At 65.0% G+C, this 49,155-nt stretch carries 52 protein-coding genes; 14 read left to right on the top strand and 38 right to left on the bottom strand.

The window, feature by feature from the left end:
- The coding region (locus QF777_06825) for a hypothetical protein (GenBank protein MDP6911266.1) at nt 1-182 on the bottom strand (182 nt) is incomplete at its 3' end.
- A gap of 208 nt (nt 183-390) precedes the next feature.
- Here QF777_06825 and QF777_06820 point away from each other — a divergent pair.
- Both QF777_06820 and QF777_06815 read left to right on the top strand, forming a co-directional pair.
- Nucleotides 391-1,695: a hypothetical protein gene (locus QF777_06820; GenBank protein MDP6911265.1), complete on the top strand. Its 1,305-nt coding sequence runs from the start codon at nt 391-393 to the stop codon at nt 1,693-1,695.
- A 27-nt stretch (nt 1,696-1,722) separates the two neighbouring features.
- Nucleotides 1,723-2,484: a crotonase/enoyl-CoA hydratase family protein gene (locus QF777_06815; protein MDP6911264.1), complete on the top strand. Its 762-nt coding sequence runs from the start codon at nt 1,723-1,725 to the stop codon at nt 2,482-2,484.
- A 37-nt stretch (nt 2,485-2,521) separates the two neighbouring features.
- Here the strand turns inward: QF777_06815 and QF777_06810 are convergent, their stop codons facing one another.
- The 9 genes from QF777_06810 to QF777_06770 all read right to left on the bottom strand — a co-directional run bounded on the left by QF777_06810 (nt 2,522) and on the right by QF777_06770 (nt 11,363).
- On the bottom strand, nt 2,522-2,938 hold the full coding sequence (locus QF777_06810; GenBank protein ID MDP6911263.1) for an NUDIX domain-containing protein: 417 nt from the start codon (nt 2,936-2,938) through the stop codon (nt 2,522-2,524).
- A gap of 26 nt (nt 2,939-2,964) precedes the next feature.
- Nucleotides 2,965-3,441, bottom strand: coding sequence for a GNAT family N-acetyltransferase (locus tag QF777_06805; GenBank protein ID MDP6911262.1), 477 nt, complete (start codon nt 3,439-3,441; stop codon nt 2,965-2,967).
- A 77-nt stretch (nt 3,442-3,518) separates the two neighbouring features.
- The gene (locus QF777_06800; protein MDP6911261.1) at nt 3,519-4,001 is read right to left on the bottom strand and encodes a hypothetical protein; all 483 of its coding nucleotides are present in this window, start codon (nt 3,999-4,001) and stop codon (nt 3,519-3,521) included.
- 137 nt (nt 4,002-4,138) lie between these two features.
- Nucleotides 4,139-5,761, bottom strand: coding sequence for an FAD-dependent thymidylate synthase (locus QF777_06795; protein MDP6911260.1), 1,623 nt, complete (start codon nt 5,759-5,761; stop codon nt 4,139-4,141).
- A gap of 58 nt (nt 5,762-5,819) precedes the next feature.
- The gene (locus QF777_06790) at nt 5,820-7,028 is read right to left on the bottom strand and encodes a M20 family metallopeptidase (protein MDP6911259.1); all 1,209 of its coding nucleotides are present in this window, start codon (nt 7,026-7,028) and stop codon (nt 5,820-5,822) included.
- Nucleotides 7,029-7,092: 64 nt separating this feature from the next.
- Nucleotides 7,093-7,713, bottom strand: coding sequence for a hypothetical protein (locus tag QF777_06785; protein ID MDP6911258.1), 621 nt, complete (start codon nt 7,711-7,713; stop codon nt 7,093-7,095).
- Complete coding sequence (locus QF777_06780; GenBank protein MDP6911257.1) at nt 7,713-10,268, bottom strand: DEAD/DEAH box helicase; 2,556 nt, start codon at nt 10,266-10,268, stop codon at nt 7,713-7,715. Before QF777_06780 ends, QF777_06785 begins: the two co-directional genes overlap by 1 nt.
- A complete protein-coding gene (gene tatC / locus QF777_06775) occupies nt 10,265-11,023 on the bottom strand; it encodes a twin-arginine translocase subunit TatC (protein ID MDP6911256.1) in 759 nt (252 codons plus the stop codon). Before tatC ends, QF777_06780 begins: the two co-directional genes overlap by 4 nt.
- Nucleotides 11,016-11,363 carry a hypothetical protein gene (locus tag QF777_06770; GenBank protein ID MDP6911255.1) on the bottom strand — a complete coding sequence of 116 codons (348 nt, stop codon included), beginning with the start codon at nt 11,361-11,363 and terminating at the stop codon, nt 11,016-11,018. The genes tatC and QF777_06770 overlap by 8 nt, the downstream gene beginning before the upstream one ends.
- A 56-nt stretch (nt 11,364-11,419) precedes the next feature.
- On the opposite strand from QF777_06770, the gene QF777_06765 reads away from it, so the two are divergent.
- Nucleotides 11,420-12,121, top strand: a complete 702-nt coding sequence (locus QF777_06765; GenBank protein ID MDP6911254.1) for a glycerophosphodiester phosphodiesterase — start codon at nt 11,420-11,422, stop codon at nt 12,119-12,121.
- Between the two features lie 19 nt (nt 12,122-12,140).
- On the opposite strand, the gene lepB is transcribed toward QF777_06765, so the two are convergent.
- The 9 genes from lepB to arc all read right to left on the bottom strand — a co-directional run bounded on the left by lepB (nt 12,141) and on the right by arc (nt 21,633).
- Nucleotides 12,141-13,046 (bottom strand): signal peptidase I, encoded by a 906-nt coding sequence (lepB, locus tag QF777_06760; protein MDP6911253.1) that lies wholly within the window; start codon nt 13,044-13,046, stop codon nt 12,141-12,143.
- Between the two features lie 47 nt (nt 13,047-13,093).
- A complete protein-coding gene (locus tag QF777_06755; GenBank protein ID MDP6911252.1) occupies nt 13,094-14,068 on the bottom strand; it encodes a WYL domain-containing protein in 975 nt (324 codons plus the stop codon).
- Nucleotides 14,065-15,042 carry a WYL domain-containing protein gene (locus tag QF777_06750; GenBank protein MDP6911251.1) on the bottom strand — a complete coding sequence of 326 codons (978 nt, stop codon included), beginning with the start codon at nt 15,040-15,042 and terminating at the stop codon, nt 14,065-14,067. The genes QF777_06755 and QF777_06750 overlap by 4 nt, the downstream gene beginning before the upstream one ends.
- A gap of 77 nt (nt 15,043-15,119) precedes the next feature.
- A complete protein-coding gene (gene pafA, locus QF777_06745; GenBank protein ID MDP6911250.1) occupies nt 15,120-16,481 on the bottom strand; it encodes a Pup--protein ligase in 1,362 nt (453 codons plus the stop codon).
- A 62-nt stretch (nt 16,482-16,543) separates the two neighbouring features.
- Entirely contained in the window at nt 16,544-17,221 is a 678-nt protein-coding gene (gene prcA, locus QF777_06740) for a proteasome subunit alpha (GenBank protein ID MDP6911249.1), read from the bottom strand.
- Nucleotides 17,218-18,036, bottom strand: a complete 819-nt coding sequence (gene prcB, locus QF777_06735) for a proteasome subunit beta (GenBank protein MDP6911248.1) — start codon at nt 18,034-18,036, stop codon at nt 17,218-17,220. Before prcB ends, prcA begins: the two co-directional genes overlap by 4 nt.
- 5 nt (nt 18,037-18,041) lie before the next feature.
- Nucleotides 18,042-18,245: a ubiquitin-like protein Pup gene (locus QF777_06730; protein MDP6911247.1), complete on the bottom strand. Its 204-nt coding sequence runs from the start codon at nt 18,243-18,245 to the stop codon at nt 18,042-18,044.
- A 48-nt stretch (nt 18,246-18,293) separates the two neighbouring features.
- On the bottom strand, nt 18,294-19,805 hold the full coding sequence (gene dop, locus QF777_06725; GenBank protein ID MDP6911246.1) for a depupylase/deamidase Dop: 1,512 nt from the start codon (nt 19,803-19,805) through the stop codon (nt 18,294-18,296).
- 37 nt (nt 19,806-19,842) lie between these two features.
- A complete protein-coding gene (gene arc / locus QF777_06720; GenBank protein MDP6911245.1) occupies nt 19,843-21,633 on the bottom strand; it encodes a proteasome ATPase in 1,791 nt (596 codons plus the stop codon).
- A gap of 202 nt (nt 21,634-21,835) precedes the next feature.
- On the opposite strand from arc, the gene QF777_06715 reads away from it, so the two are divergent.
- Nucleotides 21,836-22,072, top strand: a complete 237-nt coding sequence (locus QF777_06715; protein MDP6911244.1) for a ferredoxin — start codon at nt 21,836-21,838, stop codon at nt 22,070-22,072.
- 164 nt (nt 22,073-22,236) lie between these two features.
- On the opposite strand, the gene QF777_06710 is transcribed toward QF777_06715, so the two are convergent.
- The 8 genes from QF777_06710 to dacB form a co-directional block, all read right to left on the bottom strand.
- Nucleotides 22,237-23,034 carry a trypsin-like peptidase domain-containing protein gene (locus QF777_06710; protein MDP6911243.1) on the bottom strand — a complete coding sequence of 266 codons (798 nt, stop codon included), beginning with the start codon at nt 23,032-23,034 and terminating at the stop codon, nt 22,237-22,239.
- A complete protein-coding gene (locus QF777_06705) occupies nt 23,031-23,804 on the bottom strand; it encodes a tRNA (adenine-N1)-methyltransferase (protein ID MDP6911242.1) in 774 nt (257 codons plus the stop codon). The genes QF777_06710 and QF777_06705 overlap by 4 nt, the downstream gene beginning before the upstream one ends.
- Nucleotides 23,801-24,853: an ATP-binding protein gene (locus QF777_06700; protein MDP6911241.1), complete on the bottom strand. Its 1,053-nt coding sequence runs from the start codon at nt 24,851-24,853 to the stop codon at nt 23,801-23,803. Before QF777_06700 ends, QF777_06705 begins: the two co-directional genes overlap by 4 nt.
- Entirely contained in the window at nt 24,826-25,056 is a 231-nt protein-coding gene (locus tag QF777_06695) for a MoaD/ThiS family protein (GenBank protein MDP6911240.1), read from the bottom strand. Before QF777_06695 ends, QF777_06700 begins: the two co-directional genes overlap by 28 nt.
- Nucleotides 25,057-25,330: 274 nt before the next feature.
- A complete protein-coding gene (locus QF777_06690; GenBank protein MDP6911239.1) occupies nt 25,331-25,537 on the bottom strand; it encodes a hypothetical protein in 207 nt (68 codons plus the stop codon).
- Nucleotides 25,537-25,848, bottom strand: coding sequence for a hypothetical protein (locus QF777_06685; GenBank protein ID MDP6911238.1), 312 nt, complete (start codon nt 25,846-25,848; stop codon nt 25,537-25,539). Before QF777_06685 ends, QF777_06690 begins: the two co-directional genes overlap by 1 nt.
- 75 nt (nt 25,849-25,923) lie before the next feature.
- Entirely contained in the window at nt 25,924-26,538 is a 615-nt protein-coding gene (locus QF777_06680) for an LON peptidase substrate-binding domain-containing protein (GenBank protein MDP6911237.1), read from the bottom strand.
- Between the two features lie 26 nt (nt 26,539-26,564).
- Complete coding sequence (gene dacB, locus QF777_06675; GenBank protein ID MDP6911236.1) at nt 26,565-28,040, bottom strand: D-alanyl-D-alanine carboxypeptidase/D-alanyl-D-alanine-endopeptidase; 1,476 nt, start codon at nt 28,038-28,040, stop codon at nt 26,565-26,567.
- A gap of 107 nt (nt 28,041-28,147) precedes the next feature.
- On the opposite strand from dacB, the gene QF777_06670 reads away from it, so the two are divergent.
- The 6 genes from QF777_06670 (at nt 28,148) to QF777_06645 (ending at nt 35,790) form a co-directional block, all read left to right on the top strand.
- Nucleotides 28,148-28,543: a hypothetical protein gene (locus QF777_06670; GenBank protein MDP6911235.1), complete on the top strand. Its 396-nt coding sequence runs from the start codon at nt 28,148-28,150 to the stop codon at nt 28,541-28,543.
- Nucleotides 28,544-28,548: 5 nt separating this feature from the next.
- Complete coding sequence (locus QF777_06665; protein ID MDP6911234.1) at nt 28,549-29,664, top strand: FIST N-terminal domain-containing protein; 1,116 nt, start codon at nt 28,549-28,551, stop codon at nt 29,662-29,664.
- A gap of 63 nt (nt 29,665-29,727) precedes the next feature.
- Nucleotides 29,728-31,701 carry a transketolase gene (tkt, locus tag QF777_06660; GenBank protein MDP6911233.1) on the top strand — a complete coding sequence of 658 codons (1,974 nt, stop codon included), beginning with the start codon at nt 29,728-29,730 and terminating at the stop codon, nt 31,699-31,701.
- A 24-nt stretch (nt 31,702-31,725) separates the two neighbouring features.
- Nucleotides 31,726-32,814, top strand: coding sequence for a transaldolase (tal, locus tag QF777_06655; protein MDP6911232.1), 1,089 nt, complete (start codon nt 31,726-31,728; stop codon nt 32,812-32,814).
- Nucleotides 32,815-32,869: 55 nt separating this feature from the next.
- Complete coding sequence (locus QF777_06650; protein ID MDP6911231.1) at nt 32,870-33,361, top strand: helix-turn-helix domain-containing protein; 492 nt, start codon at nt 32,870-32,872, stop codon at nt 33,359-33,361.
- Nucleotides 33,358-35,790 carry a bifunctional FO biosynthesis protein CofGH gene (locus QF777_06645; GenBank protein MDP6911230.1) on the top strand — a complete coding sequence of 811 codons (2,433 nt, stop codon included), beginning with the start codon at nt 33,358-33,360 and terminating at the stop codon, nt 35,788-35,790. Before QF777_06650 ends, QF777_06645 begins: the two co-directional genes overlap by 4 nt.
- A 67-nt stretch (nt 35,791-35,857) precedes the next feature.
- On the opposite strand, the gene QF777_06640 is transcribed toward QF777_06645, so the two are convergent.
- From QF777_06640 to QF777_06625, 4 genes are all read right to left on the bottom strand, one after another.
- Complete coding sequence (locus tag QF777_06640) at nt 35,858-36,061, bottom strand: hypothetical protein (protein MDP6911229.1); 204 nt, start codon at nt 36,059-36,061, stop codon at nt 35,858-35,860.
- Nucleotides 36,051-36,848, bottom strand: a complete 798-nt coding sequence (locus QF777_06635; GenBank protein ID MDP6911228.1) for a (Fe-S)-binding protein — start codon at nt 36,846-36,848, stop codon at nt 36,051-36,053. Before QF777_06635 ends, QF777_06640 begins: the two co-directional genes overlap by 11 nt.
- Before the next feature lie 521 nt (nt 36,849-37,369).
- Complete coding sequence (locus QF777_06630) at nt 37,370-38,248, bottom strand: FAD-binding protein (protein MDP6911227.1); 879 nt, start codon at nt 38,246-38,248, stop codon at nt 37,370-37,372.
- Nucleotides 38,249-38,253: 5 nt separating this feature from the next.
- Nucleotides 38,254-39,747, bottom strand: a complete 1,494-nt coding sequence (locus QF777_06625; GenBank protein ID MDP6911226.1) for an FAD-linked oxidase C-terminal domain-containing protein — start codon at nt 39,745-39,747, stop codon at nt 38,254-38,256.
- A gap of 156 nt (nt 39,748-39,903) precedes the next feature.
- Between QF777_06625 and QF777_06620 the strand changes: the two genes are divergently transcribed.
- Nucleotides 39,904-41,652, top strand: coding sequence for a chloride channel protein (locus QF777_06620; protein MDP6911225.1), 1,749 nt, complete (start codon nt 39,904-39,906; stop codon nt 41,650-41,652).
- 23 nt (nt 41,653-41,675) lie between these two features.
- Here QF777_06620 and QF777_06615 read toward each other — a convergent pair whose 3' ends face one another.
- The 5 genes from QF777_06615 to QF777_06595 form a co-directional block, all read right to left on the bottom strand.
- On the bottom strand, nt 41,676-41,891 hold the full coding sequence (locus QF777_06615) for a hypothetical protein (GenBank protein MDP6911224.1): 216 nt from the start codon (nt 41,889-41,891) through the stop codon (nt 41,676-41,678).
- Between the two features lie 158 nt (nt 41,892-42,049).
- Nucleotides 42,050-43,183: an HRDC domain-containing protein gene (locus QF777_06610; GenBank protein MDP6911223.1), complete on the bottom strand. Its 1,134-nt coding sequence runs from the start codon at nt 43,181-43,183 to the stop codon at nt 42,050-42,052.
- Between the two features lie 26 nt (nt 43,184-43,209).
- Nucleotides 43,210-43,554 (bottom strand): rhodanese-like domain-containing protein, encoded by a 345-nt coding sequence (locus QF777_06605; GenBank protein ID MDP6911222.1) that lies wholly within the window; start codon nt 43,552-43,554, stop codon nt 43,210-43,212.
- A gap of 90 nt (nt 43,555-43,644) precedes the next feature.
- Nucleotides 43,645-44,292 (bottom strand): molybdenum cofactor guanylyltransferase, encoded by a 648-nt coding sequence (locus QF777_06600; GenBank protein MDP6911221.1) that lies wholly within the window; start codon nt 44,290-44,292, stop codon nt 43,645-43,647.
- 2 nt (nt 44,293-44,294) lie between these two features.
- A complete protein-coding gene (locus tag QF777_06595) occupies nt 44,295-44,765 on the bottom strand; it encodes a DUF3151 family protein (GenBank protein MDP6911220.1) in 471 nt (156 codons plus the stop codon).
- Nucleotides 44,766-44,834: 69 nt separating this feature from the next.
- On the opposite strand from QF777_06595, the gene QF777_06590 reads away from it, so the two are divergent.
- A complete protein-coding gene (locus tag QF777_06590) occupies nt 44,835-45,203 on the top strand; it encodes a hypothetical protein (protein ID MDP6911219.1) in 369 nt (122 codons plus the stop codon).
- 29 nt (nt 45,204-45,232) lie between these two features.
- Here QF777_06590 and pyk read toward each other — a convergent pair whose 3' ends face one another.
- Nucleotides 45,233-46,669 (bottom strand): pyruvate kinase, encoded by a 1,437-nt coding sequence (gene pyk / locus QF777_06585; protein ID MDP6911218.1) that lies wholly within the window; start codon nt 46,667-46,669, stop codon nt 45,233-45,235.
- A gap of 23 nt (nt 46,670-46,692) precedes the next feature.
- Nucleotides 46,693-47,271: a flavin reductase family protein gene (locus QF777_06580; GenBank protein ID MDP6911217.1), complete on the bottom strand. Its 579-nt coding sequence runs from the start codon at nt 47,269-47,271 to the stop codon at nt 46,693-46,695.
- A 52-nt stretch (nt 47,272-47,323) separates the two neighbouring features.
- On the opposite strand from QF777_06580, the gene QF777_06575 reads away from it, so the two are divergent.
- The gene (locus tag QF777_06575; protein MDP6911216.1) at nt 47,324-48,103 is read left to right on the top strand and encodes a glycerophosphodiester phosphodiesterase; all 780 of its coding nucleotides are present in this window, start codon (nt 47,324-47,326) and stop codon (nt 48,101-48,103) included.
- Between the two features lie 37 nt (nt 48,104-48,140).
- Nucleotides 48,141-48,578 carry a hypothetical protein gene (locus tag QF777_06570; GenBank protein ID MDP6911215.1) on the top strand — a complete coding sequence of 146 codons (438 nt, stop codon included), beginning with the start codon at nt 48,141-48,143 and terminating at the stop codon, nt 48,576-48,578.
- Nucleotides 48,579-49,155 lie beyond the last annotated feature (577 nt).

Raw genomic sequence — 49,155 nt, 5'->3', positions numbered from 1 at the left:
GCAGCAGTCGTAGCCGGCGCAGCAGTCGTAGCCGGCGCAGCAGTCGCAGCCGGCGCAGCAGTCGTCGCCGAAGCCGCCGACCCACTGTCGTCCGACGAGGTTGCATCGTCTACTCCCCCGCAGGCGCCCGCGAACAACGTGAACACCGCAAAGACCACCATCAAACGCAGCCGTAGATTCATCGGTCTGTTTCCTCCTCAAGCCACCAATAGGCGACACGGATGTACCGACCCCTCCGGTCGGATCATTTGACCCTACTGCACTATCTGATGGTCCGTCAGGTCCGACCAAAGGCCGCCTTACAGCAAGCCAGGAATGATTAACCGTCCTGTCCCACCGACCACCACCACCCGGTCGGATCAGGGACTCGGACGGCTAGCGTTCCTGTCCATGCCCCGGATGGAGATCGAGCTAACCAGCACACGAGAAGACGGCAACTGGACTTGGCGCGCTGCCGGAGCACGCCAACCCAAGGGTTCGGTCGGAGGATCACTCGTACCCACTGGCGCCGTCGTGGGCGATGTCCTGCGCGTCGAGGTCGAACAATTCATGGACGGTATTGAGGTGACCTCAGTACTGGCCGACAAGACCGCACGAGAGGCCCCGGCGCTACTTGAGATACTCGGATCCGGCGGCGACGAGCCCTTGGTCACGACACGACTAGCCGGCAAACGAAACCGTCGGCGAGATGACGACGGCCCACGTGGCGGTCGAGACCGTCGCGGCGGACGCGAAGGTGGTCGCGGTGACCGGCGCCGCCCGCGTGGTGACGGGGATAATCGCTCAAAGGCCGACAGTCCCCGAGGTGGCCGACCGGACGGCGGGGACCGCCGAGGGTCCAGCGATCGCCGATCCCGTCCACAACGTGACGGCGGAGGCGGAGACCGTCGCCCCCGCAAGCGGCCAGTTGACGACGCTGCCCAAAAGCCCCGGGCGAAGCGACTTCGGCCTCGCCGCACCCACCGAAAGGCGGCCCTGGCCGCCCTTCCCGAGGATCAAAAGCTGCTAGCCCAGATATTGCTGCGGGACGGCGTCCCCGGTGTACGTTCGGCCATCGAAGCCCAAAACAAGGCTTCCGAGGCAGCCGGTGAACCGCCGATCCCCGCCGCACTACTCCTGAAGCTGGCAGAACGGATCCACCCGTCGCTCCGGATCGCCGACTGGCAGGACCGGGCCGAGGCCGCACTGGCCGGTATCGACGACATCGACCTACGAGATCTGCGATCCGTCGTTGTGGCCGCCGAGCAGTCCGCCAAGGGCAAGGAGAACAAGGACCTCGCCGAACAGATTCGTGCGGGCCTTGCGCTACGGGTGGACCGCGAACAACAGGCCTGGCTCGCTGAGGTCACCTCGGCACTTGACGACGACCGGGTGGTGCGTGCTCTGCGACTCAGCTCGCGACCACCCAAGGCAGGGTCTCCGCTGTCCGCTCCCCTCCTCGATCGTCTGGCCACCATGGCGGCCGCTGGCCTCACCGCCGACACCAGCCAGGACCGTTGGGCCACCGTGCTGGACGCTGTATCCCTTTCGCCAGTTCACCTCCGGGTTGTGCCCGAGGGTCTGCCCGCAGAACCGAACGAGCAGTTGCTTGCAGCTGTCAAGCGACTCTCGATGAGCGTGCCCGACATTGCCAAGGCGTTCGGTATCGAGCCCACTCCGCCGCCCCGTGCCCGCCGGGGGCGCACTCGTTCCTGATCGGGACCTCTCAGTAGGGTCGACGACATGACCGTCCATTTCGAGATTCGGGACCGCGTAGCGGTCATCACCTTGGATCGACCCGAAGCCCGTAACGCCGTCGACCATCAGTTAGCAGTCGATCTCCAGTCGGCCATCGACAAGTTAGAGGCGGATGACTCCCTCTGGGTGGGTGTCATCACCGGCGCCGGACCCGCCTTCTGTGCTGGTGCCGACCTCAAGGCGGTGGCCTCTGGAAAAGCGGACCTTGCCACCGATCGTGGCGGATTCGCCGGCATTGTTCGTCGCGAGCGAACCAAGCCGATAATCGCTGCGGTCGAAGGCCCTGCCCTGGCCGGTGGGTTTGAGATAGTCCTGGCTTGTGACCTGGTAGTAGCCGGCTCTAATGCCCGGTTCGGAATTCCGGAGGTCAAGCGTTCGCTCATTGCCAACGCGGGTGGGCTGATTCGCCTGCCACGGGCCATCCCTCGAAACTTGGCCATGGAGATGGCGCTGACCGGTGATCCGATCAGCGCCGAGACAGCCCACCACCATGGTGTGGTCAACCGCCTGGTGGAAGCGGGAGGAGCATTGGACAGTGCCATCGCATTGGCCTCTGAGATCAGCGCCAATGCCCCGCTCGCCGTCCGGGCGTCACGTCAGGTGATCATCGAGGGTGCCCTTTTGGACGACGATGAGGCCTTCGCCCTGAGTGCTGAGGCAGCCCGCGACGTCTTACGCTCAGAGGATTTCCAAGAGGGACCACGGGCCTTCATCGAAAAGCGCGCCCCCAACTGGCTGGGTCGCTAAACCGGAGTCACCGATACCGGCACTAGCGAACCACCAGTCAGACGAACAGGACCCCGTTGGGGACCACCTCGTAGTCAACGAGGAAGGCCGCCAGTCCGTCGGCGAGGTCAGTCGTTTCAAGTTGATCGAAGGACGTCCAGGCCGCCTCGTCGGCATCGGAACCGGCGGCCGGAGAAGCATCATCGAGGATGTCCACCCGAAAGTTGACTATCACGAAGTGGTGGTCAACACCCATCCGCTCCACCCACCCCAGCATCGGGCCACAGAGACCCTCCAGACCGGACTCTTCACGAAGTTCTCGCACGACGGCCGCCACCAAGGCTTCGCCGGCTTCAACTCGCCCCCCTGGAAGCGACCAGCGACCACGTCCCGGATCGGTGCCACGTCGGATCAGCAGCAGCCGGTCTTCGTCGACCACCACAGCCCCCACGCAGAGTTCCGGTCGGCCAATCACTGAACGGTGAGTAGGCGAGGGAACCTTCACCGACCGTCCAACCATCGATGGACAATGATGGCCCTTGCCACCATGCCCTGGGATTCGAAGAAGTTCTTGGTGGCGCGGTCTCCAGGCAGGGCCGTGGACTGGATGGCCACCGCTCCCCGCTCCATGGCGTCAGCCTTCAGAGTCTCGATGAGGATTTCGCCAACGCCCACTGACCGAGCCTCTGGATCCACGAACAACTCGTCAACCGTCGCCTGGAGGCTTCCGTCGGACACCAAGGCCACGGTCATCAGGCCGTAGCCAACCGGAGTTCCGTCGATGCATCCCAAGAGAACGGTCGCGTCGGGATCCTCGACCGCGGCCATAACCCGTGCGCCGGGATCGACACGATGCGGATCCAGTCGTTGCACCACGTCGCCGCCCTTCTTGTCAGGCAGTTCGGCCCGAGCCCCCGCGGCCAGGCACCCCAGGACTTCGGCATCGGCCAGTACGGCAAGTCGAACCGATTCCTCCATCAGACCCACACGCCCATCAGGACCGCTCCTCCATCAGACGACTCTTCCCCATGTAGGCCCCCACCGGAGCGCGATATTCAGGAAATCGGTCCTCCACAATGCCCGCACTCCCCCGATGAGGCAACCGCAGAGGCCTGGACCAACAGGAAGCAGTGAGGACAGTGGAGTTCGTCATCCTGACGTTCGACAAGGTCTCCGGGAGAGACGTTGGGCGCTGCCGCCTTGACCGACGCCTCCTCCTCGTCCTCGTCTTCGTCGTCGTCAGCGGCGGCGGCGATCCGATCGCGAAGGATGGCATCCAGATCGTCCTCGACTTCGTCGTCGTCCTCTTCCTCCTCGTCGGAAGTGGGGTCACCGACAGGACGGGCGCCCTCTTCGTCCTCATCTTCGTCGTCGGACTCATCAGATTCATCGGCACCAGCCGGGTCATCTTCACCAGGAGCATCATCGTCCACCTCGTCGTTGAGGTCGTCGAGGTCGTCGACATCCAACTCAACGCCGTCTTCGGACGGGTCGCCTAAATCCTCGCTGGAGGGTTCGTCGGTTTCGGTATCACTCATCAGGGCCTCGAAAAGGTTTCTTATGGGCTAGCGGCGGGAGCATAGACAGGTTCTCGGCCCGTGCGATCCACCACGGAGCATCGGGCCGGTCTGGAGCGTCGCCAACACCAGGGGTAGCGAATCTCTGGTCCGGGTCGTCAACTGGTTTGCGAATCTCTCGACGCCCGCTTCTCCTCGGCCCGACGCTCAGCGTCCAAGCGTTCCAGTTCGGGTTCTGACGAATGATCGACGAAGGCCATCATCTCAGCGATGGCATGATGGCCCGCCACATCGCCGATAAGGCGGTGCATCTGCTGAGCCACCTCGCGGTACGACGGGTGCCCCTGTGGCGTAGATCTCAACTCAAGGACGTGCATGGCCTCTCGCGCGTTCATGTGCATCATGTACCGCACCCGGTAGGCGAGCGACACGGCATACGGAGCCTGCTCAGGGAAAGGCTCGAGAAGCGCATCGTGGAGATCACGTGAACGTTCCATGGCGGCATCGAAGCGACCGCCAACGCCGGCTTCGTCCACTTCGGGTGGTCGTACGTAGCCATGGTCCGGGCTGAGCCGTTGCCAGTCGATGGTCATCATCCGGTGGCGCTGCATGTCGCGGAAGGCGCCGTAGTCCGACAGCACATCGAAGCGGTAGGAAGGCCGCTCCAACGCACGTCCCGGGCGGTGACGTCGATGAGCCCGGTCACCAACCATGGCCCGCAGGACAGATAAGCGCTGATCGACGGTCATCGAACGAACCCGGGCCTCAACTTCACGGTCGGAGCGGTTGGTGGCCGGGTACAACGCCGAAGCCACCAACTTGACCTCAGCATCGGGATCGAAGTCGGTGAGGTCGACGGTGGGCGAACCGGCTGCCGGCTCCTCCGCCGGGAAGTAGCCCTCCGCCAGGTCCTCCAGGCGTTCCCGTATGTCCGCGGAATAGGCGCCGATCTCGTCGCCCCGGTCGGGCAGGTCGACCCGTTTCAGGAACGATGGGATGACCTTCCGGAGTTCGGTCAGCATCAACGCTGAATAGTCGCGAGCCTCAGGCAAGGGATGGGCCCGCATCCTGACCAGCAACGACTCGTAGGCCTGCCCCGTCCCGTAGATGCCCACGTTGGACAGCGAGGCGGACGGAAGCACGCCGCGGACGGCGTCGAAGGCCTTAGCGGCTACCGCCTGCCGGTAGATGAAGTCAGAGTCCGATGGCGCCTTGGCGATACGGCCACGGAAATGCTCGTTCATCTCCCGGACGAGGTCGGCGTAGACGTCGAAAAGCCGATCCATGTCGGAGATGTAGCGGGCCCCCAACGCCGAGGCCAGGATTTGGGGATCCCGGTGATAGCGGTACCGCCCGCCCAGACGGGAGTCGTAGGCGATGTAGCGAGTGGACTGCTCGAGGTACGCCATCAGGCGTCCCCATTCCAGGATCTTGGTCAGCAGATTGGAGGCCTGCTCACAGGCCAGGTGCACGCCCCCGAGTTGGGCCACGCTGTCGTCGCCATACTCGAAGAAGACCTTGTCGTAGAGTTCTTCGGCACGACGTAGGCCCACGGTGGCATCAATACTCTCGTCGCCAGACACGTCGAGTTCACCCACGAACTCCTCGAGGAAGAGTCGTCGGAGGCTCTTGTCGGACCTTGAATAGCGGGCGAACAATGCCCCCTTGACCACTTCGGGCAGATTGACCAGAGCGAAGACTGGCTGGTCCAGGTTCGTGAAGTAGCGCCGGAGGACGTCGGCCTCGTCGGCGCTGAATTCCTCGGAGGCATACGTGGTCACGAGCGCCGAACCTATGCCGCGACAGGCCCCGCGGCGCGGACGCCCCGACAGCCCCAGCTCAGGCGTGGACGGCGGCGAACTCCGCCCGTGCAGCGTCGAGTACCGAGGGGTCAGTCCAGCAGTCGACCATCGTCAACGCCATGACCTTGGCTCCGTCCACGATGGCCTGATCAGCCTCGGCCTCTGCCGCGTAGCGAGCAAAGTCCTCGGTGTGGATGGCCGTCCCGAATGGAGCGACCTTGATCATCGGATGGATTCCCGGCACCAGGTAACTCACGTTGCCCATGTCGGTGCTGCCTACAACCTGGTGGCTGATAGTTGGCTCGACGACGCGTCCGAAGGCCGCAGCGTTGGCTATATAGCGATCGAGTAGGGCCCGGTTATCGACCACCTCGTTGTATCCCCCATCGATCCATTCGACCTGGATGCCGCATCCTGCGGCAGTTGCACCGGCTTCCAGACAGGCCACCAACCGGACCTTGAGCGCCTCTAGTCCTGCCAGAGACGGTGAGCGGGCGTACCAGGAGGCCACGGTCCGGCGAGGCACGATATTCGCCTTGTCACCCGACTCGATGAAGATCCCGTGGAGACGCTCATCCGGTGCGATGTGCTGACGGAGGGCCGCCACGTTGCCGTACCCCAACACCATTGCATCCAATGCATTCAAGCCCTTCTCCGGCGCCGCCGCGGCATGAGCGGCCCGACCCTCGTAGACGACCCGGGCCTGCTGGATCGCCAGGCTGGTGATGTTCTCAAGGTCGGCGTCCGCCGGGTGGACCATCATCGCCGCGTCCACACCGTCAAATGCCCCCCGGCCAGCCATGATGACCTTGCCGCCGCCTCCCTCTTCGGCGGGTGTCCCTAGGATCCGGACCCGACCGCCGAGTTCAGCGGCCACCGTCGCGGCAGCCAGACCGGCGCCCAGACCGGCCGTGGCAATCACGTTGTGGCCACATGCATGACCGATCCCCGGCAGGGCGTCGTACTCACAGAGCACAGCGAGCACCGGGCCCTCGGTCCCTGCATCCGCCTCAAACGCCGTCTCCAAGCCATAGGCACCACGGACTACCGGCAGCCCCTCTTCCGCCAGCACATTCGTCAACAGTTCGTGGGCGACGTGCTCCTCGAAGTTCAGCTCCGGTTCAGCATGAATGGCATGAGAGGTGGCCACCAACCTTTCGGCCAGTTCGTCGACCCGGTCACAGACCCGGGTACGGGCTTCAGCCACGAGATCGTCTGGGAGGGGATGGTGGTTGGGAGTGTCCATCTGTTGAGCGTAGCCACCAGTCCGATCACCGTTTCCGATCGGAGGATTGGCTGGCGGGGGTGCCTCAGATTGCCAGGCGAAGGACCCCGGACCGTACCCGGATCGATAGGACGCTTACCCGCCCGACGGGCCGGCCATCGACCTCAACGACCGCCGGTCGATCGAAAGTGGCCTGGATCGCCGCAGTCCGTTCCTGCCGGATCGCTGGGTGGGGCACGTGCACGCCCCGGCTCAAGCGGCGCCAGGCCGCCGGGACCTGACCAAGCGGTACCGAGGCGTCAAGGACGTCGAGTAGCCCGTCGCCGGGGTGGGCCCGGGGTGCCACATTCCAGCCGCCACGATGGGCGGCGTTGGCGGCCACCCACCAGCGACCCGGATGACGATTTGGGCGGACAACCAGATGGGCCACGAATCGGTGCAGGCGTCCATCTAGGAGTGCCTCGCCCACGTCGACGTCCACCAGGGTCGCTTCGCCGCCCGGTCGTGCCCGGCCCCGCCCACCCAGGGTCCGGCAGAGGTCACCGTCCGTCAAGGCCACAACCGGGCCGGGCAGCGCTCCTACGTCGGGCCTCTCTCGGAGGATGCCAGGCAGTAGGTCAGCGAGCTCACCATCGGATGAGGCCGTGAGGGCGTCGCTGGGGACCGGGCCGACCACTCCCCAGTCCTCGCCACGTACCACTCCCATCAGATGGGCGGTTCCGAACTTCCCTCAGAGTCCACCCTGCCCGAGGACATGGCGATCACCCCACGGTCGATGCCCTCCTGGGCCTCGAGTGCCGCTGCGGCCACCTCGGATCCTGCGGTCGCCGCGACCTGTCGGAGGAGATCAGCCACTAGACGTACGTTTCGCACGAACTCGCCAGCTGGGAGATCATCGTCAAGGACGTCACCCAATTCCGCTCCACCCGCCCACGCGTGAACGCAGTGGGCGAATCCCGGGTCCGGCAGATCCGCTGGCTTCAGTCCGGCCGCTATCTCGGCGGCGGCCACCACCCCGGCCAATTCGGTGAGTCGGTCGAAACAGTCGGGAAAGGGAGCAGAAAGCCGAACCGTCGAAGGGGCACCCGGCCCACGCTTTCGGTAGGTGAGACAGGAGACGACCGCCGCAGTCATCGAGGGGCTTAGGCCCCGAAGGATTCCTGCGTCGAGGACCTCGGCCACTAGCAGGTCGGCCTCATTGTGGATCTGGGTGAGTGGCTGGCCGCGCTTAGTCAACGACCATCCATCAACCATTCCCCGTGCCGACAGGACGTCGAAGGCGGCATCGAACCGTGCGGTTAGGTCACTCTCAACGTCAGCCGGTCGATCAGCCTCGCGAGCGAGATCGCGTTCAAGCCTGAGCAGTCGTTTCCGATCGCCGGCCAGACCCGGGGCCCCATTCGTCGCCACAGCCCTGGCTGTCCTATGTGACGGGTCCACGGCGAAGTCGGATAGCCGACGCGCCACTTCGCGACGGAACTCACGGTCGTCGGGCACGAAAGGTGCAGGGAGCTCCATCTGGCCAACCAGTTCCGGATCACCGACTAGATCGTCGCCATCGACGGAGCCGTCCGACAACACGCTCGCCCGACCCTCCTGGCTGAGGGTACGTACCCGGATCCGCCCGCCGCCCCGATTGGCCACCGACAGGACCACATGGGCCAATCCATCGTCGGGCACGACGATGTCGCCGGGGCGGAGTACAGCAGCCGAGACAAGCTTGCCCCCTGCCTGCGCAACCGGTGGCCGTGCCTCGTTGTCCAGACGCCTACGGATCAGCGCTGCCTCGTTGTACTTCTCCGAGTTTCGACGCAACCTCGTGGCCATTTGGCGGTCCATCTGAAACTGGGCGAACGATCGCGTCAGGAGGTCCACGGCTTGTACCCGTGTCCGGCCCTCGACCATGTTGGCCACCATGTTGTAGGTCGGCCGGAACGCCGATCGAAGGACGAAGTCCCGGCTGCCGGCCAGCCCGGCCACGCGATCGAAGGGCACGAAGGGTGACCAGCAGACCAACGCATGGCCTTCGACGTCTAGGCCACGCCGTCCGGCTCGTCCCGTCAGCTGTGTGAACTGGCCGGGCGTCAGAACCTCGTGGGTCTCGCCGGTGAACTTGGTGAGGCGGTCGATGACCACAGAACGCGCCGGGAGATTCACCCCGAGGGCCAGTGTCTCGGTGGCGTAGACAAGTTTCACGAGACCGGCGACGAAGAGTTCCTCGGTTACTTCCTTAAAGATGGGTACAAGGCCAGCGTGATGGGATGCGATGCCCCGACGTAGCACATCGGCCCAATGGTCGACTCGCAATGCCGCCCGGTCCGATTCCCCCAACGACTCCAGGCGCTCAGCGATGTGAGCGTCGACGGCTTCCGCCTCGCGATCATCGTTGAGAACCAGGCCGTCGCGGACCACGGTGTCGCGGGCCTCGTCACAACCGGCTCGACTGAAGATGAAGTGGATTGCCGGGAGCAGGTCGGCGCCCGCCAACTCGGACACCACCTCGTTTCGCCGAGGCGGAACCCAGGGTCCACTCCTCCCCCGGCCACGGTGCCTGCCGCCGGACTGGCCCCCGGAGGAGCGACCATTCTGATCGAAGCGCCGCCCGACCGGGTTGGGCTTGCCGCCATTGACCAGCAGAGCTGTCCGATGGACCTTCCGGCTCGCACCATGGCGACCACGCTCCGCCACCAGGTAGTGAGCCCGGAGACGGACTGGACGCCGGGTCTCCACGATCACGTCGGTCGGCCCTCGTACCGACGTCACCCAGTCGCCTAACTCGGCGGCGTTGGAGACGGTGGCCGAGAGGGCCACGATGCCCACGGTCGGCGCCAGATGTAGGAGGACCTCCTCCCAGACCGCCCCCCGGTACGGGTCTTCCAGAAAGTGCACCTCGTCGAGTACCACCCAGGCCAGGTCGTCCGTGGCTCTGCTCCCGGCATAGAGCATGTTGCGAAGGACCTCGGTGGTCATCACGACCACCGAGGCGTCGGGCGCCACCACCTGATCACCGGTCATCAGACCCACCCGGTCCAGTCCAAACATCTCACCCAGGTCACGGAACTTCTGGTTGGACAAGGCCTTGATGGGTGTCGTGTAGAACGCCCGACGGCCAGCTGTCAGCGCTGCCTCGACGGCATGCTCGGCCACCACTGTCTTGCCGCTCGATGTCGGAGCTGCCACCAGAACCGAGCGCCCGGCATCCACGGCAGCGATTGCCTCCTCCTGGAAGCGATCCAGTGTGAATCCACGATCGATGGTCACTCCGCCCTCCGGCGGTTTCGTAGCGCGCCGATCAGGATGGCCACTTCGTAGAAGAGCAACATCGGTACCGACAGGACCATGAGGGTGAACGGATCGCCGCTGGGAGTCAGGACCGCAACCAGCGCCACGATCCCGACCACGGCGTAGCGGCGGGCCTGGCGTAACGCGGCCGGAGTCAGGATGCCGGCGAGCTGCAGACACACCAGCACCAGGGGGAACTCAAACCCGATCCCAAAGGCCAGCGTCATCTTCACCACGAAACTCAGGTACTTGGCCGGCGAGAAGACGCTTACCAGGTCGGGACCTCCGATTCCCACGAGAAAGTCCAATGCCCTGGGAATGCTCCAGTAAGCCAGCCAACAGCCTCCGACGAATAGCAGCAACCCACTGGCCACGAACGGAATGGCCCACCGGCGCTCCCTTGTATGGAGGCCGGGCGCGATGAAACGCCACGACTGCCACAGAAGCACCGGCATGGCAAGACCCACGCCGCCGTATCCGGCCACCATCATCCTCACGGCGAATGGTTCAAGGGGGTCAGTCACCAACAACTCGCACCCATTGCCGAACATGGCCGGGTCGGCCAGGCCCTCACGGAGACGGCAGTAGGGCTCCAATAGGAGGTGCAGAATCTGCGGGTACAGCACCCAGCAGACAACCGTTCCGACCAGCACGGCGGCCACCGACCGGAGGAGGCGGTTTCGTAGCTCCTCGAGGTGGGCGACCAGGGGCATTCGGCCGTCGACGTCAGCCACCGGTCAACGGTTCCCCGTCATCAACGGACCCGTCATCAACGGACCCGTCATCAACGGACCCGTCATCAACGGACCCGTCATCAACGGACCCGTCATCTAGAGGTCCGTTAACTGATGACTGTCCTCCGGTTACACGGTGCCCGCGCTCACGCGCCAGAGCTTCGATCGACGGGTCTTCCACTAGGTCGCGAAGCTCCTCCTGGAACCCACCAGCCATCCGTCGGAGCTGGCCGACGACCCGGCCCACCTGTTGGACTACCACGCCCAACCGGGAGGGCCCGAGCACCAGCAACCCGAGGATCAGGATGACGAGGAGTTCGCCGCTCCCGAGATTGCCCATAGGGACCAAGCCTAGGCGTCGCCCACGGAGGCACCGATGCCCGCCATGATGTTCCGGTGCGCATCGTCCAGCCCATTCTCTTCGCTCATCGGGGCGGTAGGGCCCACGCCCCGGAGAACACCTTGGATGCCTTTCGACTGGCCGTCCGTCTCGGGGCAACCGGTTTAGAGAGCGATGTGTGGTGCACACTCGACGGGATCCCGGTGCTCCACCACGACGGCCGGGTGGGTCGGCGTCCAAGGCGACGCGACATCTCGTCGTTGGATGTCGCCGAGCTGCCTGATGACCTCCCGACACTGGCCAACCTCCTGGCAGAGATCGATCCAGACCTACCTGTCTCGCTGGACGTCAAGGACCCGCTGGCCGCCGCCGCCACTATTCGTCTGGCAGCCGAGTACGGCGGAACTGCCCGCCTGTGGCTCTGCCACCCCGACCATGCCCTGTTAGCGACCTGGCAAGACCTCGACTCACAGGTACGCCTCGTGCACTCCACCAGCGTCAACCGGATCAACACCTCCCTTGAACGTCATGCGGTCGACCTGGCGGCTTCCGGCGTAGACGGGATCAACCTTCCCGAGTCGGATTGGTCTACCGGACTGGTTGCGCTGTTCCGGCGCTTCGGCCTTGCCTGCTTCGGTTGGGACGCCCAGCATCGCCGGCAAATCGACCGTCTGGTGAACCTGGAGCTCGACGCCATCTACGGCGACCACGTAGACCGACTAGTGGATGGCCTTCGGAGGGTTCACCCAGACTCCTGATACCGGTCCCCTAGGGCCCTCAGAGTCTGTCGAGGCTCCCGGGTGGCCAGACCCGCACGAACGCCCTGCCGGTGATCGCGCTGATCGGGACGGGTCCAAAGAATCGGCTGTCCCGTGAGTTGCCCCGGTTGTCACCCATCACGAACACGTGGTCGGCGGGCACGGTGCACTGGTTGCTCACTTCCGAGACGCACCAGGGCACCACGCCCATTCCCTCGGTCATGTCGGAGGTTGTCAGGTATGGCTCCAGGAGCAGCCCGCCATCGATGGTCACCCGTCCCGCATCAAACCGAACCGTCTCGCCCGGGAGTGCGATCACCCGCTTGATTAGGTCGTCGATGCCGTTTGTCGTCGCCCCTCTGGTGGGGTGGAAGACCACCAGGTCGCCCCGGTTCACGTCGTGCAGGCGATAGCTCACCTTGTTCACGATGATCCGATCCCCCTTTGAGAGCGTCGGCTCCATGGAAGGCGACGGGATGTAATAGGCGCCGAACAGGAAGGTTCGTACAACGATTGCCAGGATCAACGCACCGGCGAGGACAGATCCCCACTCGATCAGTGCCCGACGTGCCCCCGCTCCAGCGCCAGGAAGCTCCAGATCCACCGGCGGCGGAGGTGCCGAGTGCGGCGGGTCCCCTGGCACAACGAACGTGTCGGGAAACGGTGGATCAGACAGAGCGCCGGGAGCCGCCCTATCGGCAAGGTCGGCGCGAGTCACCAGGGCCGGACGACCGGTCGTGTCGGAGAGCGGTTCGTTAGTCGGATTCTCCTGGCCACCAGTTGTTTTCGACTCTCCGACCGGCTGGGGAGGCTCGGCGTTTCCAGCTGATCGGGCTTTCGCCCGGGCCAGAAGGTCATCAGTCCAAACCGACGGACTGCGTGGCGACCCTTGGATCTCGTCGGTCTCGTCCTTCTCGGCGGGCACGGGACGAATCTAGCGTCCACCTGTCAGGCGTCGGTGGCGGCCGTCCGTCATCCCCGGCGGTAGCGGGCGAGGATCCGGTTGGCGGCCGCCTGTCGGAGATCGTCTCCGAGTCCGTCAGGTGCAGCCACGACCCGGGCCGCCTGTCCCAGCCGGAGCAGCAGGCGTTCCAACCATCGGGCGGCGGCTACGGGCAGGACGACCTCCACGCCATGCTCCAACTCTCGGATTCCCCGATTTGGGTACTGGTCAAGCACCCAGCGAACCGACTCATCCAACTCAAGTACAACCTCCGGGATGCTTCCGTCGGTCGGGATTCCGTCCATGGAGTCCGCCACGTCGCCGGGCGGTGTAAAGGTTTCATCGACGAGGACAGCACTCCGGACCCTGTCTAGCCGGAACACCCGGGGGGCACCGGCCAGGCGACAGTTCGCTGTCAGGTACCAGAAGCCGTCGTAGAGGCAACGGTGGGGTTCGACCACCCGGGTCGTCTCCTCGTCCCGTCCGTAGGAGTGGTAGGCGATCTCGACGCAACGTCCCTCGGTGATCGCATCCTGGAACACCTCGAGGTGGCCGTCCGACGACGATCGGAGTCGGACCTCCACCGCATCGGCCTCGGTTCCTAGTGCCACCGACAGCTTGGCTACCGCTCGGGCCAGCGGACCCATCGCGGCATCCGGGCCATCACCGTCCGACAGTTGGGTGGCAGCAGCGCGACCGGCCGCCACCGCGGCAGCCAACTCGACCCGGTCCACGCTTAGGGGTCGACCAAGCAGGTCATTACGGTTCACCCACATCCGACCATCGGCCACGGCGACGTCGAACACCAGGTCGCCATAGAGCCCGTATCGATCTCCGGTAACGAAGTTGACCACCTCGGTGAGGTCGGCCACCAGATCCTCGACGGGGTAATCGAAGTCGACCGACAACTTCTCGATAGAGGCGCCGTTGGATCCACGGGACTCCACCCACGGGATCAGATTGAGGAGTCGAGCCACCCGGTCGGCGGCGTTCAGGGAGCTCACAACTGTCCTCTGCCACCAGCCGCCGCGAGTCCCTCGAGCCACGCCACCATGTCGTCGCGAACCTCGGGTGGGTCGAGGATCTCTGCGTCGTCGAGGAAGGTGAGGACGAACGAACGGAAGGCAGCAACGTCACGAACCTGTTCAGTGATGACTACCGAACCGTCCCCGGATGGCTCAACCTCGGACGACTTGCCCAGGAAGCCGCCCAGCCATGCCGCGTGGCGACCATCGACCCGCACCCGCACGGGTATCGGCTCACCGGGCGGTCGCCCGTCAAGCCAGTCCGTCGCACCGGCGAACCGCCATGCGTGGTCGACCTCTACTTCACGAGTCACGCCTGGTGGATCGAAGGACTCGTCGGACAACGAGACGGCTCCCTGGATCCGATCGCTTCGGAACTGTCGGACGTCGTCGCGGAGCCGGTCATGGCCGGTCAACTGCCACCGGCCCTTGGCGAATACCAGGCGATGGGGCTCGACGGCCCGCTCCTCACCCCGATAGACGAAGGACACCACCCGCCGCTCGGTCACCGCCCGCATGAGCGTCCGCACGTCCGGGCCTCCAGGTACATCAGTCCCGGCCAGATTCGCTCCACCCGCCAGCCCGGCATCACTGTCACCCAAGAGCCAGATGGGCGTTCCGGGCCGCTCCGGGTCGATTCTGACGACCGCGGTAGCCAACGCCAAACTGGTGGACTCATCGGGATCGAGGGTCGGCAGGTCGACGCCGAACGCCTCCGGGTCGATCCGGTAGCCATCGATCGGAGGTTCTGAATCGGGGGCTGGTGCGCGGACCAGCTCGATTCCTAGCGCCCGCAACTCGTCCTTGTCGCGCTCAAAGGTTCGGCGGAAGGCAACGTCGTCGGCCGCGTACGCGCCAGATGGCAGGGTGTCACGGATCTCATGGCGGGTCAGCGGTCGCGCTGCCTCAAGGAGCACGGTGATGAGGTCCAGGAGACGCTCCAATTTCCCCATCTCGGCCACGGCCTGACCCTACGCCTACTACCGACATAACGCCCGTAGGGCTAGCCCACGGACGAGCAGCCGTGGCCTCAGAGCGACTCGATGAGCTTGGCCACCCGGTCGTCCTCAGAGCGGAACGGGTCCTTGCAAAGCACGGTCCGCTGGGCCTGGTCGTTCAACTTTAGGTGCACCCAGTCCACCGTGAAGTCCCGATGCCGTTCCTTGGCCCGGCGAATGAAATCGCCACGGAGTCGGGCCCGGGTGGTGAATGGCGCCTCCTCCACTGCGGTGGCAATCTCCCGATCAGTCGTGATCCGCTCCATTAGCCCGCGGTCCTGCATCCGGTAGTAGAGGCCACGACGTCTATCCACGTCGTGGTACTGCAGATCCAACAGGAGCACCCGGGGGTCCGATAGGGCCAGTCCGTGCCGTTCCCGGTAGGCATCCACCAGGTGGTACTTGGCCACCCAATCGCACTCCCGGTCCAGACTCAGTGGATCCTTCTCGATCCCGTCGAGGCAGTGCTCCCACATCGCGAGCACCTGGCTCTCCTCGGAGCTCATCTCGCGGTGCTGAGCGAATCGGGCCGCCCGGTCAAGGAACTCCCGCTGGATATCCAAGGCGCTCATCTCGCGGCCGCTGGCCAGACGGACCGGCCGCCTGCAAGTCAGGTCGTTGCTGATCTCTCGGATGGCCCGGATCGGGTTTTCCAAGGTCATGTCCCGGAAGACCACGTTGGGTTCTTCCAGCATCCGCAGGAGCAGTCCACACGCTCCAACCTTCAGGAAGGCGGCGTACTCGCTCATGTTGGAGTCGCCTACGATCACATGCAGTCGACGGAATCGCTCGGCATCGGCGTGCGGCTCGTCGCGGGAGTTGATGATGGGGCGGGACCGCGTCGTAGCGCTCGAGACGCCCTCCCATATGTGGGCGGCCCGCTGACTGATGCTGAAGCCCGCCCCGCCGCGGGCATTCTCGAAGATCTTCCCCGCCCCGGCCCAAATCTGGCGGGTAACCAGGAACGGGATGAGTACCTCGTCATACTCGGCCTGCTCGTCACGTCGGGTGGTCAGGTAGTTCTCGTGGCAGCCATAGGAGTTGTTGGCCGAGTCGGTGTTGTTCTTGAACAGGTAGACATCTCCGTCTATTCCCTCTTCGCGGAGCCGATCCTCGGCGCTGGCAACCAACTGTTCGAGGATCCGTTCACCTGCCTTGTCGTGGGTCACCACCTGGCGAACTGAGTCACATTCCGGCGTGGCGTACTCGGGGTGGGATCCGACGTCGAGGTAGAGCCGGGCACCGTTCACCAGAAAGACGTTGGAGCTACGTCCCCACGAGACCACTTTCCGGAACAGGTAGCGGGCCACCTCGTCGGGGCTAAGGCGCCGGGAGCCTTCCACCGTGCAGGTGATGCCGTACTCGTTCTCGATCCCGTAGATCCGACGTTGCACGTGGTCTCCGACCGGTCAGTTTCGGGATCCGACAGGCCGCACCACGATGCTCCAGGCCCAGCTCACGCCAGAAGGCCGTCCAGCTCGTCGCCCTCGATCCGTCGGAATGCACGTCGCCTGTTGGGGCGGGCCAACACCGCCACTTCGAGGTCGTCGGCCGACAGGCTCCGCTCCGGTCCGGCCAGCGCCATGACGGCGGCGTTAACCGCCACCGTGAGAGCAGAGTCGCGAGACCAAGTCTCTTCGAACCGACCACGAATGGCATCGGCCTCGCCGCCGATCACAGCGAAGGTCCGCATGTCCATCACCGTGCCGTCATAGAGCAGGTGGAAGAGTTGGTCGCCGTCGGGCTTCTCGCCCATCTCGCCGACCAACATCTCTATCTCCAGAGGCTTGGGTTCGTGGGTGAAGTACCCGCCGAGGGTCTCCGCGTAGAGGTTCGCCAACGAGCGGGCGTCGACATCCTCGCGGCTGTACGTGTAGCCCTTCAGATCGGCATGGCGCACGCCGCCCTTGCGAAGACTGTCGAACTCGTTATAGCGACCGACACCCACGAAGCCGATGCGGTCGTAGATCTCACTGACCTTGCGAAGAGTGTTGGATGGGTTCTCTGCACACAGCAAGACTCCATCGGCAAAAGTGCAGCCGATGGCGGCACGTCCCCGGGCGATGCCCTTGCGCGCGAAATCCGCCTTGTCCTTCATTACCTGTTCGGGCGAGACGTACATCGGCATACTCATGATGAGGGGTCCCCACCGGTCTGGTTGCCGATCAACGAGTCCAGCAGCGCGGTGGTCCGGTCAGCTACCCGTTGGTCATCGAGGCGCTCGAAGCCCGCTGCGGTGATGCTGGCCACCACCGGGTAGATCCCCCGGATCGGATCAGGACCACCAGTGGCACTGTCCTCGTCAGCGGCCTGAAAGAGGGCCTCTACCACAACGTCCACCGCCTCGTCCTCGGTCATCTCCTCGCGGTAGCGCAACTTGACGACAGTCGAGGCGTGCAACATCCCCGAGCCGGTCGCAGCGTGGTCGCGTTCCTCGTAGCGACCACCGGTCACGTCGTACTGATAGAGCCGTCCGGTGTCGTGTCGGTGGTCGTATCCGGCGAACAGCGGCACCACTACCAGGCCCTGCATGGCCAACGGCAGGTTGGCGCGAAGCATCTGGCTGAGCTGGTTGGCCTTCCCGTCCAAGCTCAATGCCTTGCCCTCGACCTTTTCATAGTGTTCGAGCTGAAGTTGAAAGAGGCGCACCATCTCCATGGCAATGCCGGCCGTCCCGCTGATGGCCACGCCGGAATGCCGATCGGCGGGAAATACCTTTTCGATGGAGCGGTGGCTGATGAAGTTGCCCGACGTTGCTCGTCGGTCGCCAGCCATAACCACCCCGTCGATGTGGCGTACCGCCACGACGGTGGTGGCGTGCGGTGCCAGTCCGGGCTCGACGCCTGCCGGCACGCGTAAGGACTCGGTCGGCCCGAGGCCCAGGTGGCCCAGCAGCCCCAGGAAACTAGGCCCCGGATCGTCCTCTGGGCGGAAGAGCGGCAGGTTCACGAGCCCTACTCGCCACCCTTCTGGATGTAGCTCTTCACGAACTCCTCGGCGTTGGTCTCCAGCACCTCGTCGATCTCGTCAAGCAGGTCGTCCAACTCGCCTTTCAGCAGTTCACCGCGCTCGGTCGCACCAGGTGCTGCTCCCACCTCTTCGACCACCACCTCGTCGGTCGACTCCGCCTCTCGCTGGCGCCGTTCCTGTTCAGCCACGGATACACCTCGACTCGTTCTCCATCGGTCTCGTCCGATCAACCGCCATCAGGCAGACAGTCGGTCAAGCAGTTCTTCCACCGTCTCGCAGGTGTCGAGGAGCGTACCCACGTGTTCCTCAGTACCACGGGAGGGCTCCATCATGGGCACCCGACGCAGGGCATTGTCGCCGACGTCAAACACCATCGAGTCCCAATTGGCGGCCACGATCTGATCGGGCCACCGAGCGAGACACCGTCCCCTGAAATAGGCACGGGTATCCTTGGGGGGCGTGCGGGTCGCCAGCCGGGCATCGGCCGGGTCGACCAGAGCCTCGGCCCCCAGCCGGGCGAAAAGCGAACGGTCGGGACGCAGGTCGTGGTACTGGAGGTCCACGGCGGCCAGCTTCAAATCCGACGGTCCCAGACCGTGACGGTCTCGCACGCCCTCCACCACCCTCCGCTTGGTCACCCAATCCACCTGGCCTGCCAGTGACCCGGGGTCGGACTCGAGGCCGGCCAGGACCGCTTCCCACCTTCGGACAACCGCGTGGGCGACCGACCCGCCAACCATGTCCGGGCCCCGCTCGTCGAGGTACCGGCGGGCCGCCTTCAAGAGCTCCCATTGAACCTCGATCGCCGTGGCAGTCCGACCGTCGACGAGCTCCAATGGGCGAGCAAGCGAGAGATCCCACGACACGGCCTGCATGGCTCGCACCGGATCCACGACAGCCAAGCTGGGATTGATCATGTCTTCCTCCACCATGGCCAGGACCAGGGCGGTGGTCCCCACCTTGAGGAAGGTCGCCACCTCACACAGGTTGGCGTCGCCCACGATCACGTGAAGGCGGCGATAGCGCAACGGGTCGGCGTGTGGCTCATCGCGAGTGTTGATAATGGGTCGCTTCAACGTCGTCTCGAGACCTACCTCCTCCTCGAAGAAATCGGCCCGTTGGGTGAGCTGGAACGGCACGTAGTCCCGGTCACGGAACGGCAACTCGCATCCCACCTTGCCTGCCCCGGTAAAGACCTGCCGGGTCACGAAGTGCGTGGTGGCGTGCTGGACAATCCGACTGAACGGCGTGGACCGGTCCATCAGGTAGTTCTCGTGGCAGCCGTAGCTGTTGCCCTTGCCATCCGAGTTGTTCTTGTACACCACCAATTCCTGGCCGTCCGGAAGCACGGCGTTGGCGGCGTCCATTGACTCAATAAGGATGTGGTCTGCCGCCCGATCTTGGAGCACGATCGAGAGCGCGTCGGCGCACTCGGGTGTGCTCAACTCAGGGTGGGCGTGATCCACGTAGTAGCGGGCACCGTTTGTGAGGACCGCGTTGACGAGATGGGTCTCAATCTCGGGCGCCATGGCGTCCAACGGAGTGAAACCACGGAGGTCCACGGCAGGCGACTCGTCGACGAAGTCCCATCCCACCCGGGGGGACCCCGGGCCGCTCCCCGGCTCGGCCCGCTGACTCAGGTAGGCGTTGATGAGTAGAGAGGAGGCACTGATCGGATTGGGGTCAGCCACACCGCGGTGGACAATGCCGTACTCCGTCTCGATGCCGAGCGTCTTGGGAACAGGCATGGTCCAGCGGTCGGCAACCTGGTCCAGGGCGTAGGCCCTAGAGGTACTGCCCGGTGCCGACGCCTTCGATGGCCCGACCACCGGACTCGTCGGTCTTCTTGGAGACCAGGGTCCGCACGTATACGATCCGCTCCCCCTTCTTGCCAGAAATCTTGGCCCAGTCGTCGGGGTTGGTGGTGTTCGGTAGGTCCTCGTGCTCCGTGAACTCCTGACGAACTGACTGCACCATGTCCTCGGTCCTAATGCCTCTCGGTCCCCCGGCCAACTGGCGCTTGATGGCCAATTTCTTGGCCCGGCGAACGATGTTCTCCACCATGGCCCCCGAGGAGAAGTCCCGGAAGTGAAGGACCTCCTTGTCGCCGTTCTGGTACGTCACCTCGAGGAAGCGGTTCTGTTCCTCGTCGCTGTACATCTCGGCCACAGTCTCGTCGATCATGGCCATAGCCGCCTTATTGCGGTCGCCGCCACCGACCGTCTCGATCAGGCCCTCGTCGATGGGCAGGTCACCCACTAGGTAGCGGGAGAAGATGGCCGCAGCAGCCGTAGCGTCCGGACGCTCGATCTTGATCTTCACGTCGAGCCGGCCGGGCCGCAGAATGGCTGGGTCAATGAGATCCTCTCGGTTCGACGCTCCGATCACGATCACGTTGCGGAGCGTCTCCACACCGTCGATCTCGGCAAGCAACTGGGGCACGATGGTCGACTCGATATCCGAGCTGATACCGGTTCCCCGCGTGCGAAAGAGGGATTCCATCTCATCAAAGAACACAATGACTGGCCAGCCCTGCTCGGACTTCTCCCGAGCCCGCTGGAAGACCAGACGGATCTGGCGTTCGGTCTCGCCGACGTATTTGTTCAACAGCTCCGGACCCTTGATGTTCAGGAAGTAGCTCCGGGCTTCCTCATCGCCGGACACCTCGGAGACCTTGACGGCCAGAGAGTTGGCCACCGCCTTGGCAATGAGCGTCTTTCCGCAGCCCGGAGGCCCGTACAGCAATATTCCCTTGGGTGCCGGCAGGTCGTACTCGGCGAAAAGGTCCTGATGCAGAAACGGCAGCTCCACGGCGTCCACGATCTGTTCGATCTGGCGATCCAGTCCGCCGACGTCCTCGTAGGAGACGTCTGGGACCTCCTCGAGTACCAGGTCCTCGACTTCGGGCCTAGGAAGGGTCTCCAGGAGGAGTCCAGAACGCGGGTCCATCATCACCGAATCACCGCTACGGAGGCCACTCCCGAGCAGCTCGTCGGCTAGCTCTGCCACACGTTCCTCGTCACCCCGACCGACCACCACGGCCCGCTGACCACCGGCCATGACCTCCTTGACGGTCACCACCTCGCCGGTGCTGTCGTGCGTTCGGGCCATGACGATGCTCATGGAGTCGTTGAGAACAACCTCCTGGCCCGGGTGGAGGCCGTCAACCAGTTCAGGGTGGATGCCGACGCGCATCTTCCGGCCGCTGGAGTGCACATCAGCCGAACCGTCGTCATTTAACTGCAGCACCGTCCCGTAGGCCGACGGCGGCTGGGAGAGCTTCTCGACCTCGTCGCGCAATATGGTGATTCGCTCTCTCGCCGCCTCGATGGTGGCCGTCAACTTCTGGTTCCGAGCATTGGCACGGGCCAGCTCGCGGCTGGCGTCACGGGCTTCCGACTCCAGGAGGTGGATCTGGCGGGGCGAGTCGACCAGACGGCGACGGAGCTCGGCGACCTCGCGTTCCAGGCCCTCTCGTTCCGAACCCTCGCTCTTGCAGGCCGCAGGGTCCACGGGAACACCACTTCCCGTATTCCCCGGGTCGTCGTCGGCTGACTCCACCTTGATCTCGTCCACGAGGCGACCCTAGCCCCGGCCTCCGGAGCGGCCAGTGCCAGCGGTCACCCCGGCCAGAAGGGTGCATTACGACGCCCGGGGGGTAGGTACACTCTCGTCAGTCCCGGTGGTCTTCGCCACGTGGGATGAGGTCGGTCCCCCCGGCCTGGCCCCAGCACTTCGGCACGGTCGACCGTGTCCACAGAGAGGAACCTCACCGACGATGAAGGTCTGGATCGACCAAGATCTGTGCACCGGCGATGGCCTGTGCGAGGAAATCGCCCCTGACGTATTTGCCCTCCTGGACGACGGCCTGGCCTACGTGAAGGACGGGGACAAAATCCTCAGCGACCCGGGAGGTGCCGAGGCCGTGGTGCCCGTGCCCGCCGGGCAGGAAGAGGCCACCATCGAGTCGGCCGAAGAGTGCCCCGGAGAGTGCATCTACATCGAGGTCGACTGACACCGGTTCCCGTGATGGCAGGCCGGCGGACTGCCTCCGGCCCGTGAGCCCCGCATTTCCTGCACTCAGAGTGATCTCCCTGGCCAGCGTCCCTTTCCTTGGGGCGATCTAGCTCCTTAGGGCGATCTAGGACCTGGATCCCTGTACCCAGGTTCGGAATCGGGCTAGTTGACGCATGGCCCGGCCGGCTCCGGGCTCGACCGGACCCGCTCAAGAAGGATTTGCAACGCGTTGGACTGGACGGCGTAGGCCACCGGTGACCCACCACGGGCCCGAGAAAAGGTGATGCCGACCACCCGCCCGGCACCGTCTACCACGGCGGCGCCGGAATGCCCTACGACGACCGTCGCTGCGAGAATGAGGGCGTCGCGCCCGTCGGCCTCTCGACCATAGATGTCAGCCCCTGTCGCTCGGATCCGTCGGGCAATACCTGCAGGAACAAGCCGCGGGCCCGTCGACTCGTGGACCAGCATGGCGCCCACTGTCCCAGCAACCGCCTCGCCCAGCGCAAGGGGGAGGGGCATCTTCCCGTGATTCACGGGAGCCAGGACGGCGAGGTCGGCCACCGGATCGAAGCCAACCACTCGGGTGGCCACCTCTGCACCTTCGACAGTCACCACCGGTGCCGCGATGCCAGCCACCACGTGGGCACTGGTCGCCACCAGGCCACCAGCAACCACAAAGCCTGAGCCGACCTGTGCCCGACCACAATCAAGGCCACGGACACCGACAATCGATTCCGACAGGCGGACCACCAGGGCGTCGGACAGGCCGTGACCCACCGGTGGTGGACCCACCTCGGACGGGTCGACGACCACTGATGGATTCTGGGTCGGGCGGTCAGCGACCGACCCTCCGACCGCGACAAGGGTGATCGTCAGAGCCGCTGCCAACGTCGCCACCACCGCCGCCATCAGAGCCAGTCGAGCGACCCTCGGTCGGGCAACTCGCGGACCGGTCACGGAACCAGTAGGCGAGCATGGGTTAGAAACGCCGTGTGGGCCACCATCCGGTGATCCGGTCGGACGGCATCGCCGTCCACATGCCAGGTGCGGTTCAGCACCTCAACCGTCTCCGCAAATCGGAACCCGTACTCGTCCAGCACCGTACGGAAACGGGTGGCCTGCACGATGCTCGGCGTGTAGGCCACGATGATCCCGCCAGCGTGGAGCGCCTGGGCCGCGTGGGGAACGACCTCCCACGGCTCCGGTAGGTCGAGGATCACCCGGTCGTAGTCGCTGCCTGAGATTCCCTCATACGCGTTCCGCATCTGGACGTCATACCGACCGAGAGCATCGTCGCCCAGCATGGTGGTGACGTTGGCCACGGCACGGGCTGCGAAGTCGTCGCGAATCTCATGGCCGGTGACCACAGCTCCAGCCCGGAGAAGAGTCATTGACAATGCGCCCGAGCCCACGCCCGACTCCAGAATCCGGGCCCCGGGGAATACGTCCGCCAGCATCAAGAGCGGTCCGAGGTCTTTCGGGTAGATGACCTGTGCTCCTCGCGGCATCTTGAGCACGTAGTCGGCCATGGTCGGGCGGAAGGCGGTGAACATCGAACCCCGGCTTGACCGCAGGACAATGCCCTCGTCGGCGCCGAGGATCTCGTCGTGGGCGATCACCCCGGTGTGGGAATGGAACTCCGCCCCAATCTCCAGCTCAACCAGGTAACGACGCTGCTTCCGGTCGACCAGGAGGACCTGGTCCCCCACCACAAACTGGCGGATCATGGGGCTTCCTCCAACAATGTGCCCCCATCGGCCATCGACCCCCTGGTGGGACTGAGCGTCACCGGGACCCCGCTGTCCTCATTGCCGGAGCCGCAAGTCCTGTCAGGGTGGGATCCACCGGCCCGTTCCAGGAGTCGGCAAAAGGCACACACCTCGCCGCCCGATGGCGCACCACATTGGATGCACACGCCGACCGTGACGCTGCTCCCGTCGGGGAACTCCTCGGCCGTCGGGGCAAACCGGTCCACGGCCCGACTCAGGAAACCGGAGTAGAAGGCCTCCTTGGAACCCGGAGACTGTTCCTCGATCGCGTTTAGGGCCTCCTTGTAACCGAGGTGTTTGTTGCCCAAGGCCATCGGGCACTCCTCGACCACGTAGTCGATCCCCCGCAGAACGCAGTAGGCCGCCATCTCTCGTTCGCCGAGACGGACAAGTGGTTTGACCTTCTTCGGGAATCCGGCCCCAGCAGGAAGGACCGGTCGCTGGCGACCCAGGTATTCGTCCTGCCATCGCAGGACATTGCCAAACAGAACCGCCGCCTCGTCGTCGAGGTTGTGGCCGGTGGCTACTGCGTCGTAGCCGCCACGTCTCGCCGCATCATCGAACAGGTGTCGTTTGGACATCCCACATGCGCTGCACGGCACCCGACGAGCGGCCCGTGCACCATCGGGAACGTTGAAGCCGTAGTCCCCCGGAAGGTCCACCACCTCAAGTCGGAGACCCCGTTCCTCAGCAAACCGACGGACGTAACCCTCCGATGATTCGCTGTAATCCCCGATGCCCAACCCCACGTAGAGCCCATCGACCTCGTACCCCAGCTTGACCAGGATGTCCCAGAGGGCCAGGGAGTCCTTACCGCCAGAGGCGGCCACCAAAACGCGGTCACCTGGGGTCAACATGTCGTGCTTGTCGATGGCCTTGGCCACCTGATCGCGACAAAGCCGCAAAAAGTGGTCGACGCAGAAGTTGGCGTTGTGGCGTCGGATATCAATGACCGCCGGCTCCCGACACACCCGACACTTCATGAGGTGCTCCCGCTCGACCGGCACCCACTAACGGCGCCGCCGGAGATCACCGACCGGATCTCGACCTTGTCGTCGTCGGCCAGCATGGCGTCGCCAGGCACCAGAGTGCCGTCCCGGATTACCAGTACCGACTCACGGTTCAACGAAAGGCGAGCCAGCAGGGCGGTCACCGCCATGGGCCCATCGAACTCAACGGTCCGGGTCGGGTTACGCAACTCAACCTGCATCACTCCGCACCCGACGAGCCGTCACCGACCGGAAAGCCGACCAAGGACGGTGATGACCTTGATGCATCTCCTGAAAGGTGGCGGATCTCGAGTGCCTCGCCCGCCCTGAGACGTTCGCGAAACACGACGGGCCGGGGTCGACCAGCACGCCGAAACAACTGCCCGACCACACCCACCACCAAGACGATCTGCCAGGCACGTGAACCCCCGATCAAGCCACGCCGAACGGCGTTGGCCAGCAGGCCCGACCTCAGGCCTCCCGGTAGCCCGACCATCAGATCCGACGTACCTCGACCACCGTGGACCGTCGCTGACCGGCTCGCCGGCCGACCAACCAGGCCACAGCAACGACCGACACGACCACCACTACCGCGCCGGTCAGGAACAGAGATCGACGTTCTGCCACCCGGTCTTCGGTTCCGACGACAGTGGCCCGCAGTTCGGCCTCCAAATCGTCCCTGGTTATCCGCTCATCAGCCATCAGCGATCGTCCGCTCCGCCGAGTGAAGCGCTATCAGAGACGCGCGATCCGAGTAGTGCAATCGTGGCTATCAGCGCCAGGGCCACGATCAAGTAGGGCGCCCAAGACCAGGATCCCTCGAACGCCGAGCATCCCTGCAGAAACCGGAGAGCACCAATACCGACCAGAACCGCCCCGGCGCCCATCAAGACTGATCCTGCGGCACCAAAGCCGAGGAACCGGCCCAGAGCACGCAACGGTTCGACCGTCTCCTGACGCACGTAGCGCTTGAGGATGTCCGGAAGGTCGCCGGACTTCGAATCGGAAGCCATGGGCCATCCACGCTACCGGCGAGCCTCCACTCCGGCCCCGTCGCCGTCCAAGCACCCAGAGCCGCCGGACTCCACTCAGAAGTCGTCGAGTTGCCCTGCGAGTCGAAGGTCGACCACCTCACGGACCTCATTCACCAGATGGCCAAGCAAGGCCAGACGTTCGGGGGCCCGGTCGCATTCGAGAAGTCTCTGACGATCATGGACCGAGATGGGCGCTAGGGCCGCCAACTGCAACGCACCCAGTGCCGGGTCGTCGGCCACCTCGAAGGTCGCATCGGCTACCGGTTCGCCCAACTCGCTGAGAGCTGCAAGGACCCTCCTCATCGTCCTGATGAGTTCCTGGAACGCCGACCTACTGGTCGGCGTTCCAGGCGTATCTGGCATCGGGGTGACCTCGGCCATCGGATACGGGTCATCGTCCAGCCACGTCTGGACCCGGATGCGCTGGAGGCCGACGGCTGCTACAGACCAACGACCGTCCGGCGCCTGCCGAGCTTCAATCACCCGGGCCCGGGTCCCGACGTCACAGCGTTGCTCTCCGCCGCCGACCTCGCTCCCCCGGCGGATCAGGACAACACCGAACTCTCGATCCCCGGCCATCAGGTCAAGAATCAACTGTCGGTAGCGGTCCTCAAAAATGTGCAGAGGCAGGAACCCGGAGGGCATTAGGACGGCGCCCAACGGAAACATCGGCAACCGTCGAACCTCGCCCACCGTCACCCCCCCGAGGTCTCGGCCGCCACCGAATCGGCTGTCGCAGGATTCAGCAGAGGGCGGGGCGACAGCAGGTCGACTACCGGCCCCGACGGATAGGAGAGCATGGACAGGACAACCTCCTCATGAAGGTCCCGGATTTCGTACGGCAACTCGCCGTTGCTGATCAGGGCAAAGGCCAGCCGTCGGCCGCCCGGGGTGTCGATCACGCCGGCCAAGCTGCTCACCCCCCGCAGCGTCCCCGTCTTGGCCCTCACGCGACCCTCGCCGGCGGTCCCCACGAACCGCTTCTTCATCGTGCCCCGGTCGCCGGCCACCGGTAGGGCGTCCACCAGGACCGATCCCACCTTCTGATCGTCGAGGATGCTCGCCAGTAGTCCGCAGGTCAATCGGTTATCCGGGTCCAGTCCACTCCCATCATGTGGAACTACCCCTTCCACGGGGTGGCCGGCTGCCCCAAGGGCATCGAGGAGCACAGAAAGGCCCCTGACGGTCGTTCCCCTGTCGGTGGGCGTGTGGCCCATCTCCTTGATCAACAGTTCTGCGGTGGTGTTATCACTCTCAACGAGCATTTGTTCGACTAGCAGGCGCACGGGCACGGAGTCCAGGGAGGCCACCGTGCGCCAGCCGGGCGCACCAGGCACCGTGCCGGAATCCACGCGGCCCCGTATCACCACGCCCCGAGATTCGAGATGGTCATCGAACAGCCGTGCCGCCAGGATGGCCGGGTCATCAGAGGGCACGCTCAATGAGGACGCCGGATTGACCGCGTCCCAGTTCGTGAAACCGTCATCCACCGAGAGCGCGCTCAACGGACCCGACTGGATCGACCAGCCGGGCTTGAATCGATCCGGCCACGTCCCTAGGTAACGGATGGCGTCGTACCGGGACTCATCTCCCACCACCGAACCCTGAACCTCCCGAATCCCCGAGGCCACCACGGCGTCAGCTAGATCAGCCAGGTCGGAATAGGCAAATGGATCATCGAAGCGGTCGGCATAGGGGGTCGTCATCAGCAGTGGATCTCCACCACCGACTAGCCAGAGATCCCCGAGCACCACGCCGTCGACCGATGGTTCCTCGACTACCACCTTGGTGGTGAGTACCGAATCGGGACCCAGGACGTGTAATGCGGCAAGGGCGGTCAATAGCTTTTGGGTACTGGCCGGGGCCATGGGTGTCAACGACTCCAGAGAAACGAGGTCTAAGCCGTGCTCGGCCACCGCAAGGCATGTCCCTGGTGGAAGGGCCTCCACCGGGGCGACGAGCTCTTCACGGAGGCGCCGTTCCGCGGTAGGTGACTGCAGGAACTCCGGAATCCTCCGCACGGACAGCGCCGGGGTATCAACCGATGCAGGCGACCTCGCCGGGGGAACGATCTCGGAGGCCGCTATGGCACGGTTTGTTCTCTGGGCCTGGAGGGCGGACAACACAGTGATGGTGAGCAGCAGGAGTGGGAGTACGAAGCGCCGGTTCACGGAGCAGCATGCTACGACTCGAACCCTTGAGCGACGGGGCGCTCTTTGAGCTGGTTATCAGGAGCGCCAGACATCGTTCCGAGATCCTGACGTCCTAGGTTCACCGTATGCAGATCCTCGCCGCACTCTTCTTCGAGGGCATCGACCTCCGGTCGGTGGCCGGCGGAGCGACCCATATCGACCTGACCGGCATCCAGTTCAGCGCCTCTTCCCCCACGGAGCCACCGGTCTCCTGGGCCCCGCACCTGATAGTGGTCGTGCGCTGCCCCGATGACCACAGCGGCCAGGGCGTACTGGAGGTGGTCTTCAGCCGTGACGGCGCGCAGGTGGCCCGCAATGTCCAGCCACTATCGGTGGAACCCGGCCGCTTCGGCTATCGCCTGGTCCGGGCGGAACTTGAGTTCGCGGAGTTCGGGACCGTCGAGGCGGCGTGTCGGGTCGACCAGGGACCGGCCACCGTCGTGCCCTTCACCCTGCTCCCCCCTCCCGGCCCCTCGGCCTGAGTTCCATGGGCTCATACGCCACTGTGGTTAGCCAGCACCCAGACACAGCGGTTGCCGTAGCCGAGGTGATCGGCCAGAGCCTCGAGCGCATCGGAAGTCAACCGGGCCTAGCGATCCTTTTCGCTTCTGGTGCACATGCCGGCGAGGCACCCCGCATCGCTAGAGCCGTCCGACATGGTCTCTCCCCGACCGTCCTCCTTGGTTGCACAGCAGGTGGAACACTGGCAAACCGCCAGGAGATCGAAGAGGGCCCATCCATTGTTCTGTTCACGGCCAAGATCGACGGTACGCGCCCACTTCGCCTCGACAGTCCCCGCCTTCCCGACGACCTGCCCACCGGAAGTGCCGTCGTACTGATGGGTGACCCATTTAGCTTCGATGCTGCGACGCTCGCAGCATCGGTGCGTCCGGACCTCACCGTGGTGGGGGGATTGGCATCAGCTTCGGCCCGCCCGGGTGGAAACCACCTCGTCTTGAATGACGCCACGTTCACCACTGGTGCGGTAGCTCTTGTCTTACCCGTAGGTGTCGATGCTCGGGCCGTGGTGGCCACTGGGTGCCGGCCTGTCGGCGACCCCATGGTGGTGACCGACTCCGAGGGCAATCGCATTCTGAGCCTGGCAGGGCGACCAGCCCTGGAACGCCTCGCCAGGTTGATCTCCTCAGCGGACGAGGCGGACGCCGATCGGATCCGACGGGGGGTCCACCTGGGGGTCGTCTTCGACGAGCACCGCGAGGAGTTCGGCGCCGGGGACTTCCTCATCCGATCGATAGTCGGGACGGACAAGGCCGCTGGTGCCCTCGTCGTAAGCGACATCGTTCCAATTGGGACCACAGTGCAGTTTCAGATCCGGGACGCCGAGGCGGCCAGCGCCGACCTCGAAGATCGCTTGTCAGACCTATCGGCCGGCGCCGCCCTGGCCTTCACCTGCAATGGTCGAGGAAGCCATCTCTTCGGTCTTGCCGGTCACGACGCCGACCACCTGGTCGACAGGCTCGACACCACAGCTGTAGCCGGCATGTCGTGTGCCGGTGAGATCGGACCCATCGGAAGCGTCCACCACATGCATGGCTTCACGGCTTCGGTCCTGCTCCTCGACGCGGTCGCCGAGGGGACCTGAGGCCGCGGATAAGGTCCGGACCGATCCATTCCAGCAGGGCCTCCGCGGCCGAAGGTGAGAGTGATGACGGGCGCTCCAGAGCAAGCGATCGACGACGAACGTCGAGCCATCGACGTGGTTCGGAGTCTGGCCATGGACGCGCCCCACGCCGCTCGTTCGGGGCATCAGGGGACCGCCATGGCCCTGGCCCCGCTAGCCCACGTGCTGTGGACCAGGGTCCTCACCTACGACGCAGACGATCCGTCGTGGCCCGACCGCGACCGGTTCATCCTTTCGGCCGGCCATGCATCGATCCTGTTGTACTCGATGCTGCACCTGACTGGTCACGGCCTGACTCTTGATGACCTCCGCGAGTTCCGCCAATGGGGGTCGGCAACACCTGGCCATCCCGAGGTCGGACATACGGCCGGTGTCGAGGTCACTACCGGCCCTCTCGGTCAGGGCATTGCCAACGGCGTCGGCATGGCTATTGCAGAGCGCAACCTCCGGGCCCGCTTCGGAGCGGAGTTGACCGACCACCACACCTTCGTGGTTTGTGGAGACGGGGACCTGGCAGAGGGCATCAGTCACGAGGCAGCATCCCTCGCCGGCCACCTGGGCCTCGGTCGCCTGATAGCCGTGTACGACGACAACCACGTGACCATCGACGGGCCGACCGAACTGGCCCTGTCCGATGATGCTCCGGCTCGCTTCCGCTCCTACGGATGGCATGTCATCGATTTAGGGGAGGCTGCCGAGGACCTCGACGCCATGGAGGGCGGCATCCGTGCCGCCATGGCCGTCGACGACCGTCCCTCACTTGTAGTACTGCGGAGCCACATTGGTCATCCGTCGCCCGACGTAGACACCTCGGCGGTGCATGGCTACTCCCTCACCGATGACGCCATCAGCGAGACCAAACAGCGCATGGGCCTACCCGACGAGCCCTTCCACGTACCCGATGACGTGGCGACTTTGTATCGGGCGGCAGGGCGCCGGGGTGCCGGCGTTCGGACCGAATGGAAAGCCCGTCTGGCCGCAAGTGACATCGACCGCTCCGTGTGGAACGCCGCGTGGGCTGGCGGAGGCGTCGACGGCTGGGCCGATGCCCTCCCCACGTGGGAGGTAGGCACTGCAGTGGCTACCCGGAAGGCCGGCAACGCCTGTCTTCAGGCCCTTCTCGACGTGGTCCCCGGTCTGATCGGTGGCGGTGCAGACCTAACCGGAAATACCGGCACCACGATTTCGGGCCACGGAGTCCAGGGGCCAGAGTGCCCCGAGGGGCGTCAGCTCTTCTTCGGGGTGCGGGAGCACGCGATGGGCGCCATCTGCAACGGCCTGGCCCTCCACGGTGGAATGCTCCCGGTCAACGGCACGTTCCTCGTGTTTAGCGACTACATGCGAGGCGCCGTGCGTCTGGCCGCCCTCTCGGGAGCAAAGAACATCTTTATCTGGAGCCACGACTCGGTGGGCGTCGGCGAGGACGGACCCACCCACCAACCGGTCGAGCACGCTGCAGCCCTGCGGACCATCCCGGACCTTCGGGTGATCCGACCCGCCGATGCCAACGAGACCGCCGGAGCTTGGCGGACGATCGTCGATGGGGCCGGGCCGGCTGCCCTTCTCCTGACCCGCCAGGACGTACCGGTGCTTTCCGGCACCGGCGATCACGCGGCGGTGGCCAGGGGCGGCTACGTATTGGCTGAGCCCGAGGGTGCACCCGAGGTCATCTTGATCGGGACCGGCAGCGAGGTCTCCGTGGCGATGGATGCCGCTGACACCCTGACGACGGCCGGTCGATCCGTGCGAGTCGTGTCCATGCCCTGCATGGAGGACTTCGCCAACCAGGACAGCGCCTACCGGAACTCAGTGTTACCGGGTGGCGTCCCCACCTTGTCGATAGAGGCTGGTGTGACGTTCGGCTGGGACCGCTGGGCCGACCGCTGCATCGGCATTGACCGCTTCGGCGCCTCAGCGCCCGGCGGACGGGTGATAGCCGAGTTGGGCATCACCGCTGAGGCCCTGGTCGCCGCCGCCACCGAACTGCTTTCCACCTAGCCCGCCCCATACCAGGGAGTTCCGATGACCCGACTGCACGACCTCCACGCTGAACAAGGCCAGAGCCCCTGGCTAGACAACCTCCGACGGGGGTGGATCACCTCGGGCGAGCTCCGTCGTTGGGTGGATCGCGGTGTGCGGGGAATCACTTCCAACCCTTCCATCTTCCAGAAGGCCATGACGGGCACCGATGCCTACGACGAACAGCTACGTGGTCTGGTCGATGACGGTTCGTCGATCGTGGAGAGTTACTGGGCCCTTGTCGTCCGCGACATCCTTGACGCCTTGGACATCCTCCGTCCGGTCTACGACGAGTCCGACGGCGTCGACGGCTACGTCTCCGTTGAGGTGGACCCGACACTGGCTCCGGACACCGAGGGCACCATCGCCGCTGCCCGGGCGCTCGACGAGCGGATCAACCGTCCGAACCTATACGTCAAAATCCCAGCCACTGCCGAGGGGATTCCGGCTATCCGCCAGATGATCTCTGAAGGCCGGAGCGTGAATGTGACCCTCATCTTCTCCCTAGACCGATACGCCGACGTCATGGAGGCCTACGTGTCTGGACTCGAAGGGTGTCTCGGCGATCTGTCGAGCGTCTCGTCAGTCGCCTCGTTCTTTATCAGCCGAACCGACAACGAGGTCGACCGTCGACTAGATGCCATCGGCACTGACGATGCCCTCGGACTGCGGGGTCGGGCCGCCGTGGCCCAGGGCCAAGTGGCCTACGACATGTTCCAAAAGGTGTTCAGCGGCCAGCGTTGGGATGCCCTGGCCGCTCGTGGTGCCCGCGTGCAGCGACCCCTCTGGGCATCTACCTCGACCAAGAATCCCACCTATCCCGACACGCTCTACGTCGACACCCTCATAGGACCCAACACCGTCAACACGCTGCCTGACGCCACGTTGGAAGCCTTTGAGCACCACGGCACGGTGGCCCGGACCGTAGATGCCGATCCGGCGGCCGCGCATGGTGTCCTGCGCGACGTAGCGACTGCCGGGGTGGATCTCGACGACGTGGCCCGAGTTCTAGAGGACGAGGGCGTCTCGGCCTTCGTGAAGTCGTTCGATGAACTACTGGGCAGCCTCGGCGAGAAGGTCGACGGCTTCTGAACAGGACGTCGGGCCGGGTCCGTTGCTTTTTGCAACGGACTGCTACTGTCAGCCGATGCCATCAGCCATTCACGCAGAAGCGAATCCGATCGGCATCGCCCATGAACCAGAATGCTCGATCGCTGCCACGCTCGAGGCGGTCGGCGATCGTTGGACATTGCTCATCCTACGAGACCTCTTCCGGGGGGTTCGCCGGTTCGAGGCCCTCCACCGCGACCTGGGCATTGCACGGAACCTCCTGACTGATCGGCTTCACCGGCTGGCCGGACTGGGCATCGTCCATCGGGTGCCCTACCAGGACCGGCCCGTACGCCACGAATACCGGCTGACCACCAAGGGCGCCGACCTCTCCCCCGCTCTGGTGGCCCTCATGCATTGGGGAGACCGCTGGTACGCCGAAGACGGACCGCCGACGCTCCTCATCCACGACACCTGTGGAACCCCACTCGACCAGGCAGTGTCCTGTCCCGAATGCGACGAAACCGTTTCGCCCCACCACATACGCAGCCGCCCCGGCCCAGGGCGCACCATTGAGGAGACCCTGTGACCAAACAGGACCACACCTACCGGAACAAGACGGCACCGAACCCCCTGACCGAGCTTCGTGGCGATGAACTTCGTGCGGCCGCCCGGAGTATCCGTGACGCCCACCATGGGGGCCGGATCACCTACAGCCCCAAGGTCTTCATCCCATTGACCATGCTGTGCCAGGACCGCTGTGGCTACTGCACCTTCGCACAACCTCCGGCACGCTTGGAGGCGCCATACCTCTCTACGGACGAGGTGTTGGCCATTGCACACCAAGGCGCCGAGGCGGGCTGCCACGAGGCGCTCTTCACCCTGGGCGAGCGTCCCGAGCTCCGATACCCGATAGCAGCCGACTGGCTGGAACGCAACGGCTACCAGTCGACCATCCACTATCTAGCCGCAATGGCTCAGCTGGTCCTGACCGAGACCGGACTGCTCCCACACGCCAATGCGGGAGCACTGTCCATTGAAGAACTGGCAACACTCCGTTCCGTCTCGCCGTCCCAGGGAATGATGCTCGAGTCCCTCGTGGCCGACCTGGACTGCCACCGAGGGGCACCCGACAAGGCCCCCGAGCGACGTCTGGCCACCCTCGAAGCCGCCGGTCGCCTCTCTATCCCTTTCACCACCGGCATCCTCGTGGGAATCGGTGAGACCCGCTGGGACCGGATCGAGGCGCTGGAAGCCATTGCCACATCCCACGCCCGATACGGCCATGTCCAAGAAGTGATCGTCCAGAATTTTCTACCCAAGCCGGGTACGGCCATGCACAACGCCCCAGCTTGCCCACCCGACGAATACCTAGACGCCATTGCCCTAGCCCGGGTCATCCTCCCCCCGGAGATCCATCTGCAGGCACCGCCCAACCTGTCCGACGACTTCGGCGTGCTACTCGACGCCGGCATCGATGACTGGGGCGGCGTTTCGCCGGTGACCACTGACCACGTCAACCCCGAGCGGCCCTGGCCCGCCCTGGAGCTCCTAACCTCGGTGACCGTCGAACGGGGCTTCACGGTGGCCCCCCGACTCACCGCCTACCCCGAGTTCGTCTGCGATCCGAACCGCTGGTTCGATAAAGGCCTGCACTTCGCAGTCATGGATAGGAGCGACGCCGCCGGACTGGGTCGTGACGATCCAGGAGCCGTCTTTCCTGAGGCCATTGAGACCGTTTCCGCCGCCGACGGTGCCGAAGTCCGTCAGGTCGGATCTAAATCGACGGTCTGGTATTCGGGTGCCCCCGTTCGGCCCGTCCACCTGGTGCCCGGTCCGTCAACCGCTCACGGACGAATCCGGGAGGTCCTCGACGGCGTGCTGGCCGGACAACGTACCGGCCACGACGAACTCCTGGCCCTCTTCGCCGCAAGGGGACCCGAGGTCGTCGCAGTGGCCGAGGTGGCCGACGAACTACGGCGTCGACGGGTCGGCGACGAAATCACGTGGGTAGCCAACCGAAATATCAACTACACGAACGTGTGTACCTACAAGTGCCGGTTCTGCGGGTTCTCCAAGGGCCCGTTGTCGTTGAACCTCCGGGGCACGCCTTATCTCCTGGAGATGGATGAAATAGCCGGCCGGGCCGCCGAGGCCGCACAGATGGGCGCCACCGAGGTCTGCCTCCAGGGTGGCATCCATCCGGACTTCGACGGTGAGTACTACCTGGACGTGACCCGGGCAGTCAGGGCCGCGGTCCCTGACATACACGTCCACGGCTTCACCGCTCTTGAGGTCACCGAAGGCGCTCGCCGTCTCGGCGAGCCGCTGGTCGAGTACCTCCGCCGGGGTTACGAAGCTGGGCTTCGATCCCTGCCAGGAACGGCAGCCGAGATCCTCGACGATGAGATCCGTGCCGAGCTGTGCCCCGACAAGATCACCACCGACGAGTGGCTGGAGGCCCACCGCGTCGCCCATTCCGTCGGCATCCGATCCAACGTCACCATCATGTACGGGTCGATCGAGCGTCCCAAGCACTGGGTTCGCCACCTGCTTCGTTGCCGTGACCTTCAGGACGAAACCGGCGGCTTCACCGAGTTCGTCGGACTGCCGTTCGTACACATGGCGTCACCCATCTACCTCCAGAAGAAGTCCCGTCGGGGTCCGACCTTCCGCGAGAACCTCCTGATGCACTCCGTGGCCAGAATTGCCTACGACGGATCAATCGACAACATCCAGTGTTCGTGGGTGAAGATTGGCTTTGACGGCGTCCGCCAGCTGCTGCAATCCGGGGTGAACGACCTTGGAGGAACCCTCATGGACGAGAACATCTCTCGTGCAGCCGGCGCCGAACATGGACAGGGGGTAACCGAAGCCGACCTCCGCGAGCTCGTGGAGCCGCTCGGCCGATCGCTACGTCAGCGGACCACTCTCTATGGCGACGTGGAGGCCGGTCATCGCCTCCACGTGGCACGACCCCACGATGGCCGCGTGCTCATCCCTCTGGTCGTCAACTGAGACCATCCAACCTGCACAAGCTGACCTGACCCTGCTGGCCAACTTCAGCGGCCGACAGGGGTCACCATCACCAGTCCGAACGATCCGGTTCGTCTAGGAGGTGGGCGGCCTTCTCTACGGCCCGTCTGGCTCTGGTGAGTCGCTTTTCGTCAACCGGCAACTCTTGGCCGCCAGCATCGATCGACTCGCGAAGTCGGACAAGGGCCAGGTCGGCCAACTCCTCAGCAATCGCCTCCAGGCGGCTTCGAATCTCCTCGAACTCACCGGCCACGTTCGGACACCTCACTTCGATCTTTCTCGGAACCCGGGTCTGTTTCCGACCTACGGCAGGCGTCGGCTAGTACCTCCACAGGGTGCCGCACGTGGAGCCCGACGGCCGCAAGGTGGAGCGCGCAACCCGGGTTGGCGCTAACCACCGTGGTGGCCCCGCTGCGGTCCGTCGCCCGAGCCACAGCCGCTACCTTCCGGTCCCGGGCGTCGCCGGCCAGTCCCGGCTGGACCAGGGAGAAGGCGCCACCGGCGCCACAGCAGAGGCCTTCATCATCGAGTTCCACCAGGTCCACATGGGGGGCCAAGACTTCCCGGACGGCACCGTGGCAGCCCTGGGCGTGCCGTAGGTGACAGGGATCTTGGACAATCACCGACTCACGCGGCCCGCTCTCCGGGCCGGATGACGGCAGGGCGACCAGACGTCCATCGGCAGCTAGCCACTCCTGGATGTCGTACACCCGGTCGGCGAAGGCCCTGGCCTCTGGGGTACGCAGCAGCGTTCCGTATCCCTTGAGCGCCGCACCACAGCCGGCGGAATCGAGCAGGACAGGCTGGTCACCAGTCAGTGCGGAGACCACTCGCTCGGCGTGTCGCCGTGCCTCCGATTCGAGACCAGCATGGCCATGCAGAGCACCACAACAACCGACACGATCACCGGACCGTTCGACGGTGACCCCGATAGCCGTCAGGACTTCCTCAGCGGCCCTATGGACCTCCGGTTGCCATACATCCATGACACACCCAGTGAACAGAACCACCTCGGACGGGTCGTTCGCCGCCGGGTTCATCTCTGAACGAGGGGGAAAGCCGGGTGCAGACAGCCTTGGCCTTCGCAACGGCAGTCGAGCCGGAAGGGCCGCGGTCATCGATCGCGGTGCCAGTCTCAGGAGGCCTAGGCGCTGCAGGACGGCCAGGACGGTCGTGCCCAACCGGAGCAAACCCGGTCGACCGAGACACCACAAGCCAGCCCGAAGCTTTAGAGGTGGCCGCCTGACCTGAGCAACGGCTACCCGTGTGGTGGCGATCAGGTCGCCGTAAGGAACGCCCGATGGACAGGCGGTGACGCATCCCAGGCACTGGACGCAGGTGTCCATCGCATCGAGCCACTCGCTGTCTGGTGTCATGCCCTCCCATTCGACGGCACGCATCAGGGAGATACGCCCACGTGGAGATCGTCGTTCATCGCCGGTCACCCGGTAGGTCGGGCAGTGAGGGAGGCACAGACCGCACTGAACGCAGGCGGCCAGCGACTTGTCATCAAGGCCTAACGGCGTCGCCGATCCGGTCTGTGCCGGTGGCAATGGGGCGCTCATGCTGTCATTCGGTACGGATCTCGTCCCGGGTTTAGGCGTCGGAGTGGGTCAAACGCGTCGCGCAGACGGTCGGCGAGGGCGCGCACGCCGACCGATACCACGGGGGTTCCAACGGGACCCGACCGATGGACCACTCCACTTCCCAGGGCCCATACCCCACCTTCAGGGAGGGTGCCCGACCAGCGGTCCCACCCTGCTGGCAGAACGGGCTCATCTGCGGCGATAAACCCGAGGGCCTCGAGGCATCGAATCTCGCCGGCCACATCGGCAGCGCTCCCTTCGATTCTCACGGTGCTCCGCACGCCGTCCCACAGAACGGTGGCAGGCCGGTATAACGCACCCATCACGATCCCAGTCGGTACCTCGCCGACCATCCAGGCCCCCACCTCGGGAACTGGTCGGGTTCGGAGGATGACCCGTCCCACGAGAGCCAGTGTCCCCAGCGAACCCACGAGGAGACGGCACATGTCGTATCCGGTCACGTTCTTTACCGTCGGACCGCCGGCGGTGAAGGCCTCACCATCGGCTCCCACGCAGTCCGCCTGCAACAAGACGTCGGCAATCTCGCCAAGCCGACCGCGACGCAACGGATTTCGTCCGACCATCAACGCGCCACCCACCGTGGCGCCCACCGGTCCGTCAAGGGCCACCTCCTGGCCATGCTCAGACAGTGCCGATGCCAAGTCCGCCACTGCCGTTCCCGCGCCGACTACCACGGTCATCTCCGCCGGTGAGATGGATTCGATGCCCACCGGGGCTGATATCTCTCGAACGTCTCCTGTATGACCGGGGACGGCTCCGACCATCCAACGGGTCCGTCCCCCACAGACGCAGACGGTTCCGGCGTCGCCGACCTCGTCACGAAACGCTCCCATGTCGATCAAACCCAGGTCCCGTCAGGGGCCCGCCCGAGGCTGGTCACATGACCACAGCTGGCGCCGCCAGGCAGCACCTTGCCAGGATTGGCTAGGCCCTCGACGTCGAACGCCCGCCGCAGGCGATCCTGGGCCTCCAGGTCGGCCGGGCTGAACTGCATCGACATGAAGCGCTTCTTCTCAAGCCCAATGCCGTGCTCCCCGGACAGCACTCCACCCGCCTCAACCGAGATCCGTACGATCTCCTCACCGGCCTCCAAGACGCGCTCCATGACTCCCGGCTCACGAGCGTCGAAAACAATGAGAGGGTGGAGGTTGCCGTCACCGGCGTGGAAGACGTTCATGACGATCAAGTCCCGTTCTTCGATCACCTCGTAGATCCGGGACAAAACTTCGGCCAGTCGGGTACGAGGGATGACGGTGTCGTTCAGGTAGTAGTCGGGCTTGATCACCGCAATCGCTCCGAAGGCGCTCTTTCGGCCCTTCCAGATCCTCATCCGCTCCTCCTCGTCGGCGGCCACCCGAACCGTCCGGGCTCCATGGGCCGTCCCGATGGCCTCGATCCGGTCGATGGACTCCGCCACGCCGCCCGGAAGGCCGTCCAACTCAACGATGAGGACCGCCGCAGCGTCCAGTGGATAGCCAGCATGCACGAAGGGTTCGACGGCCTCGACGACCCGCTGGTCCATGATCTCGAGCGCGGCGGGCACGATGCCGGCGGCAATCACCGCACTAACCGTGTCGGCAGCACCGGCCACACGGTCGAAGTCCAACAACAACGTGGCCACCTCGGGCGGATCCTCGGTGAGTCGAACACAGATACGCGTCGTGATCCCAAGGGTTCCCTCGCCGCCTACAAAAGCTCCCCGGAGGTCGTAACCCGATGCCCGTCCTTCCTCAGCGCCGAGGATCACCACTTCTCCGTCCGGGAGCACCACCTCGACGGCCAATACGTGCGCGCTGGTCACCCCGTAGAGCAGGCAGTGGGGGCCTCCCGAGTTGTTGGCTACGTTGCCACCGATCGTGCAGGCCTGTTGGCTGGACGGATCCGGGGCAAAATGGAGGCCGGTGCCCTCCAGGTGCCGTGAGAGGTCCAGGTTCACTACGCCAGGTCCCACCCAGGCCAGGCGACGTTCCACGTCGACCTCGTGGATGACGTCCATCCGGGTTGTCACCACCATTACAGGCTCGTCGCAGGGCACGGCTCCACCAGACAACCCCGTTCCCGCCCCACGGGGCACGAACGGACGCCCATGGCCGATCGCCACGGATACGCAGGCAGCCACCTCGGCGGTACTTTCGGGGAAGCAGACGATCCCGGCCCGACCACCCCTCGTCACCGAGCCATCATGGCTGTACAGGCTCTGGGCCCCGACTCCGGCTTCGACCCGGCCACGACCCAAGACCTCAACTAGGTCGCGCTCCAACGGATCGGTGATCGGATCGCTCCGACGGGTAATCAGCCGCCCTAGAAGGGACCGGGTCAAAGGGCTTGTCACGATTGCAGTCTGCCCGACAGGGCCGCCATAGCCGGGATCCACCCTTGGGTCCCGAACGGGACATTGGTCGGGCGCTAACCCAACGTTGGACGGGGTCGCGATCAGACGACCCACCCGTCCGAGGATCAGCGGGTCCGAGGGTGTAGGAAGAACGACGTGAAACGGCTCCGCACCATTGCCACCCGTGGTGACACCCCGGTGCTGGCCCTGGCGATCATCACCGGGCTGCTCGTAGCCACTCTGGTCGCCGCCTTCGAATATATAGCGGCAACCGTGGTCCTTGAACGAGTCCTGCACCGGCCACTGTGGCAGATCGCCATAGCCCCCGGCGTGGGACTCCTTCTAGCCTCGTTGATTCTGCGATACCCGGGTCGGCGAATGCTCCCGAGCACCTCCGACGAGTTCAATCGCGCGTTCCATGATCGGAACCCACGCCTTCCTCTCCGGGACCTCCCGATCAAGCTCTTGGCAGGCATCTCGACCATCGGGTTAGGCGGTGCGCTCGGCCTGGAGGGCCCGTCAATCTACGCCGGCTCGACCCTCGGCCTCGGCTTGCGTGACCGGTTCCGCCGTTGGCTTCGTCGAGAGGACGTCAAGATCCTCCTGACCGCCGGAGCGGCGGCTGGGGTGGCCGCCGTCTTCAAGGCACCGGCTACCGGGGTCCTCTTTGCACTGGAGGCACCGTACCGAGACGACGTGAACCGTCGGGCTTTGCTGCCCTCGTTGCTCGCCTCGGCCACCAGTTACGTCGCCTACATCAACCTCATCGGCCATGACGCCGTCATCCCGTTCCTGAACGATCCCGAGAACCGCATCGGTCTGAACGTCAAACAGTTGGCCCTCCGGGCCGACACCGAAGTGGTCTGGTTCGACGCCGCCGACCTGGCCGGGCTGTTTACCGCCGTGGAGGTGGGCGACGTGTTCGGCGCTCTCCTGCTTGGGGTCTTTGCCGGCCTCGGAGGCCGTTCCATGGCGTGGCTCGTCCGGTGGGCCAAAACACAGTCCAAGACCGACTCGTTCGTCTCCCGGGTCCTCATCTCCGGAGCCTCACTGGCCGGTTTGGCGTTCGTCGCCGACGTGGCGTTTGGCTCTCCTCTGACCATCGGACCGGGCTTCGAGGCCATGGAGTGGGTGGTCAGGCCGGACCACGGCCTAGGCCTAATTGGCCTGTTGTTCGGCATGCGGATCGCCGCCACCATCGTGACCCTGGCCGGTGGCGGGGTAGGCGGACTATTCATTCCCTTAGCCGTGCAGGGCGTCATCATCGGACAGTTCACCGGCATCATGTTGGAATCCGACCGGCCCGGCCTCTACCCGACGCTCGGCCTGGCAGCCTTCTTGGGCGCCGGCTACCGCGCTCCCATCTCAGCGGTGATGTTCGTCGCAGAATCGACAGGCGGTTCCTTCGTGGTGCCGGCCCTTGTCGCTGCTGCGGTCAGTCAGTTGGTGGCCGGCAAGTCCTCCGTCGCTGAGCATCAGCACTCAGTCCGACTGGGCCACCTCGAACGTAGGTTCACCCTGCCCGTGACGTCGGCGCTGGACACCGACGTGCTCACGGTTCCCCCAGACGCCACGGTGGCTGAATTCATGTACCTCCACGTACTCGGTCGCCGTGAGCGATCCGTAGCGGTGGTCGATGGCGTCGAGTACCGGGGAATGATCAGCCTCACGGAGGTGTCCGAGATCGATCGTTCGATGTGGGATGACACCGCTGTCGGCGACCTCCTCAACACGGAACTACCCGCCGCCCGACCGAACTGGTCACTACGGGACGCGACCGTGGCAATGGAGCAGGCTGATGTGGACGTCCTCGCGGTGACCGACGCCGAAGGCGCGTTCATTGGCATGTTGTCGGCTGAGGATATTCTCAAACTGGACGAGATTCTGGACGAAACAGGTAGCTGACCTGCAGTTCGTCGGTGGTGGACTCAGGCCGTCTCGGCCGCCTCCTCGACCGCTTCCCCAGTGGCGCCGTCCTCGTAGTCGTCAGCCCAGGCGTCGAACGCCGGGGAACTTTCCTCGTCTGTCTGGCTTTCGTTCTGCTCACCCACGTCGAGGCTGTCGAAGATCGAGTCCAGATCAAGATCCTGGTTCTGCTTCAACGCACGCGCTTCTTCGTAGCGGCGGTGTCGACCCTTCTTCACCGGGCATCCTCCCGATTGGTCACGGCATGTTCCATCCGTGTGCTCTTCTGTGATTCCGTCCAGTCAGTGCTGTGATGGAAAACCTCCACAGCAGACCGGTGCGGTTGGTCATCCTAGCGAAGCGAGCCGCCGTTCACGGAGCAGACCTGCTCTGGTGATCAGGTGCCCCGTGGCTCGAGGAGTAGCCCGCCACGGCCGTCGAAGGCCAGCGCCGCCCGACCACTTAGTAGGTCATCCACCGGGCCACCGATGACCTGATGGCGCCACCCGGTGGCCATCCGTGCACCCTCAACGCCCCGGACGAGATCTTCGATATCACTTCTCGTCCCGACGAGTGTCGGGTCAAGATCGGTATCACGCGACAACTGGGCCACCCATGCCGACACCAAGGTCACCGCCGCGCGCACGTCGTTGCCGCTGTCCCGACGAGGTGGATCGGCGACCAACGGCGGCAGATCATCAGCGGCGGCGACGGCGGCCAACAGGCCCTCGGCCACTGCCCCCTTGTGGTGACGCCCATCCAGTCCACGGATCTTCCGAAGTTCCTCTAGGGATCGCGGTGCTCGCTGAGCCACGGCCACCACACCGAGGTCAGGCACCACATGGCGGACCGGCTGATCCATGTCGGCAGCCCGCCGCTCCCGCCACGCCGCCACCGAACGAACGACGTCCCTGGCCTGACCACGAAGCTGTCGGGCTTCCTTGATGCGCCGCCAAGCATCCTCAGGCACACGCCGTCCACGTTCCCGGGCCAGCATCTCCAAGCATTCTTGCTCAGCCCATGCCAGTCGTCCGTCTGCGGTCAGACGGGCAAGGAGAAGGTCATGTATCTCCAGCAGGTTCGCTACGTCGGACGCCGCGTAGTCCAGTTGCGATTTGGTCAACGGGCGAGCCAACCAGTCGGTGAGGCGGTCCCCCTTGGGAAGGCGGAGACCGAGTTCCCGTTCGTGCAGGGAAGCCAAGGACGGCGAGGACAGGCCGGTGAACCCGGCCGCTAGCTGGGTGTCAAAGAGGTTGACGGGCACGGTCCCGCATGTGTGGTCAAAGACCTCAAGGTCCTGGCCAGCGGCATGCATGACTACCAGAACATCAGACTCCAACAGTCGGGCCATGGGACGCAGGTCGACAGCTAGCGGATCGATCAGGGCCAAGCCATCGGACCACGCCACCTGGACCATGGCGACCTTTGGAAAATACGTCTTCTCCCTGTGGAACTCGGTGTCCACGGCGATCCGCGATTCGCCCATCAGGACGTCCAGGATCTCCTCGAACTCCATCTGGTCGGTAACCAGTCGAAAGTCGACCGGCGGGCCCCCGCTCAGGATCCTGCTCCATCCACAGAGCCCGACTCCACTGGGAAATCGGCAGCGACCCAGGCGTTGGTACCACCGGCCACGTTCACGGCATCGATCCCGTTGTGACGGAGGAACTCGGCCGCAGTGCGGCTCCGACCACCCAGAGCGCAGATGACGTAGAGCGTGCCATCTGAGGGAATCTCGGCAATCCGCTCGGGCAACGCCCCCAACGGGATTCGGACGCCTCCCGGCACCCTGACCTCGTCAACCTCATCGGGCTCTCGGACGTCGAGGAGTGCGGCGCCGTCGGCGAGACGTGCCTGCAACTCGTCAACGTCCACTTCCGGGACCACTGGCTGCTCAGACATCAGAAACTCTCCCTCATGCCGCCTCTTCGGCGGATCGCGGCACCGGCATCCGTCCGATACGTCCCGAGACGTCGGGACCGCCGTTCGACCCTACCGGTCGCCGGCCCCTAGGTCGCTAGCCAAATCGGTGGGCTGGTCAACGTCACGAAACCCCGCCGCCGACAGTCCATCGACCTCCACGATCCGGAGTCCCAAAGCGCTCGAGGCCTCGGCGGCCCGCCATGGCGCCCGCTCTCCCGCAGAGAATGCCGCCGTCAACAAGACGCTCGACTGCGGCAACCAGCAGGCATGCATCCACTGACGTCTGCCTGCTTCGAGGGGCACCACCACCACCGGTGCTCCATTCGGAGCCGCCGGTACCGCCGACGCCGTGGCCGCCACGTTTGACGCCGAAGGTGTCGGCAGGTCACAGGCAAGCACCACCACCGGCAGGTCCAACGCCGCGAAATGTCCGAGTGCCGTGATGATGCCGCCGAGAGGCCCCTCGCCGGGATAGCGGTCAGGCACCACGGCGAGGCCTGCGGTCGAGAGACCCTCGGCATCGCCACCCACGGCCACCACCTCCGATGCCCCAGCGGTCAGCAGCGTCCTGGCCACCGTGACAGCCATCGGACGACCGTCGACTTCGATGAGGGCCTTATCCCGACCCATTCGGCGGCTCGCCCCGCCGGTCAGAACCGCACCGACGAATGGGTTCCCAGACCCGCTGCCGGGCAGGTCGCTGATCAGGGGCAACACCGTCAGGAGGTCTCCCCGGCCATCGCCTCCGTCCAATCTGGATCCAGCTGGCGGAGAAACAGGGCACAACGCTCCGCTTCGTCCACCTCGCCGATCTGGTCGGCCACCCGAGCTAGACCAGCCAGTGCCCGCATGAACCCCCGATTGGTCGGGTGCTGCCAGCGAACGTACCCGCTGCCACGCCATCCGCTCTGTCGAAGGCGGTCGAGACCCCGGTGGTAGCCGACCCGGTAGGCAGCGTAAGCCTCCATCGCGTCCCGTCCCAGATCGCCTAGGCAGGCCCAACACTCCAGATGACGTGGCCAGTCGGCCGCTACAGCGGACACGGCGTCTCTCCGTTCCCCGGGCGTCGGTTGACCTAATGCCTCGGCCAGAGCGGCATCCGCTGCCGGCTCCTCGGACCCAAGGACCGTCTCCGAGGGGCCCGAGCCGGATAGGGAGATGGGACGGACGCCGGACGTGGAATCGTTCATCACACCGACCGTAGTACCGGCCATCGGGGGTGCCCCGACTGCGGGATCGATGCTGGCTACCCTCGCCCGATGTCCGATGATGTCACCGCGGTCACTTCTGTGGCGGTCAACGGTGGCGCGACGCCTACGCTGCTTGACCGACTCGCCGACCTCGGCGACCAAGTCCCACAGGTCGTCAAACTACCGGGCTGGGTTGAGCCCGCATTCCTCCGCTCAGTGGCTCTAGTAGCCATCGTGGCGAGCCTCGTCCTGGCCTTCGTGGCCGCTCGGATCATCCGCAGAATGGTCGTGCGGATAGTCGTGGTCGTTGTTCTTGTCGCACTGACTGCGGGCATCTGGAGCCAGCGGGTCGAGCTCGCCGACTGTGCAGCCGAGTGCTCGTGTGCCCTCTTCGGCCAGGTCGTCCAAATCCCAGCCGACCTGAATCCGAACTGCTGAGGCACCTCAACTCCGAGGCCCCGTCCTGATCAAACAGCGGGCACCCGTTCAATTCGAAGGGCGTTGGTGGACCGCGAACGCGCGTCCGTTCCGGCTAGCACGCCAACCAGTTCACCGGGTTTCACCGAACCCCTGTTCCGGGCCGCCTCGAGGGCAGCGTTGACTCGGTCATCAAGATCGCCTTCCTCGGGGAGGTGGATCGGCTCGGTCCCCCAGCTCAACGTCAGTTGACCGACCGTCCGTTCGTTCGAGCTCAGGCCGATGATGCGCGCCGCTGGACGGAAACGCGCCATCGAACGCACGGTGAACCCGCTTCCGGAGATGCACAGGATGGTCCCGATCCCCAGCTCATCGATGGCGCGGGCCGTGGCCTGGGTCATTGCGTCGGTAATGGACGTATCTGGATCATCGGTGTCGGTCATTCGCAGGTCCGAAAGTTCCGCCATCCATCCCCGGTGGTCGAAGGCATCGTCGGCCCGCTCGGCGATCCGAGACATGGTGGTCACCACGTTTACCGGATCCACACCGACCGCCGTCTCACCCGAAAGCATCACCGCGCTCGATCCGTCCCAGACGGCATTGGCCACATCTGAGGCCTCGGCCCTAGTCGGCTCAGGATTGGCGACCATTGTCTCGAGCATCTGCGTCGCGGTGATGGCCGGTCGACCCAAAGCGATGCACTGCCGGATGATCTCCTTCTGGAGGATGGGCAGCTCCTCAATACTGCATTCGCTCCCAAGGTCCCCACGGGCCACCATCACCGCGCCAGACGCCTCGATGATGGCCGGCAGGTCTTCAATGGCGGCCCGGGTTTCGATCTTCGCGACCACGATCGGGCCGGCAGGATGGGGATCCACGGGGACACGGGCTAGGTCCTCGGCCGATCGCACGAACGAGATGGCCAGCATGTCGGCCCCCAGTTCAACGAAGCGCTCGACGGCCACCAGGTCGTCGTCGGTCGGTGCGCGCATCGAGAGCCGGTCCGAAGGGATATGCAGCCCTGGACTGCCCGTCAGGACACCGCCGTGGGCCACCCGGGTAAACACCCGGTCGCCGTCCATTTCCTGGACTTCCAACACCACCCGGCCATCACCGATGCTCAGACGGTCGCCCGCTTCCACGTCGGCCAGGAGCCCCGCGTAGTCGATCTCGATATCTGATGCCGTGCTAACTCGGCCTCCCACTCGCAGGTTTACCCGCGAGTCCTCGACAATCTCCACCGCCGTCTCACCGAACGATGCCGCACGAACCTTGGGGCCCGGGAGGTCAACCAAGATCCCCACATAGCGACCCTCGATGGCCGCGATCCGACGGATCCGTGCCATACGGTCGGCGGCCTCGTCGATCGTGTTGTGGGCCAAACCAAGGCGGGCCACGTCCATTCCGGCCCGGATCAGGTCACGGAGGGTGGCCTCGTCATCGGATGCTGGTCCAATGGTGGCGATGATCTTCGTCCTGCGGGCCATGCCGACAGGCTACCGACCCGTTCTCAGGGGACGTTGGTGGAGTCGGTACTACCGAATCCGAACCTTGCCTCCACCCGTGCCGTGAGACGGTCGCGGACCGACTCGCCCTTCTCTCGGGCCGCCTCACCACCCACCCTCCATCCATGGCGGCTGGAGTAGAGCAGCGGGGCCTCGCCCAGGCGACCCTCGCCGAAGGCCACTACCCGGGCAAAGAAAAGGTCGTGGTCGTATCGACCGACGATCCTGTCCTCGACCTCGCAACCCAGCCACGCAAGGGCGTCGGGGACTACCGGCCAGCCGTCGGCGTCGGCGATCCACTCGTCAGCCACGTACCGAAAGCGGTGCCCCGGGTAGCTGAAGTACTGCCCGGGTTCGACCTGGTCGCCAGCCAGGATGGAAACCGCAAAGCGGCCGGAACCGACGATCAACGGATAGGTGTCGTGCTTGGGTGACACCGACGCCATGAGGACGGGTTCGTCAAACGAGACCTGGCACACCCAGTGGGAGGTGTAGGCGCGGGTGACGTCGTTGTGGGTGGTGGCCACCACCTGGACGCCCTTCATCATCTGACCCAGACAACGCTTCAAGTCTCGGTCGATCATGGCTCCAGTCTGGCTGCCAGTCCGACCCTGCCCGGGCACCTAGCGTGGCCCGGTGCGATCTAGTGGCCGTCACCCCTACCTTGACCATCCCGGTCCGCTCGCTTTTGCCCACCGAGGAGGCACCGAAGAACATCCCGAGAACAGCCTGGCCGCCTTCGCCCACTCAGTCGGCCTGGGCTACCGATACCTGGAGACCGACGTCCACTTGACGGCCGATGGGGTGGTGTTGGCCTTCCATGACGATTCGTTGGATCGGGTCACCGACCGGTCAGGTCGTATAGCGGACTGCACGGCCGCCGAGATCGCCGATGCCCGGATTGGTGGCGTGGAGCCCATCCCCACTCTGGACCAGTTGTTGGAGGCCTTTCCCGATGCCCGCATCAACATCGATCCCAAGGATGACCGGGTCGTCGAGCCCCTCGCTGCGGTCATCAAGCACCACGCCGCACTGGAACGGGTCTGCCTCGGGTCCTTCTCGGATAGACGCCTCGTCCGCTGTCGACGCCTCCTAGGACCAGACCTCTGCACGTCGGCCGGTCCGGCGGCCATCGTCCGCTTTCGACTATCCAGCTTCGGGTTCCCCGTTGGCCCCGACGAGCCTCCAAAGGGCCCGGACTGCCTTCAGGTTCCGGTGCGCCAGTCAGGCATTCCGCTGGTCGACCGTCGGTTCGTTCACCACGCCCACCAACGAGGCCTCCACGTCCATGTCTGGACCATCGACGACCCCGAAGAGATGCACCGTCTACTAGATCTTGGGGTGGACGGCATCATGACCGACAGCCCCTCGACACTGCGAACCATCCTCGTCGAACGCGACGTCTGGTCGTCATGAAGATCGATCCCCGGCTCCACGCCGGCAGACTCGGGCCATGAACACCGACCTCTTCGACACCTTCCCATCGTTCGCCGCGTTGGACCTCGACGCCGTCCGGATGTTCCTCCATCTGCTGGGTGTCTCGGGTTGGATAGGCGGCCAGATCCTGATGCTGGGACTCCTCGGAGTCCTGCGAGGCCTTGGCGCCGAAGCACCACGGATGGCCGCCGACCGCTTCGCGAAGGTGGCGTGGCCATGCTTCGCTCTGGCAGTGGTGACCGGGATCTGGAACCTCGCCGAGGTAGGACTGTCGGGCCGCTCGGACGGCTACCTGGCCACCATGTTCGCCAAACTCCTCCTGGTGGCCGTATCGGGTGCTGCAGCTGCGGTGCACTCCACCACCCGCTCGGCCGCAATCCGCGGTGCCACCGGAGGCATAGGCTTCCTCGCCGCCCTCGGAGCGCTACTGGCCGGTGCCGCCCTCGGCTCCTGACACGGGTATTTCGTCTGTTTCTGTGGACAGAACTGTGGACCACCCACCCATGTGCTGTGGAAATCGTCGACGTTCCGGGGGATAAGACCGTTTCTGGTTGACCGACCGGTTCTCCGGGCTCATGATGCGTCCACGCCGAACACGGCGCGGGGATCCGGAACCGGATGGAACCGATCCACCAGAAGGCACAGGAGCTTAGGTTCCGGTGTCGGACGGAGGAGCGGGACCCTGGGGAAGCCCCCGAATCGTGTTCGGGGAGGACCGCAACCACGCTGGCCCGATCCTTCGGGAACGGAACCAGCGGTTCGGCCACCGGCACAGGGGTGTCGAGGTCGGGCGGGACGACGAGGAGCCTTAGGGCAACGAGTCGGACTGGCCGGACGAGGCACCCGCCGGTACCGGACCATCGCAGGTCACTCCAGCGCCGACGGGCACTGGATGACACCTGATGATGGACCCGGAACCGGGGTGCCAGGTCGACCGGGTCGCTCCACGCCGTCGGGCGGGGAACGAAACGGTGGACCATGATCCCGTCGGGGATCGGTGGTCGAGCTGGATACGGGGCCGGAGGTCGACG

Source organism: Acidimicrobiales bacterium (genome assembly GCA_030747595.1).
GTDB lineage: Bacteria > Actinomycetota > Acidimicrobiia > Acidimicrobiales > MedAcidi-G1 > UBA9410.
This window is presented reverse-complemented; position numbering and strand designations above follow the sequence as displayed.

Excerpts from the sequence above, each read along its gene's own strand:
- QF777_06750 (MDP6911251.1), bottom strand. The coding sequence starts at position 15,042 with ATGGGGAAATTGGAGCGTCTCCTGGACCTCATCACCGTGCTCCTTGAG.
- QF777_06785 (MDP6911258.1), bottom strand. The coding sequence starts at position 7,713 with ATGGGAGTGGTACGTGGCGAGGACTGGGGAGTGGTCGGCCCGGTCCCC.
- QF777_06580 (MDP6911217.1), bottom strand. The coding sequence starts at position 47,271 with ATGATCGACCGAGACTTGAAGCGTTGTCTGGGTCAGATGATGAAGGGC.
- QF777_06650 (MDP6911231.1), top strand. The coding sequence starts at position 32,870 with ATGCCATCAGCCATTCACGCAGAAGCGAATCCGATCGGCATCGCCCAT.
- QF777_06670 (MDP6911235.1), top strand. The coding sequence starts at position 28,148 with ATGCAGATCCTCGCCGCACTCTTCTTCGAGGGCATCGACCTCCGGTCG.
- pyk (MDP6911218.1), bottom strand. The coding sequence starts at position 46,669 with ATGGCCCGCAGGACGAAGATCATCGCCACCATTGGACCAGCATCCGAT.
- QF777_06665 (MDP6911234.1), top strand. The coding sequence starts at position 28,549 with ATGGGCTCATACGCCACTGTGGTTAGCCAGCACCCAGACACAGCGGTT.
- QF777_06685 (MDP6911238.1), bottom strand. The coding sequence starts at position 25,848 with ATGGCTTCCGATTCGAAGTCCGGCGACCTTCCGGACATCCTCAAGCGC.
- QF777_06715 (MDP6911244.1), top strand. The coding sequence starts at position 21,836 with ATGAAGGTCTGGATCGACCAAGATCTGTGCACCGGCGATGGCCTGTGC.
- QF777_06680 (MDP6911237.1), bottom strand. The coding sequence starts at position 26,538 with ATGTTTCCGTTGGGCGCCGTCCTAATGCCCTCCGGGTTCCTGCCTCTG.
- QF777_06790 (MDP6911259.1), bottom strand. The coding sequence starts at position 7,028 with ATGGACACTCCCAACCACCATCCCCTCCCAGACGATCTCGTGGCTGAA.
- QF777_06635 (MDP6911228.1), bottom strand. The coding sequence starts at position 36,848 with ATGAACCCGGCGGCGAACGACCCGTCCGAGGTGGTTCTGTTCACTGGG.
- tkt (MDP6911233.1), top strand. The coding sequence starts at position 29,728 with ATGACGGGCGCTCCAGAGCAAGCGATCGACGACGAACGTCGAGCCATC.
- QF777_06570 (MDP6911215.1), top strand. The coding sequence starts at position 48,141 with ATGAACACCGACCTCTTCGACACCTTCCCATCGTTCGCCGCGTTGGAC.
- QF777_06595 (MDP6911220.1), bottom strand. The coding sequence starts at position 44,765 with ATGAACGATTCCACGTCCGGCGTCCGTCCCATCTCCCTATCCGGCTCG.
- QF777_06630 (MDP6911227.1), bottom strand. The coding sequence starts at position 38,248 with ATGGGAGCGTTTCGTGACGAGGTCGGCGACGCCGGAACCGTCTGCGTC.
- QF777_06605 (MDP6911222.1), bottom strand. The coding sequence starts at position 43,554 with ATGTCTGAGCAGCCAGTGGTCCCGGAAGTGGACGTTGACGAGTTGCAG.
- QF777_06705 (MDP6911242.1), bottom strand. The coding sequence starts at position 23,804 with ATGATCCGCCAGTTTGTGGTGGGGGACCAGGTCCTCCTGGTCGACCGG.
- QF777_06695 (MDP6911240.1), bottom strand. The coding sequence starts at position 25,056 with ATGCAGGTTGAGTTGCGTAACCCGACCCGGACCGTTGAGTTCGATGGG.
- QF777_06820 (MDP6911265.1), top strand. The coding sequence starts at position 391 with ATGCCCCGGATGGAGATCGAGCTAACCAGCACACGAGAAGACGGCAAC.
- QF777_06690 (MDP6911239.1), bottom strand. The coding sequence starts at position 25,537 with ATGGCTGATGAGCGGATAACCAGGGACGATTTGGAGGCCGAACTGCGG.
- prcA (MDP6911249.1), bottom strand. The coding sequence starts at position 17,221 with ATGAGTATGCCGATGTACGTCTCGCCCGAACAGGTAATGAAGGACAAG.
- tal (MDP6911232.1), top strand. The coding sequence starts at position 31,726 with ATGACCCGACTGCACGACCTCCACGCTGAACAAGGCCAGAGCCCCTGG.
- QF777_06770 (MDP6911255.1), bottom strand. The coding sequence starts at position 11,363 with ATGGGCAATCTCGGGAGCGGCGAACTCCTCGTCATCCTGATCCTCGGG.
- QF777_06815 (MDP6911264.1), top strand. The coding sequence starts at position 1,723 with ATGACCGTCCATTTCGAGATTCGGGACCGCGTAGCGGTCATCACCTTG.
- dop (MDP6911246.1), bottom strand. The coding sequence starts at position 19,805 with ATGCCTGTTCCCAAGACGCTCGGCATCGAGACGGAGTACGGCATTGTC.
- QF777_06805 (MDP6911262.1), bottom strand. The coding sequence starts at position 3,441 with ATGGAGGAATCGGTTCGACTTGCCGTACTGGCCGATGCCGAAGTCCTG.
- QF777_06800 (MDP6911261.1), bottom strand. The coding sequence starts at position 4,001 with ATGAGTGATACCGAAACCGACGAACCCTCCAGCGAGGATTTAGGCGAC.
- QF777_06590 (MDP6911219.1), top strand. The coding sequence starts at position 44,835 with ATGTCCGATGATGTCACCGCGGTCACTTCTGTGGCGGTCAACGGTGGC.